The organism is Streptomyces sp. NBC_01214 (assembly GCF_026340975.1).
Taxonomy (GTDB): Bacteria; Actinomycetota; Actinomycetes; order Streptomycetales; family Streptomycetaceae; genus Streptomyces.
In genome coordinates this window covers 170864-228534 of sequence record NZ_JAPEOS010000003.1, presented here as the reverse complement: position 1 = coordinate 228534, position 57671 = coordinate 170864, and the positions used below count along the sequence as shown (strand labels likewise).

The 57671-nt window shown below is 74.2% G+C and carries 40 protein-coding genes and 1 tRNA gene (2 of these 41 running past the window's edge); 22 read left to right on the top strand and 19 right to left on the bottom strand.

Features of this window, described 5'->3' with window-relative positions; all coding sequences use genetic code 11:
• The 3 genes from OG594_RS37400 to OG594_RS37390 form a co-directional block, all read right to left on the bottom strand.
• Positions 1 to 173: the 5' end (the start) of an MFS transporter gene (locus OG594_RS37400; protein WP_266608765.1), read on the bottom strand. The gene continues 1120 nt to the left of window position 1, outside the view; 173 of the gene's 1293 nt are visible here — the first part of the coding sequence; its start codon is at positions 171 to 173; its stop codon lies off the left edge, out of view.
• Positions 174 to 316: 143 nt separating this feature from the next.
• Positions 317 to 730: a PaaI family thioesterase gene (locus OG594_RS37395; RefSeq protein ID WP_266606846.1), complete on the bottom strand. Its 414-nt coding sequence runs from the start codon at positions 728 to 730 to the stop codon at positions 317 to 319.
• A 53-nt stretch (positions 731 to 783) separates the two neighbouring features.
• On the bottom strand, positions 784 to 2808 hold the full coding sequence (locus OG594_RS37390) for an NADPH-dependent 2,4-dienoyl-CoA reductase (protein WP_266606845.1): 2025 nt from the start codon (positions 2806 to 2808) through the stop codon (positions 784 to 786).
• A gap of 208 nt (positions 2809 to 3016) precedes the next feature.
• On the opposite strand from OG594_RS37390, the gene OG594_RS37385 reads away from it, so the two are divergent.
• The gene (locus OG594_RS37385; protein ID WP_266606844.1) at positions 3017 to 4369 is read left to right on the top strand and encodes a hypothetical protein; all 1353 of its coding nucleotides are present in this window, start codon (positions 3017 to 3019) and stop codon (positions 4367 to 4369) included.
• Positions 4370 to 4399: 30 nt separating this feature from the next.
• On the opposite strand, the gene OG594_RS37380 is transcribed toward OG594_RS37385, so the two are convergent.
• The 4 genes from OG594_RS37380 to OG594_RS37365 form a co-directional block, all read right to left on the bottom strand.
• Complete coding sequence (locus OG594_RS37380; RefSeq protein ID WP_266606843.1) at positions 4400 to 7423, bottom strand: glycoside hydrolase family 38 C-terminal domain-containing protein; 3024 nt, start codon at positions 7421 to 7423, stop codon at positions 4400 to 4402.
• Positions 7424 to 7568: 145 nt separating this feature from the next.
• A complete protein-coding gene (locus tag OG594_RS37375) occupies positions 7569 to 8447 on the bottom strand; it encodes a carbohydrate ABC transporter permease (protein ID WP_266606842.1) in 879 nt (292 codons plus the stop codon).
• A complete protein-coding gene (locus tag OG594_RS37370; RefSeq protein WP_266606841.1) occupies positions 8444 to 9337 on the bottom strand; it encodes a carbohydrate ABC transporter permease in 894 nt (297 codons plus the stop codon). Before OG594_RS37370 ends, OG594_RS37375 begins: the two co-directional genes overlap by 4 nt.
• Before the next feature lie 140 nt (positions 9338 to 9477).
• Positions 9478 to 10812: a sugar ABC transporter substrate-binding protein gene (locus OG594_RS37365; protein ID WP_266606840.1), complete on the bottom strand. Its 1335-nt coding sequence runs from the start codon at positions 10810 to 10812 to the stop codon at positions 9478 to 9480.
• 373 nt (positions 10813 to 11185) lie between these two features.
• On the opposite strand from OG594_RS37365, the gene OG594_RS37360 reads away from it, so the two are divergent.
• Together OG594_RS37360 and OG594_RS37355 are read left to right on the top strand one after the other, a co-directional pair.
• A tRNA-Cys gene (locus OG594_RS37360) sits at positions 11186 to 11261 on the top strand.
• On the top strand, positions 11261 to 13051 hold the full coding sequence (locus tag OG594_RS37355; RefSeq protein WP_266606839.1) for a hypothetical protein: 1791 nt from the start codon (positions 11261 to 11263) through the stop codon (positions 13049 to 13051). Before OG594_RS37360 ends, OG594_RS37355 begins: the two co-directional genes overlap by 1 nt.
• A 93-nt stretch (positions 13052 to 13144) precedes the next feature.
• Here the strand turns inward: OG594_RS37355 and OG594_RS47205 are convergent, their stop codons facing one another.
• Positions 13145 to 13933, bottom strand: a complete 789-nt coding sequence (locus OG594_RS47205; protein WP_323185417.1) for a hypothetical protein — start codon at positions 13931 to 13933, stop codon at positions 13145 to 13147.
• A gap of 218 nt (positions 13934 to 14151) precedes the next feature.
• Here OG594_RS47205 and OG594_RS37345 point away from each other — a divergent pair, with 218 nt between their 5' ends.
• Positions 14152 to 14442, top strand: a complete 291-nt coding sequence (locus OG594_RS37345) for a hypothetical protein (RefSeq protein WP_266606838.1) — start codon at positions 14152 to 14154, stop codon at positions 14440 to 14442.
• A gap of 188 nt (positions 14443 to 14630) precedes the next feature.
• Here the strand turns inward: OG594_RS37345 and OG594_RS37340 are convergent, their stop codons facing one another.
• A complete protein-coding gene (locus OG594_RS37340; RefSeq protein ID WP_266606837.1) occupies positions 14631 to 16016 on the bottom strand; it encodes a serine hydrolase in 1386 nt (461 codons plus the stop codon).
• A 254-nt stretch (positions 16017 to 16270) separates the two neighbouring features.
• Between OG594_RS37340 and OG594_RS37335 the strand changes: the two genes are divergently transcribed.
• Positions 16271 to 17335 (top strand): AraC family transcriptional regulator, encoded by a 1065-nt coding sequence (locus OG594_RS37335; protein ID WP_266606836.1) that lies wholly within the window; start codon positions 16271 to 16273, stop codon positions 17333 to 17335.
• A gap of 54 nt (positions 17336 to 17389) precedes the next feature.
• On the opposite strand, the gene OG594_RS37330 is transcribed toward OG594_RS37335, so the two are convergent.
• Positions 17390 to 17755: a hypothetical protein gene (locus OG594_RS37330; protein ID WP_266606835.1), complete on the bottom strand. Its 366-nt coding sequence runs from the start codon at positions 17753 to 17755 to the stop codon at positions 17390 to 17392.
• Positions 17756 to 17945: 190 nt separating this feature from the next.
• Here OG594_RS37330 and OG594_RS37325 point away from each other — a divergent pair, with 190 nt between their 5' ends.
• Entirely contained in the window at positions 17946 to 18416 is a 471-nt protein-coding gene (locus OG594_RS37325; protein WP_266606834.1) for a universal stress protein, read from the top strand.
• Between the two features lie 53 nt (positions 18417 to 18469).
• Positions 18470 to 18658: a hypothetical protein gene (locus tag OG594_RS37320; protein ID WP_266606833.1), complete on the top strand. Its 189-nt coding sequence runs from the start codon at positions 18470 to 18472 to the stop codon at positions 18656 to 18658.
• Here OG594_RS37320 and OG594_RS37315 read toward each other — a convergent pair.
• The 3 genes from OG594_RS37315 to OG594_RS37305 all read right to left on the bottom strand — a co-directional run bounded on the left by OG594_RS37315 (position 18637) and on the right by OG594_RS37305 (position 21140).
• On the bottom strand, positions 18637 to 19404 hold the full coding sequence (locus OG594_RS37315; protein WP_266608764.1) for an alpha/beta fold hydrolase: 768 nt from the start codon (positions 19402 to 19404) through the stop codon (positions 18637 to 18639). The two genes, OG594_RS37320 and OG594_RS37315, sit on opposite strands and share 22 nt — an antisense overlap.
• A 93-nt stretch (positions 19405 to 19497) precedes the next feature.
• Positions 19498 to 20469: a serine/threonine dehydratase gene (locus OG594_RS37310; protein ID WP_266606832.1), complete on the bottom strand. Its 972-nt coding sequence runs from the start codon at positions 20467 to 20469 to the stop codon at positions 19498 to 19500.
• A 14-nt stretch (positions 20470 to 20483) separates the two neighbouring features.
• Positions 20484 to 21140: a TetR/AcrR family transcriptional regulator gene (locus OG594_RS37305; RefSeq protein WP_266606831.1), complete on the bottom strand. Its 657-nt coding sequence runs from the start codon at positions 21138 to 21140 to the stop codon at positions 20484 to 20486.
• A 168-nt stretch (positions 21141 to 21308) separates the two neighbouring features.
• On the opposite strand from OG594_RS37305, the gene OG594_RS37300 reads away from it, so the two are divergent.
• Together OG594_RS37300 and OG594_RS37295 are read left to right on the top strand one after the other, a co-directional pair.
• On the top strand, positions 21309 to 22991 hold the full coding sequence (locus OG594_RS37300) for a ricin-type beta-trefoil lectin domain protein (protein WP_266606830.1): 1683 nt from the start codon (positions 21309 to 21311) through the stop codon (positions 22989 to 22991).
• Between the two features lie 15 nt (positions 22992 to 23006).
• Entirely contained in the window at positions 23007 to 25316 is a 2310-nt protein-coding gene (locus OG594_RS37295) for an alpha-N-acetylglucosaminidase (RefSeq protein WP_266606829.1), read from the top strand.
• A gap of 66 nt (positions 25317 to 25382) precedes the next feature.
• On the opposite strand, the gene OG594_RS37290 is transcribed toward OG594_RS37295, so the two are convergent.
• Positions 25383 to 26630, bottom strand: a complete 1248-nt coding sequence (locus tag OG594_RS37290) for an MFS transporter (protein ID WP_266606828.1) — start codon at positions 26628 to 26630, stop codon at positions 25383 to 25385.
• Positions 26631 to 26826: 196 nt separating this feature from the next.
• On the opposite strand from OG594_RS37290, the gene OG594_RS37285 reads away from it, so the two are divergent.
• Positions 26827 to 28452 carry a molybdopterin-dependent oxidoreductase gene (locus tag OG594_RS37285; RefSeq protein WP_266606827.1) on the top strand — a complete coding sequence of 542 codons (1626 nt, stop codon included), beginning with the start codon at positions 26827 to 26829 and terminating at the stop codon, positions 28450 to 28452.
• On the opposite strand, the gene OG594_RS37280 is transcribed toward OG594_RS37285, so the two are convergent.
• From OG594_RS37280 to OG594_RS37270, 3 genes are all read right to left on the bottom strand, one after another.
• Positions 28408 to 29691: a cytochrome P450 gene (locus OG594_RS37280; protein ID WP_266606826.1), complete on the bottom strand. Its 1284-nt coding sequence runs from the start codon at positions 29689 to 29691 to the stop codon at positions 28408 to 28410. The genes OG594_RS37285 and OG594_RS37280 overlap by 45 nt on opposite strands.
• 84 nt (positions 29692 to 29775) lie before the next feature.
• The gene (locus tag OG594_RS37275; protein ID WP_266606825.1) at positions 29776 to 31053 is read right to left on the bottom strand and encodes a putative Ig domain-containing protein; all 1278 of its coding nucleotides are present in this window, start codon (positions 31051 to 31053) and stop codon (positions 29776 to 29778) included.
• Between the two features lie 88 nt (positions 31054 to 31141).
• On the bottom strand, positions 31142 to 32035 hold the full coding sequence (locus OG594_RS37270; protein ID WP_266606824.1) for a LysR family transcriptional regulator: 894 nt from the start codon (positions 32033 to 32035) through the stop codon (positions 31142 to 31144).
• Positions 32036 to 32563: 528 nt separating this feature from the next.
• On the opposite strand from OG594_RS37270, the gene OG594_RS37265 reads away from it, so the two are divergent.
• From OG594_RS37265 to OG594_RS37220, 10 genes are all read left to right on the top strand, one after another.
• Positions 32564 to 39400 carry a type I polyketide synthase gene (locus OG594_RS37265; RefSeq protein ID WP_266606823.1) on the top strand — a complete coding sequence of 2279 codons (6837 nt, stop codon included), beginning with the start codon at positions 32564 to 32566 and terminating at the stop codon, positions 39398 to 39400.
• Positions 39393 to 44087, top strand: coding sequence for a type I polyketide synthase (locus OG594_RS37260; RefSeq protein ID WP_266606822.1), 4695 nt, complete (start codon positions 39393 to 39395; stop codon positions 44085 to 44087). Before OG594_RS37265 ends, OG594_RS37260 begins: the two co-directional genes overlap by 8 nt.
• On the top strand, positions 44077 to 44397 hold the full coding sequence (locus OG594_RS37255; protein ID WP_266606821.1) for an acyl carrier protein: 321 nt from the start codon (positions 44077 to 44079) through the stop codon (positions 44395 to 44397). Before OG594_RS37260 ends, OG594_RS37255 begins: the two co-directional genes overlap by 11 nt.
• 7 nt (positions 44398 to 44404) lie before the next feature.
• Positions 44405 to 45232: an alpha/beta fold hydrolase gene (locus OG594_RS37250; protein ID WP_266606820.1), complete on the top strand. Its 828-nt coding sequence runs from the start codon at positions 44405 to 44407 to the stop codon at positions 45230 to 45232.
• 2 nt (positions 45233 to 45234) lie between these two features.
• The gene (locus OG594_RS37245) at positions 45235 to 46410 is read left to right on the top strand and encodes a glycosyltransferase (protein WP_266608763.1); all 1176 of its coding nucleotides are present in this window, start codon (positions 45235 to 45237) and stop codon (positions 46408 to 46410) included.
• The gene (locus OG594_RS37240; protein ID WP_266606819.1) at positions 46407 to 48272 is read left to right on the top strand and encodes a class I SAM-dependent methyltransferase; all 1866 of its coding nucleotides are present in this window, start codon (positions 46407 to 46409) and stop codon (positions 48270 to 48272) included. Before OG594_RS37245 ends, OG594_RS37240 begins: the two co-directional genes overlap by 4 nt.
• Positions 48269 to 49315, top strand: a complete 1047-nt coding sequence (locus OG594_RS37235; RefSeq protein WP_266606818.1) for a galactokinase — start codon at positions 48269 to 48271, stop codon at positions 49313 to 49315. Before OG594_RS37240 ends, OG594_RS37235 begins: the two co-directional genes overlap by 4 nt.
• A gap of 68 nt (positions 49316 to 49383) precedes the next feature.
• Complete coding sequence (locus OG594_RS37230; RefSeq protein ID WP_266606817.1) at positions 49384 to 50682, top strand: alkaline phosphatase family protein; 1299 nt, start codon at positions 49384 to 49386, stop codon at positions 50680 to 50682.
• A 63-nt stretch (positions 50683 to 50745) separates the two neighbouring features.
• Complete coding sequence (locus OG594_RS37225; protein ID WP_323185484.1) at positions 50746 to 51978, top strand: MFS transporter; 1233 nt, start codon at positions 50746 to 50748, stop codon at positions 51976 to 51978.
• Positions 51979 to 51987: 9 nt separating this feature from the next.
• Positions 51988 to 52911 carry an SDR family oxidoreductase gene (locus OG594_RS37220; RefSeq protein WP_266606816.1) on the top strand — a complete coding sequence of 308 codons (924 nt, stop codon included), beginning with the start codon at positions 51988 to 51990 and terminating at the stop codon, positions 52909 to 52911.
• A 61-nt stretch (positions 52912 to 52972) separates the two neighbouring features.
• Here the strand turns inward: OG594_RS37220 and OG594_RS37215 are convergent, their stop codons facing one another.
• Positions 52973 to 53737, bottom strand: coding sequence for a TetR/AcrR family transcriptional regulator (locus OG594_RS37215; protein WP_266606815.1), 765 nt, complete (start codon positions 53735 to 53737; stop codon positions 52973 to 52975).
• A 96-nt stretch (positions 53738 to 53833) separates the two neighbouring features.
• Here OG594_RS37215 and OG594_RS37210 point away from each other — a divergent pair, with 96 nt between their 5' ends.
• Positions 53834 to 56095, top strand: a complete 2262-nt coding sequence (locus OG594_RS37210; RefSeq protein ID WP_266606814.1) for an excinuclease ABC subunit UvrA — start codon at positions 53834 to 53836, stop codon at positions 56093 to 56095.
• A gap of 61 nt (positions 56096 to 56156) precedes the next feature.
• Positions 56157 to 56834: a TetR/AcrR family transcriptional regulator gene (locus OG594_RS37205; protein ID WP_266606813.1), complete on the top strand. Its 678-nt coding sequence runs from the start codon at positions 56157 to 56159 to the stop codon at positions 56832 to 56834.
• Here the strand turns inward: OG594_RS37205 and OG594_RS37200 are convergent.
• A protein-coding gene (locus OG594_RS37200; RefSeq protein WP_266606812.1) for an enoyl-CoA hydratase/isomerase family protein crosses the window boundary here: on the bottom strand, positions 56821 to 57671 show its 3' portion. It continues 253 nt past the right edge of the window; the window shows 851 of its 1104 coding nt (coding positions 254-1104); its start codon lies off the right edge, out of view; it ends in the stop codon at positions 56821 to 56823. The two genes, OG594_RS37205 and OG594_RS37200, sit on opposite strands and share 14 nt — an antisense overlap.

The following is a 57671-nucleotide window of genomic DNA, read 5'->3' as shown; positions in this document are numbered from 1 at the left end:
ATCCCCGTGCCGATGGCGGTGGTGGCGGAGACGACCGTGACCAGGCCCATCTGAACGATGGATCCGGTGGCGTCGAGGACGAGCAGCGGAAGCGCGAGCATCGAGACGGACCCGCCGAGCACGGACAGCGCCTGGCCGAGCCAGAAGACGGTGAAGTCCTTGTTCCGCCGCAGCGGCGGCAGCGCATCGTAGGTTTTGGATTCCGCTGCGATGGTCCCGCTCCCCCGTGCCCGTCGGCCGCCTTCATGGTCGGCCGATGGGGCGAGCGTAGGCGGGCCGGTCCGCCGCCCGCCAACGCGTTTTCGCCCCGACTCCCCTATCCGAGCAGGGCGTACACCGTGGAGGCCGTGGCCGCCGGGTCCTCGGCGCCCTCCGGGGTCAAGGTGATGTCGGCGAAGGCCATCCGCTTGCCGAGCTTGGTCACCCGTACGTGGATCAGCACGTCGGCCCCGACCACCGGCCGCTGGAAGCTGGTGGACTGCTGGACGGTGGTCATCGGCCCGTAGGTGCCGCGGGCGGCGGAGATCGCGATGACGGTGGCCGTGTCGGCGGCCGCCATCATGGCCTGGCCCGAGAGGCCGCCGCCGTCCCGGGCCAGCTCGTCCGACCAGGGCAGGCGCAGCACGGCGTGCCGCTCGCCGGTCTCCTGGACGGTCAGTCCGAGGGCGAGCACCCAGGGGGCGAAGTGGTCGGAAAGGATCTTGTCTGCGTCTGCCGGTGAGATCGTCACCGGGAGATTGTGGCGGCCCGGCCGGACCGCCACAATCCCCTGTCGGATTCGGGTCAGAGGCCGGCGGCCAGTTCCGTGCCCTGTCGGATGGCCCGCTTGGCGTCGAGCTCGGCCGCCACGTCGGCGCCGCCGATCAGGTGGGCCTCGACACCTGCCGCGCGCAGGGCCTCGTACAGGTCGCGGCGCGGCTCCTGGCCCGTGCACAGGACCACCGTGTCGGCGGGCACGAGGTGCTGTTCGCCGCCGACGGTGATGTGCAGGCCCTGGTCGTCGATGCGGTCGTACGTGGCCCCCGCGACCGAGACGACGCCCCGGTGCTTGAGCTCCGCGCGGTGGATCCACCCGGTGGTGGTGCCCAGCCCCGCACCGACCTTGGTGGCCTTGCGCTGGAGGAGGTGGACCTGACGCGGCGTCGCGGGGCGCTCGGGGGCGGTGAGCCCGCCGGGGCCGGCGTACGTGGTGTCCACGCCCCAGTGGCGGAAGTAGACGTCGGGGTCCTGGGCGGCGCCCTCGCCGCTGTCGGTGAGGAACTCGGCGACGTCGAAGCCGATGCCGCCGGCGCCGACGACGGCGACGCGCTCGCCGACGGGTGCTCCGTCCCGCAGCACGTCGAGGTAGCTGACGACGCTGGCGTGGTCGACGCCCTCGATGTCGGGGGTGCGCGGGGTGACGCCGGTGGCGACGACGACCTCGTCGTAGCCCTGGAGGGTCTCCACGTCGGCGCGGGTGTTCAGGCGGACCTCGACGCCGGACTCCACGAGCTGGGTGCCGAAGTAGCGGATGGTCTCCTCGAACTCCTCCTTGCCCGGGATGCGGCGGGCGACGTCAAGCTGGCCGCCGATGTGGCCGGAGGCCTCGAAGAGGGTGACGGCGTGGCCGCGGCCGGCGGCGGAGACCGAGCAGGCGAGGCCGGCGGGACCGGCGCCGACGACGGCGACGCGCTTCTTGGTCCGCGTCGGGGACAGCACGAGCTCGGTCTCGTGGCAGGCGCGCGGGTTGACCAGGCAGCTGGTGATCTTGCCGCTGAAGGTGTGGTCGAGGCACGCCTGGTTGCAGCCGATGCAGGTGTTGATGGTCTCGGAGCGGCCGGCCGCGGCCTTGGCGACGAAGTCGGCGTCGGCCAGGAAGGGGCGGGCCAGGGAGACCAGGTCGGCGCGGCCGTCGGCGAGCAGCTCCTCGGCGATCTCCGGGGTGTTGATGCGGTTGCTCGTGACGAGGGGGACGCTCACCGCGCCCATCAGCCGCTTGGTGACCCAGGTGTAGGCGCCGCGCGGGACGGAGGTGGCGATGGTGGGGATGCGGGCCTCGTGCCAGCCGATGCCCGTGTTGATGATGGTGGCGCCGGCCGCCTCGATCTCCTTGGCGAGGTGGACGACCTCGTCGAGGGTGGAGCCGCCGGGGATCAGGTCGAGCATGGAGAGGCGGTAGATGAGGATGAAGTCCTCGCCGACGGCCGCGCGGGTGCGCCGGACGATCTCCAGCGGGAAGCGGACGCGGTTCTCGTACGCGCCGCCCCAGCGGTCGGTGCGCTTGTTGGTGGCGGCGGCGATGAACTCGTTGACCAGGTAGCCCTCGGAGCCCATGATCTCGACGCCGTCGTAACCCGCGAGCTTGGCGAGGCGGGCGGCGCGGACGAAGTCCTCGACGGTGCGCTCGACCTCGACGTCGGTGAGCTCGTTCGGGACGAAGGGGCTGATGGGGGCCTGGATGGCGCTGGGGGCGACCAGGTCCTTGTGGTAGGCGTAGCGGCCGAAGTGGAGGATCTGCATCGCGATCTTCCCGCCCTCGGCGTGCACGGCCTCGGTGATCACCCGGTGCTCGGCGGCCTCGTCCTCGGTGGTGAGGCGCGAGCCCCCCTCGAAGGGGCGGCCGGCGTCGTTCGGCGAGATGCCGCCGGTGACGATCAGGCCGGCGCCGCCGCGGGCGCGCTCGGCGTAGAAGGCGGCGAGCCGCTCGAAGCCGCCCTCGTGCTCTTCGAGGCCGGTGTGCATCGACCCCATGATCACGCGGTTCGGCAGGGTGGTGAAACCGAGGTCCAGGGGGCTCAGCAGGTGCGGGTACCGGCTCTGGGAACTCATGAGGGGCGCCTCCTCGCGCGGGGGTGATGAACCTGTTCTAGCGAGGGGAGGCAGGTTTTGCAACTAAGTGCATAACCAGGTGCCCGGGTCGCGCCCCACCACCCCGGGGCCCACTGGGCCGACCCTCCCCCACCTGTGGCGGAGCTCACGCCGCCGGCGCGAACCGGGCCGCGCCCGGCGGGCGGCCGGGGCCGGTAGCGTCGGCCGGATGATCGAACACCGCTCCTTGATCGTGAACGGCCTCGCCCTGGAGTACGAGGTGTCGGGCCCCGAGGACGGCGACCCCGTGGTGCTGCTGCCCGCGCAGGGCGACTGGGCCCCGCTGCGCGACGCGCTCGCGCGCAAGCGTCGCGTGTACGTCCCGGACATGAGCAGCCGCGGCGGGGAGAAGACGGCGTACCCGTCCTCGGAGCGGACGTGCGAGAAGCTGCTCGCCTTCCTGGACGCCCTCGGCCTCGAGCGGGTGGACCTTGCCGGCCGCGCGACGGGCGGGGAGGCGGCCTACTTCGTCGCACAGGCCCAGCCCTGGCGGGTGGCCCGGCTGGTCCTGGAGGAGGTCGCGGTCATCCCCCGCCGCAGCCGGCAGATGCGGCCCGAAACCGTGGACACGGACTGCTTCCTGGCCCCGGAGGAGCGGCTCCGGCCCACGCCCGACGAGTGGGACGCGTTCCGCCGGATCACCGCACCGACCCTGGTACTGGCCGGCGGCCCCACGAGCCACGTCCTGCAGGAACGCCTCGCGGCACTGGCCGGCCGGATACCCGACGCGCGGCTGACCACGATCCCCGTGGGGCACCTCGTCCACGCGGCCGCGCCGCAGGAGTTCGTCCGGGCGGTCGTGGAGTTCCTCGACTGTCCGCCCGACGGCGAATCGGCCGAACTCTGGCTGGCCGAACGCGGCGTGGTCCGGACCGGCGAGGACTCCTGGACGGACGGGGAGTCCGAAGGGGGCCGGCTCACCTCGAGCGGGGTCGCCCACCAGTGGGCCGCGGCGGCCGTCGGGGACGACTCCCTCGGCACGGAGCGCCGGCTGCGGCTCGGCTTCGGCCTCGTGGACCTCCTCGACGAGTACTGGGTGACCGTCGAGATCGGCTTCGCCGTCCAGGGCGCCTCGGATCCGGACACGGCCTGCGCGCTCTGGAACGGCTACCGCACCCGGCTGGCTGCCCCGGCTGACTGCGAAGCGATCGTCTACTCCCTCTGGGTCGACTGGTTCGAGGACCGCGACACCGCGGAGACGGCCTTCACCGAGGTCCTCGGCAGGGACATCACGCAGCTGTGGCCGGACGCCCCGGAGCCCCTGCTGCGCCGCGGCCGGCGCGTGCTGGAAGCCTCCGGGCCGGTGCCCTGGCAGGTCAAGGCGCCGGTCTACCGGGCGGCGACCCGGGTGCCGGCCCTGCACGAGGCAGTCTTCCGGGGCATCCTGCACAGCCACCACGACGTGTACGGCGACCTCGATCCCGTCCGGGCACTCGCCGTCCTCGATCTACTGGACCTCCCGGAGGACACCGAGCACCTGGCCGAGCTGCGGAGCGCACTGGAGAGCGGACCCCGACCCTGACGGCCGGGCCGGGGACCACGGCCGCGACGGTCAGGCGCGGTGCAGGCGGACCGTGACGATCTGGAACGGGCGCAGGGTGAGCGGGATGCGGCCCTCCGGGGTGGGGACGCCCACCGCCGACCCCGCGAGCGGACGTTCGAGCAGGTCGCTCTCCACCGCGTCCGTGATCGGGAAGCCCGCCGTGAGGGTGGCCCGGGCGCGACCGCCACGGGACTCGTAGAGGCGGACGACCACATCACCGCTGCGGTCCTCGGCCAGCTTGACCGCCTCGACCACCACCGCGTCCTCGTCGACGGCGACCAGCGGGGCGACCGGTCCCGCGCCGCAGACCACCCGCTCGGGCAGGTTCAGCGCGTGGCCCTCGCGGACCGCGTCCCCGATCCCGGCGCCGGGCGCGAGCGAGAAGCCCAGGGTGTGGGAGCCCTGGTCGGTCTCCGGGTCGGGGTAGCGCGGGGCGCGCAGCAGGGAGAGCCGGACCGTGGTGGTCTGGCCGCCGTCGGCCCGTACGTCCCGGGTCACGTCGTGCCCGTACGTGGAATCGTTGAGCAGCGCCACTCCCCAGCCGGGCTCCTCCGCGTGGATCCAACGGTGGGCGCAGATCTCGAACTTGGCCGCCTCCCAAGAAGTGTTGGTGTGGGTGGCCCGGTACACGTGCCCGAACTGGGTCTCGGATGCGGTCCGTTCGGCCTTCACGTCCAGCGGGAAGGCGGCCTTGAGGAACTTCTCCGTCTCGTGCCAGTCCACCTCCGTCACGAGGTCGACCGTCTTGGCCCCGGCCCGCAGGGTGATCTGCTGGACCGCCCCCGACCGGCCGAAGGAGCGGGTCACGCGTACGGTCGCCGACCGCGGGCCGCTCCCGGTGACCTCCAGCCGGTCCAGCTCCACGAGGTCGGTGACCCGGTTGCGGTAGAACGCGTCGATGTCCCAGGCGTCCCACATGTTCGGGAAGTCGGGGTGGATCTGGAGCAGGTTCGCCGCCGTGCCCGGGGCGACCGTCTCCCGGCGCGCCTCGAGGTCGTAGACGGAGACGATCAGGCCACGGCCGTCGATCTCCACCAGCAGCCGGCCGTTGGCCAGGATGTGCCCGCCGCCGTGCCGTTCCTCCACCGTGACCGGCTCCCCCGCCTCGGTCGGGCGGCCGGCCCCACCGGCCGGAACCCCACGGCGGGTGTGCGGGGCGCAGTTGAAGACGAGCTGCTCGGCGCCCTGACCGGCCAACGCCTGTTGGGCGGCGAGGGTGATCCCCTGGAGCTCCTCGCGCACCGCCGCGTACGTCTCGCGCGCCTCGCGGTGCACCCAGGCGATGGACGAGCCCGGCAGGATGTCGTGGAACTGGTGGAGCAGCACCGTCTTCCAGATCCGCTCCAGGTCCTCGTACGGGTACGCGTACCCCGCGACCCGCACCGCGGCCGTCGCCGTCCACAGCTCGGCCTCGCGCAGCAGGGACTCGCTGCGCCGGTTGCCCTGCTTGGTCTTGGCCTGGGAGGTGTAGGTGCCTCGGTGCAGCTCCAGATAGAGCTCACCGGCCCAGACGGGCGCGTCCTCGTACTCGGCGCGGGCCCGCTCGAAGAAAGCGTCCGGGCGCTCGATCCGGACCCTCGGGGAGCCTTCGAGGTCCCGTTGGCGGCGGGCACGGGCGAGGTGTTCGCGGGTGGGGCCGCCACCGCCGTCGCCCCAACCGAAGGGGACGAGCGAGCGCGAACCGTGGCCCTTCTCCCGGTAGTTGCGAGCGGCGTGGGCCAGTTGGGCGCCGCCGAGGTCGCTGTTGTAGGTGTCGACGGGCGGGAAGTGGGTGAAGACGCGGGTGCCGTCGATGCCCTCCCACCAGAAGGTGTGGTGCGGGAACCGGTTGACCTGGGACCAAGAGATCTTCTGGGTCAGGAACCACTGGGAGCCGGAGAGCCTCACGATCTGCGGCATCGCGGCGGTGTAGCCGAAGGAGTCGGGGAGCCAGACGTTCTGCGTCTCGATGCCGAACTCGTCGAGGAAGAACTTCTTGCCGTAGAGGAACTGGCGGGCCATGGCCTCGCCGCCGACCATGTTGGTGTCGGACTCCACCCACATGCCGCCGACCGGTACGAACTGCCCGTCCGCGATCTTCTTCTTGACCCGCTCGAAGAGCTCGGGCCGGTACGTCTTGATCCAGTCGAGCTGCTGCGCCTGCGACATCGCGAAGACGAACTCGGGGTGCTGGTCCATCAGGTTGACCATGTTGGAGGCCGTGCGCGCGACCTTGCGGACGGTCTCGCGCAGCGGCCACAGCCACGCGGAGTCGATGTGGGCGTGACCGACCGCGCTGATCCGGTGCGCGGAGGCGTTGGCCGGGGCGGCGAGCACCCGGGCCAGGCATCCGCGGGCGGCGGCGGCCGTGCCGGGCACGTCGCCGAGGTCGAGGGCGTCCAGCGCCGCGCCGAGGGCCCGCAGGACCTCGTGCCGGCGGGCGTCCGCGGTGTCGAGCTGCGTCATCAGGTCGTAGAGCACCTCCAGGTCCTGGACCAGTTCCCAGACCTCCGTCTCGAAGACGGTGAGCTCCATCCGGGCGAGCCGGTACAGGGGCTGGTCGCCGCTGGTCGGCAGGTCCCCCTCGTATGTGGCCGCGTGGTCGACCAGGACCGGGTTGGAGGCGGCCTCGACGTACCACTCGACGTGCTCGCCGCCCTCGGCCCGGTCGGCCACGCGCACCCAGTCGTTGTACGGGTTGAGGGCCTTGACCTCGCCGCCGTCGGCCCGGTGGACCAGGCCCTCGCACTGGAACCCGGGCATCATCCGGTCGAAGCCGAGGTCGAGGACGGCTTCCACGGTGCGGCCGGCCCAGTCCGCGGGGACCGTACCGGTGACCTTGAACCAGGTGGTGCCCCAGGCCGGACCCCACGGGTCGCCGATCGCGCAGGGCTCGTAGTGCGCCGCGAGTCCTTCGGCGACGGGGACGGGCTCGCCGGGGGCCTCCCAGCGCTCGACGGTCAGCGGGACCGCGCGGGAGCGGACGGCGGGCTTGACGCGCTCCTTGAGGACCCGGCGGAGGCGGTGTTCGGTGATGCTGCGGTCGTCATGCATGACTGCTGCTCCAGGGAGGGTTGGGTCGGTACGGACGTGTCGGTACGGACGGCGAGCGGGCCGGCTCGGGGCGGGGCGGGCGTGGCGGGCGGGCGGGGCAGGACGTGGCGTGGCGGGCGGGGCGTGGCGGGCGGGGCGTAGCGGCTCAGGTCTTGACGGCTCCCTCGCCCACGCCCTTGAAGAAGAAACGCTGGAGGGCGAAGAAGAGCAGCATCATCGGGACGAGCGCGGCCATCGCGCCCGCGGCGACGAGCCGCTGGTCGTTGACGGTGGTGGCGCCGGCCAGGGACTTCAGGCCGAGCTGGAGGGTGTAGTGGTCGCTGTTCGTGAGGACCAGCAGGGGCCACAGGAAGTCGTCCCAGGCGCCCATGAAGCTGGTGATGCAGACGACGGCGAGGGCGCCCTTGGCGGCGGGGAGGAAGACCCGGGTGAAGCGGGTCCATTCGCCCGCCCCGTCCAGGACCGCGGCTTCCTCGACCTCGCGGGGCACGGCGAGGAAGGCCGCCCGCATGATCATGACGTTGAGCACGGAGACCGCGCCGGGCAGCCAGACGCCTATGAGGGTGTCGACCAGGCCCATCTCGCGGACGGTGAGGAACATCGAGATCATCACGGACTCGAAGGGGAACATCAGGGTCGCCACCAGTACGGTGAAGACGACCTGCCGGCCCTTCCAGCCGGCCCGGGAGAGGGCGTAGCCGCCCATCGCCGCGAAGAGCATGTTCGAGGTGATCGCGAGGGCGGCGACGGTGAGGGTGTTGCCGACGTACTGGAGCAGCGGGAAGGATTCGGCGACCCGGACGTAGTTGTCGAGGGTGGGTTGCGCCGGCAGTACGCCGTCGTACACGTTCTCGGTGCGGCCGCGTATCGAGGTCAGGAACTGCCAGGCGATCGGGCCCAGCATGATCACGAGCATCAGCACCAGCGTGGCGTACCGCCCGGCCAGGCCGATCCGGTGGCGCCTGCGGGCGGCGGCGGTGCGCCGGGGCCGCTGCCCGCTCCCGGAGGAGGGCGGTGCGTTCATCTCTCGTCCCCCTTCGACAGGCGGCGGCCCAGCAGGCTGAAGACCAGGGTCAGGAGGAACAGCAGGATGGAGATGGCGCAGGCGTAGCCGGTCTCGCCGGAGAAGCCGAGGCCGACCTGCCGGATCAGGAAGGGCAGGGTGCGGGCGCCGCCTCCGGGGCCGCCGCTCTCGCCGCCGAGGATGTAGATCTCGGTGAACACGCGCAGTGCCGAAATGGCGGAGAGGGTGCCGACCAGCAGCATCATCGGCTTCACCTGGGGAACGGTGATGCTGAAGAAGCGGCGGACGGGGCCGGCGCCGTCGATCGCTGCCGCCTCGTGGAGGGTGGCGGAGACGTTCCCGAGGGCCGCGAGGTAGAAGACCATGTAGTAGCCGAGGCCCTTCCACACCGTCACGATCATCGCGGAGACCAGCAGCATCGCGGAGTCGGTCAGGAACGGGATCGGCTCGGAGACGAGGTGCAGCCGCTGGAAGACGGTGTTGACGAGACCGTCGCTGCGCAGCACCCACTGCCAGATCAGGCCGACGACCACGGCGGAGGCGATCACCGGGGTGTAGAAGGCGGAGCGGAAGAAGCCGATGCCGGGGACCTTCGCTTGTACGAGGACCGCGAGGGCCAGCGGCAGGAGGACCAGGCAGGGGACGACGACCACGAGGTACAGCACGCTGTTGCCGGTCGCGACCCAGAAGTCGGGGTCGGCGAAGGCGCGCCGGTAGTTGTCGAGGCCGACGAAGTTGCCGCCGCGCAGGATCTGGGCGTCGGTGAGGGAGAGGACGACGGTGTTGACGAACGGCCAGAGGCTGAACAGCGCCACCATCGCGAGGCCGGGTGCGAGGAACAGGTAGGGGGTCCACCAGCTGCGGTGGGGCAGTCCGGTCTCGGTCTCCATGGCCCGCAGGGCGCGCCGCCGTTCGCGCGTCGTAGCGCGACGCCGTTCGTGTGTACCGCGACGCCTTTCGTGCGTACCGCGACGTCGTTCGTCCACCGTACCGACGCCCCGCGGCCCGCCGGCAGCGGCGCCGCCGCCGGTCACTTCGTGGCCGCGGCGGCGAGGAGCTTGTTCGCCGCCTCCTGCGCCTTCCGCACGGCGGTCCGGGGGTCCTGTTCGCCCTTGATGGCCTTCTGCACCTCGCGCACGACGGCGTCACCGACCTGGTTGGTCCACTGGACGGGGGTGTTGGCGTCGAGCGCGGCGGTCCTCAGCTGGTCGGCGCCGACCGCGCGGGCGAGGGTCTCCGCGTCCTTGCCGTCGCCCTGGTCGGAGAAGAACGGGTCGGCGAGGCCGCGGGCGTTGGACGGGTAGATGGTGGCCTTCCTGGAGAACTCCACCTGGTTGGGGCCGTTGGTGACCCACTTGGCGAACTCGGCCGCCGCGTCCACGTGCCGGGTGTCCTTCCTGATGCCGAGCGACTGGGCGTAGATGCCGATGTGGCCGAGCGTGCCGGTGACGGCCCCGGCGACCTGGGTCTTGGCGTAGATCTGCGGGGCGTTCTGCTTGATGTCCTTGACGAAGCCCGGGGATCCCGGCCCGAAGACGAGCTTGCCCCCGCCGTAGAGCTGGTTGATGTCGTCCGACTTGAGGAGGGACTCCTTGGGCATGGCGCCCTTGGCGTAGAGGTCCTTCATCCGCTCCACCCACCGGACGGCCTGGTCGGTGTCGAAGGCGAAGCGGTCCTGCTCCGCACTGAGGATCGGGACGCCCATCTTCTGCCAGTCGCCGGGCAGTCGGCCCTTGGGGTCGGCCATGAAGGCCGCGTACTGGCCGCCCGAGGAGGCGGCGATCCGCTCGGCGTAGTCGAAGAACTGCTCCACACTGGTCGGCGGCGCGGCCGGATCCAGACCGGCCTTCTCGAAGAGCTCTCTGTTGTAGGTGAGGATCTCCGGGGTCACGTACCAGGGGTAGGCGTACACGCTGTCGCCCTTGCCGGGCAGCTTGAACTGCTCCCAGGCTCCCGGCACGTACTCCTTGGCCGACGCACCGTCGAGGGCGGCGACGTCCGCGAGCATGCCCCGGTCGCCGAGGAGCTGGAAGGAGTCGGTGGAGAGGTTGACCACGTCGGGGAGGGCTCCGGCCTGGGCGTCCGCGACGAGCTTCTCGTTGTAGCCGTCGCCGGGGACGTCCTCCCAGGTGACCTTGACGTCGGGGTACTGCTTTTCGAAGGCGTCGATGACCCCCTGGACGTAGGCCGTGAAGGTGGGCTTCAGCTGGAGGGTCCGGAAGGTGATCTCACCGGCCACCTTGCCCGTCCGCCGTGCCTCCTTCGCGTCGGCGGCGCCGCCGCTCAGGCCGCACGCGGCGGTCGTCAGGAGGGCTCCCGTGGCCAGCAGGGCTAAAGCGATACGGGTCGGGTTCGAACGGGTCATCGTCGCCGCCTTTTCAGAAGTCCGGCCTCATCGCCGGAGGCGGTGCCCACGGTCGTCCGAAAGCAAGACCTCGTCAATGAGGCAGGAGGACGGCTGGCCGGTGACGCATTGGTGCCGAATGGCACGACCGCGGCGGACACCTCTCGGAGGCCTCGATCGGCACCGCCCCTAGCTGGACTAATGCGCTTTAGTTCAAAGACGGTTGGAGATGGTATCGATTCGATAACGAAGCCGCTTGTGCGTCACAGCTTGACCTCTTATCGATGGTTCATGTCGGGTCTCCACTAATGCGCTTTACCCGTAGGTCGCGAAACCGCTATAGCCGGCCCCGGGTTGTGCGGGCGTCGGGCGTACGTCTAGATTTCGCCTCGAACGGCGTGTAGCTCAGGAGCCAGAGCACCGACCTGCACAGTCGGAGGGCGCAGGGGCAGGACCTGCCACGCCGGCCATGGACAAGAACACCGGAAAACAGCTCCCGGCCCCAGGACTCCCCGCTCCGGGGCTCTCCACCGCCGGCCTCTTCGACCACTACCTCACCGACGAGGGCCTCGCCCGGCTGTGGTCGATGCTCGACAGCGGGCGCTACGAGGTGCACGCGCCGGAGGAGGCCGCGCTGCTCTTTGTCGCGTGGCTGGTGCGTGCCGGGGAGACCGGCGCGGCGGCCGCCCTCGTCGAAGAGTTGCGCCCCTTCGCCGGCGAGGTGCGGTTCGCACCGCACCCCGCGGAGCGGCCCGTACCGGACGCGGACGCCGTGCACGTGCGTACCGTCGGCGAGGTCGCCGGGGCGCTCGCGCGCCGCGCGCCGCGTCCCGGCATCGAGGCGCAGCACGAAGCGCTGACCGTCTGGCGGCCGTTCGAGGACGAGCTGCTCGACCACTGGCTGCGCGCCGGCGCGGACGCCGCGAACGGCGCCGGGCAGAGCAGCGGGCAGTGCAGCGGGCAGGACGCCGGGGACGACGCCGGCGAGGGCGCCGCCCTGCTGGCGCGGTACCGGCGGCTGGCGGCCACGCACACCCGGTGCACCAAGCACCTCGACCCCAAGTCCAATCCGGCCGTCCTGCGCCGCGCCTTGGAGGAGCGGGTCGCCGGGCGCGAGCTGTCGCCCCGCCTCGCCGGACTGCTGCGCCATGCCGTCGCCTCAATGGTCGCCAAACGCGGACGGCCCGGTTCCGCCGAACACGCCCGGCTGCGCCGGGCCCAGGCCCGGCAGGCGGACCGGCCCGCGCACCACGCCCTGGCCGCCCTCGTCCTGCGCCGCCTCGCCCCGCTCGACGTGAGCCGGGGGCTGGAGGACGTCGGACCGCTGATCGGCCCGGTGACCGCCGAGGAGGCCGAGGAGTGCGGGCTGCCCGCCGGGACGGTCGTCCCGGCGTCGGTGCGCACTGCCGTCACCGCGGCCCGCAGCGCACCCCTGGACACGCTGCTGGAACACGGACTGATCCCCTCCGCGGAGGTGCTGGGCGAGGTGGCGGAACAGCTGATCGCCACGCACACCGCCCGGGGATACGCCGACGCGTCGCTGCGCACGCTGATCGCGGCGACCTACCGGGCCCGGCGCGGTCGCCGGTACCCACTGTGGTGGTCCCCGGAACACCATGCCCGGATCACTGGGCTGCCCTGGGTCCGCGCGGTCGCCCCCTGGGCCGCCGACCCGGTGGAGCAGGCCCGTTCGACCCTGCGGATGCTCGGCGAGGCCTGCGTGCGGGCCTTCCCGGGCACCGAACTGCCCCATCTGCACGTACGGGTGCTGTCCCAGCTCGCGCAACTCGCCGAGCTGCCCGTGCCGTTCGCCGCGGAGCCGCTGGCCGACGCGTACAGCGGGATGGCCACCCCCGCCGTCCTCACGGCCGCGCGGACCGCCGCCGGGCTGCTGCGCGGCACGGTGTACGAGCGCTACCACGGCATCGACTACGCGGCGGTGCAGGAGCTGGCGGACGCCCGGGACCGGTACGGCTTCGCCCGGTTGTGCGCCGAGCGGGCCGGGCGCCCGGAGCAGCCGTTGGTGCGCGACCCGGCGGTCATCGAGCAGGCCCGGATCCTCACCACCACCAACCTCGCCACCCTGGTCGTGCACGCGGGCGTCGTCCCGCGGGGCGGCTGGGAGGGCGCGGCCCGGGGCGCGTTCACCGCCGCGACCGGCCCGGCGGCCACCGCGAAGAGCACCGCGTGCGCCTGGCGACAGCTGCTGTTCCACCTCGCGCTGTGCGACGCGGACGAGCAGGCCCGCGCACTCGCCTGAATCGACGCGCGGGCCGCCCGGCTGCCGGCCGGCGCCGCCGCACGGATCGCCCTGCCGCTGGCCGACCTCCGCCTCGCCACCGCCGTCCCGTAGTCACTTGGGTTTGTTGCGGTAGATGCGGCGGCCGGCCAGGTGCGTGGCGACGGTCTCGCCCCGCCACAGCTTCCGGTCGCCGTCCATCTCGTCCGGAGCGGGCCACCGGCCGCGGCTGATGTCCGACCGGATGCTGTCGGGCTGCAGGCCGGACGCCTCGGCGATCTCGACGACGGTGTAGTGGCGGGACGGTTCGAGCTCGGTGGCCTCCCGGGTGTGGTGCTCGCCGAAGAACCGGGCGATGGCTTCCGGGTCGAACTCGATGGTCCTGCCGCGCTTGCCGATGGCGGGCGGCCACCCGGGGTGCCGTCCCCACCGGGGATTCTCCGACAGGTAGCGGGCGCTCATGCCGTAGTGCTCGGCTATCTCGGTGTACGTGACGCCCGTACGGCCCTCGGGAGGTACGGGGCTGCCGTTCGACGCACGGGAGGGGGCGCCGGCCGGACGGGGCCGCTCGCCGGTGCGCGCAGCCGGCGGGACCCGGCCCGAGCCGACCTCCCCGACGGTGAGGACGACCGTACGGCCGTCAGGGTCGGTCAGCATGTGCCGGCCCGGCGGCAGGAACCCGGCACCCTTCGGTGGGGCGGTGAGGCCGAGGCGCAGGTACCCGGTCTCCGGGCGGACCGTGGCCGGGTAGAGCTCCAGGACGCCGCCGTCGGCGAGCGTCGCCGCGTAGTGTTCCGGCCCGCCGCCGTGCCGCTCGCGCACGAGGTCGAGCCCGATGCCCCGGTAGAAGTCGCGGCAGGCGTCGAGCCGGGTCGTGTAGATCACGGCGAGTTCGAGGATCATGCTGGCGCTCCTGGTGTGTGATGACTGCGGGCGGACGATCGCCCCTCGACCCACTCCTCGCAACGGAAGCCCCGCCCGGGGTACTTGACCGCCACGCCGGTATGCGGCGCCCCGAACCACCGGCACAGGGCGCCCACTTGACACATCTCCGCCCGGCGCGACACGCGCTGACAGGAAGGTCATCTTAAATTCCTACCACGTCTGCGTACGCTGTCCCCATGACCGACACCACCGCTTCCGACCAGCACGTGCCGGATGACCTGCGCATCTTGACCGTCGAGTACCTGAGCGCGATCCGGGCGCGCCTTGCCGACATCGAGGCCCCCGTCGCGCGGGAACAGGCCGCGCGGCTCTTCACCGATCAGCTGTTGCCCGCCGTGGCGAAGACGGTCAAGGACATACGCACCGCCGCCGTGGGCGAGCTGCGTCAGGGGCGCACCCTCAGGGAAGTGTCCCAACTGATCGGGCTGTCCGTGCCCCGCGTCGACCAACTGCTCAAGGGGAAGTGAGGAGTTGCGGTGGCCCTTCGGAGGGGGCTCACCGCGATCACCCTCGACTGCGCCGATCCCCGGACGGTGACAGGTGGCGGGGCGGGTGGCGGGTCCTCACCGACCGGGCCGGGCACCCGTTCTGCCTGACCCCGGCCTGACGTCAGGCGGCCTTGGGGGGCGGCGCGCCCGGCCGGGGGTCCGCACCCTCAGCCGGCCGCCACCTTGGGTGCGCAGCGCATGCCGATGTAGCAGCAGGGGGTGCCGTCCACGAGGGTGGCGAAGACGACGGGCATCCAGTCCCCGCTGACGGAGGGTCCGGCGCCGGATGCGGCGAAGACCGTGGCGCTGAGCGGCGTGAGGTCCAGCTCCAGCGGCGGTGAGAAGTCCCGCATTCCGTCGACGAACTCGTACAGCAGGTGGGCGGCCCCGTCGGGCCGCACGCTGACGGTGATGACCACCCCTTCCCGGCGGTAGGTGCCGACCAGCGGGACCATGTCGACGACCGGGGGCCGCGCGGGCGGGGCGAAGGCGGGCGGCATGTGGACCCCGGCAAGCTCGCGGAGCAGTTCGCGCATCAGGTCGGCGTAGAGGTGGCGGGAGGCGCCCCCGTTGGTGAGCAGGACGGCAATGAGATCGGCGCCGGGAACCACGCGCACATAGCCGTACTGGCCGATCGAGGCGCCGTCGTGGCCGTATCCCGGGACCCCGTTCCAGTCGTAGAGCGACCAGCCCAGCCCCCAGCCGTCCGCGCTCACCGTCCACTTGTCCGGTACGTCGACCGCCCAGCGCTGCATCTCCGCGACGGCCCGGGCGCCGAGGATCTGCGTGCCGTCCGGGGCGGAGCCGCCGTCGAGGTGCAGTTTGGCCAGCCGGAGCACGTCCGCGGCGGTGGCCAGGACGCGTCCGTACGGCCCCGCCGAACGGGGCATCATGTCCCAGGCCGGCGCGGGCTCCGGGTCCGGCCCCTCGCCCGGAAGGTGCCCCATCGCGGTGCGGAAGGCCAGTGCCTCCTCGGGCAGGGTCATGGTGTGGGTCAGGCTCAGGGGGGCGAGGAGCCGCTCCTTGAGGGCCTGGTCCCAGGTGCGTCCGGTGAGGACCTCGACGATGCGGCCGAGGACGTTGTAGCCGACGCTGCTGTAGGAGACCGCGGTGCCGGGCGGGCAGTCCAGCGCCACGTTCCGGGCGGCCGCCACGTACTTGGCCACGCAGTCGTCCCCGCGGCCGCTGTCGTAGGTGAAGTCACAGGTCAGACCGCTGGTATGGCTGAGGAGTTGACGGGTGGTGATCGTCTTGGTGGCCTCGGGGTCGGCCACGCAGAACTCCGGTAGCACCTCGATCACGGGCGCGTCGAGGTCCAGTTCGCCCGCGGCGGCGAGCTGCATGACCAGGGTCGCCGTGTAGAGCTTCGCTATCGATCCGAGCTGGAACACCGAGTCGGTGGTCGCCTCCACCCCGGTGCCACGGTGCAGGACGCCGCTCGCCAGCTCGTGGAGCTTCCCCTCGGCGAACACCGCGAGGGTGGCGCCGGGCACGTGATGGGCGGCGCGCAGTGCGTCGAGGCGGCTCTGCCAGTGGGCCGGGGAGAACGTCACATCGGTTCCTTCGACTCGGTGGTCCCGTACGGATCGCCGCACGCTTCTTGATCCACATGCCGGGATCCACGCCACCGTAGGTCGTCCCCGAGGCGTTGATAAGGACCCGCCGGCGCCAACCAGGGGACCGCCGGCGCCACCGGGGAACACCGCGCGCCGGAAGCGAAACGTTCGCGCCACCAGGGGATCCTGTGCGCCAAAGAGGGCGCGCGGCACGCCAGTTCGAGCGATCCGCTGGTAGCGTCGTCCGTCCTATGCGCTCTCCTGGCACCGACGGCACCGTCTCCGTCCACCTCGCGCGGTTCGTCGTCGACGCCTTGCACCGCTCGGGTGTGCGCCCGGGCAGGGTGGCCCGGTTGCCCGACCTCGGACCCGTGGTGCTGGACAACGATCTGGCCCGGGTCTCGACCGCGTCGGCGCTGGCCGTGTGGGAACAGCTGACGCTCGCGGAGCCGGGTACGGCCATCGGTGCGCTGATCACCGCCGAGGCCCCGATCGGTACGTTCGGCCTGTGGGACTACCTGGTGACCACCGGTCCCGACCTTCGGCACACCCTGAAGCAGGCGGTGGAGTACAACGCCGTCATCGGTGACGCGGCCCAGGAGAAGCTTCTCGTGGAGGAGGACGGACGGTCCTTCACCATCCGTCACGCGACCGGCAGTTGGGGTCCCGACGTGGTGGAGGCGATCGACTTCTTCGCCCTGGGCATGTTCCTGACCCGGGCCCGGGCCGCCACCGGCCGGCCCGTCGTCCCGCTGCGCGTCTCCGTGACGCACGGCGCGTCCGGCCGCTTCCGACAGCTGACGGAGTTCTTCGGGACCACCCGCATCGACTTCGGCGCCGCGTACAACTCGATCACCTTCCACGACAACGACGTGCGCGCACCGTTGCCCAAGGCGCAGCCGGGGCTGGACCGCATCCTGGCCCAGCAGGCCGCACTGACGATCGCGTCCGCTCAGCCGGCCCTGCTCTGGATGGACCGCTTCCGGATGGTCCTCGACTCCGCCTTCCGGGAGGACGCGGTGAGCCTGGAGCATGTGGCGCAGCGACTGGCGATGAGCCCGCGCACCCTCCAGCGGCGCCTGGGCGAGCACGGCACGACCTGGCGCGAGGAGGTCGAGGCCGTGCGCCAGGAGCACACCATGGAACTGCTGCGCGCCACCGACCTACCGCTCCGCTCGGTCGCGGCCCGGGTCGGCTACAGCGACATGCGCGCGCTGCGCCGGGCGGTGCGCCGCTGGGAGGGGCGGGCTCCTCGCGACATCCGCAACGAAGCGGGCGTCGCGGCGACGCCGATGGGCGCCGACGCGGTCAACTGACCCGCGCCCGGCGCCCTACGTCCGCGTCGGCCTCCGCGTCGGCGGCCGATCCGGTCACTTCATGGCGTACTGGGTCTTCTCCGCGAGCTTGCCGTCCTTGAAGCAGAAGCGGAGCACGGTCTCTTGGCCGTGCTTGGTCTCGCCGCTGGATATGTACCAGGAGCAGGTGCTGCCCTCGGGCTCGACCGGTCCGCCCTCCTTGAGGGCGCTCTTGACGAAGCTCTCGCCGGACGGGAGCTTGCCGCGGACCTCGCTCTCCGCGTCCCCGGTCTTCACGGCTTCGTAGACCGCGGGGTCGACCAGGGTCTTGTCGGCCATGTCGAGGACCTTCCCCATGCCGAAGACCACGGCCACGAGGAGGCCCACGCCGAGGACCAGCGCCACCGCGCACCCGATCAGACAACCCTTGCGCTGAGCCACGCCCGTTCCTCCATGTCGTTCGTGTCCGGCGGCGGTCGCCTGGACACTCACACCCTCGCAAGGGACGGGGGTCGCGGGCTGTCCTCGAAAGTCGTCGACCGTCGCAACGATCGTCGTTCGAGGTCAGAGCCGTCGACCCGTGTATACAGGGAGGAGATCGACCCTCCGGACAAAGCGAGAGGAACCCACCGTGAGCGAGCACACCATCGAGCCGCTGATCGTCGTCGGCGTGGACGGGTCGGACCATTCCAAGGAGGCGCTGTCATGGGCGGTCGCGCAGGCCGCGGCGACGGGCGCCCGCGTGCACGCCGTCATGGCCTGGGAGTGGAACCGCAATCCGTTCGCCATCGGCCCGATGGCCGCCGAGACCGCCGACGCCGAGGCGGTGACGGCCGAGGAGGCCGCCCGCCGGAAGCTGGCGGACACGGTCGCCGCGGCCGTCGGCACCTCGCCCGGCGTACCGGTGTTCCGGCGCGTCGAGCAGGGCTCCCCGGCGCAGGTCCTGGTCGACGCCTCGAAGGAGGCGGACCTCACGGTGGTCGGCACGCGCGGGTACGGGGGCTTCAAGGGCGCACTGCTGGGGTCGGTGAGCCAGCAGGTCGTACAGTACGCCGCCAGCACGGTCGTGATCGTCCGCGAGGGCGCGGACGAGAACGACTGACGGCCCGCCGGCGATGTACCGTGCCGGAGGTCATCGCGGCAGGGGGGAGCAGCGTGAGCAGGAGGCGATACGTCGCCAGGGGCGTGCCCGGGGGTTACCGCATCTGGGACAACAAGGGGCGGCGATGGTGGGGCGACCACTACGAGCTCTGCCCCGATGATCTCCTGGTCGAGCTGAACGGCGCTGCCGACCACGTGAAGATCACCGCTCTTCTCAAGCGCTACAGGGCGCAGAAGCGCTGAGTCGTCGTGGCCCGTGCACGCCCGTCGCGCCGGTCGACGGACGAGTCGTCGGGGCGCCCGAGGAGGAGTTCGAGAAGTCGGCCTGGAGCCCGGAGCGGCAGGTAGTGGTCGCTGTCGGCGACCACCTCCAGCCGTGCGTCGGGGATGCCGTCGGCGAGCCGCCGGGCGATGACGCCGATCTCCGGGTGGTCGTGATCGCCGACGACGATCGTCGTCGGCGCCCCGATCCGGTCCAGCCGGCCGACCGCGTCCTCGTCGGGGTCGAGCGCGTGTCCCTTCTCGGCGGCAGCTCTGGCTCCGGCGTTCTGCCGCACCATGGGTTCGATGAGGTCGAACCCCGGGGCCCGGTCGCCCAGGCTCGCCCAGACCGTGAGCTCCAGATCGGCGATGCGGCGTGCGTCCGATCCGCGAAGCGCCGCGGCGTACGCGTCCGTCTCAGGGCCACGGGGCCACTCGTGTCCGCTGGCGGACGCCGCGATCAGCGTCAACGAGCGGACCCGTTCAGGGTGTTCCAGGGTGAAGTCGAGCGCGACTTCTCCTCCCATGCTGAGGCCGACGAGTTCCGCGGACCGGAAGCCGAACCGGTCCAGGACCGCCAGCAGGTCGTCCTCGTAGCGGAACGGCGCGGTCGGAAACGTCGAGCGTCCATGCCCCCTGGCGTCGTAGCGGACCACCGTGTGGTGCCGTGCCAGCGCGGCGAAGACGCGGTCCCACAGGCGGCCGTCGTGGACCGATCCGTGGAGCAGGACGAGCGGGGGCCGTCCCCGGTCCGCTCGGCCCAGATGTGGCTTCCGCCGGAGACGGGGATGAGCTCGGTGGTCGTCATGCCCGTGATTCGATCAGACCGCCGCCGTCCGCGGCCGTTCAGCCCCTTCGACCAGGTCCCGGGGGTCCGTGTTGGCGCCGCAGAGGATGACGGCGACCCGGTCGCCCAGCGGCCGGGGCGCAGCGCGCAGCGCCGCCAAGGCGGTGGCCGCGCCCGCCTCGACCACGATCCGGTGCTCCTCCCAGAGCGCGCGCCGGGCGGCCGTGATCTCCGTGTCGGACACGAGGACCGACGTCACGTTCTCCTGCTGCGCGGCGGCCAGCGCGTCCGCCGAGACCCGGGTGGCCCCCAGGGAATCGGCGGCGACGGATTCCACGGCCACGTCCACGACCCGGCCCGCCGCCAGGGCCGCATTCAGCGCCCGGCAGTTCTCCGGCTCGACCGCGACCACCCGTACGCCGTGTTCGCGCGCGGCCGTGGCGACCCCGGCGAACAGTCCGCCGCCACCGACCGCGACGACCACCGTGTCCAGCCCGGGCAGGGCGGCCCGGATCTCCTCCAGCAGGGTGCCGGCGCCCGCCGCGATCAGCGGGTGGTCGTAGGCGTGGCTGCTCAGCGCCCCGCTCTCGGCGGCGAACTCCTCGCAGGCAGCCAGGGCGTCGGCGTACCGGTCGCCGACGAGCCGCACGTCGGCCCCGTACCCGCGCAGTCGTTCCACCTTCACGCGCGGGGCACGGGCGGGCAGGAACACGGTCGCGGGCACGGCCAGCGCGCGGGACGCCCAGGCGCAGGCGAGCCCGGCGTTTCCGCCGGAGGCGATGGTGACGCCGGCGGCCGGGAGGGCCCCGGCCTCGTGGTGGGCGGCGAGGAAGTTGCGCGCGCCGCGCGCCTTGAAGGAGCCCGTGTGCTGGAGGTACTCCAGCGCGTACCAGACCCCCGCTTCGGCCGCGGGCGCCACCGTGACGGGGCGTACGCCGCCCGCGATGCGTTCGGCGGCGGCGCGGACGGCGGCGTGGTCGAGCTGCTGGGCCGTTGCTGCGTGCATGGACTGTCTCCCCATCAGGTGCGGGTGGTGGGCCTGGCGGGCCGGGCGGCTTCGATCAGCTGGCGCAGGGCCCCGTAGTAGACCTCGTGGTCCGTCAGGGCGGGCAGTACGTCGGGCAGTCCGCCGCAGAGCACGGGGAACTCCTCGGGATCGAGTGCGGCCAGGGCCGCCCGCGAGGCTGCGGTGGCCGCGGCCGGATCCCGGTGGTCGACGAAGGCCGCGCTGCCCAGGGTGAGCAGGTACATGCGGCGGTAGGCGGTCATCGCCTCGGCGGCGGTCATCCCGGCGGCCACGCTGTCGGCGAGGGCGGGCTCGACGAGCCGGGCCAGCAGCTGGCGCCCGAGCCAGGGCCGGCTGCCGCGCAGCGCCAGCAGTCCGGGGTGGGCGACGAGCAGCAGGTACAGGGCGCGGAACCGCTGCTCGGCGGCCCGCGCCCAGTCGGTGCCGGCGGGGATCTCGGGGAGCTGCCCGGCGAGGTGCTCGGTGCAGAGGTCGAGCAGGCCGGCGAGGTCGGTGCAGCGGCGCTGCACGGTGGCGTGGGAGACCTCCAGCCGGTCGGCGAGGGTGCGGAAGCTCAGGTGGCCGGGCCCTTGCTCGTCGAGGATCCGCAGGGCGGCAACGGCGATGGCCTCCGGGGTCGCACGGTCCAGGGCGGCTGATCTTCGCGGCATGAGATACACCGTAACATACGACGTCACATACGTCGTGACCGCACGTTCGTGTGACATCGATTGCAGCCATATTGCTGGTCATCGGCCGACAATCAGCGACTTGTGTTGACAGTGGGTAATCGCCTCGCTGCACTGGGCGCACGACTGCCCCCACGTCAAGGAGACTCCGTGCCGCCTCGCCTGCGTGCAACGCTCCCCTGCCTGACCGCGGCCGCCCTGTTCGCCCTCGCGCTCTCCCCCGCCCCGGTGGCGGCCGAGCCCCGGGCGACCTCGGACACCCCGCTCGCGCTCACCCCTCCCATGGGCTGGAACAACTGGGCGCACTACATGTGCGACATCGACGAGGCCAAGGTGGTGGCCAACGCCGACGCACTCGTGTCCACCGGGCTCGCCGCCAAGGGCTACGACACGGTGACCGTCGACGACTGCTGGATGACCAAGAGCCGCGACGCGCAGGGCAGTCTGGTCGTCGACACGAAGAAGTTCCCGCACGGCATGGCCTGGCTCGGCGAACACCTGCACGCCAAGGGCCTGAAGTTCGGTATCTACCAGGACGCGGGCTCCCTCACCTGCGAGAAGTACCCGGGCAGCGGCGCCCCCCAGGGCGGCGGCGCGGACCACTACGCGCAGGACGCCCGCCAGTTCGCCTCCTGGAAGGTGGACTACGTCAAGATGGACGGCTGCAACCTCTGGGTCCCGGAGGGCGTGACCAAGGAGGAGGCCTACCGCGACGCCTACAACGCCGTCGCGAAGGCCCTGCGCGAGAGCGGCCGGGACATGGTCCTGTCGGCCTCGGCGCCCGCCTACTTCCAGCAGGGCGAGTGGGGCGGCTCCGACTGGCACAAGGTCCTCGGCTGGGTCGGCGAGACCGGCCAGCTGTGGCGCGAGGGCAAGGACATCAAGGTCTACAACCCGGCCGCACCCGCCACCTCGCGGTGGAGCGCGGTGCTGGGCAACTACGGCTACAACCGCTGGCTCGGCCGGTACGCGGGCCCCGGCAACTGGAACGACCCCGACTTCCTGATCGCGGGCGCCCCCGGACTCACGGCCGCCGAGAGCCGCAGCCAGGTCGCCCTGTGGGCCATGATGGCCGCCCCCTTCATCCTCTCGTCCGACGTCTCGAAGCTGACCCCGGCGGGCCTCACGGCCCTCGGCAACACCCGGATGATCCAGCTGGACCAGGACCCGATGGGCCGTCAGGGCTCGGTGGTCTCCTCCAACGCCACCTTCGAGATCCTCGTGCGGCCGCTCGCGAACGGCGACCGCGCGGTGGCCGTGCTCAACCGCTCCGCCGCCACCCGTGACATCAACGTGCCGCTCGCCGAGATCGGCCTGGCCGACTGCACCGTCGGCGCCGACGCCCAGGACCTGTGGACCGGTACGCGCCGCGCGGTCTCCGCGGCACTGACCGGGAAGGTCGCCGGACACGACACCGGCGTCTGGCGGCTCACCCCGCGCGGCTGCGCCGAGGCCGTACCGACCGGGCAGGTCGTCGGTGACGGCGCCCGCTGTGCCGACGGCGCCAACACCACCGGCGTCGGCGCCGTGGTGATGGCCGCCTGCACCGGAGCCCCCGACCAGCGCTGGACCGTGGGCAAGGACGCGACCCTGCGGCTGGCCGGCGAATGCCTGTCGGCGGGTGAGGACCGGATCGTGGAACTGGCCGATTGTTCGAACCGTCCGCAGGAGCAGCCCGGCCAGAGCTGGTCGCAGCGTCGTGACGGAGCCCTCGTGGAGGAGGTCAGCGGGATGTGCCTGACGGCTCCCGCGGCTGCCGCCCCGGCCGAGCGGCTGCGGCTGACGGACTGCGGCGACCACCGGGTCGACCAGGCCTGGGCCCTGCCGGTCTGACGGCCGGGCGAACGAATGAGGAACCCGACGCATCACCGCGGGCGCGGGCCGAGGACCCGGCGCCCGCTCGCCCTCGCCGCGCTTCCCGCGGCGCTGTTGGCACTGATCTGCGCGGGCCCCGCGCCCGGGGCCACCGCCCCGGGCGCGGGGTCGCCCGCACGGGCCGACGTGAGGACGGACGCGCAGCCGGGTGCCGCCCGGATTCCGGGCCGGGCCCGCACCTTCGACGTCGCGCCCGCGCGGGCCGCCCTCCAACGGCTGCTCCCGCGCCACTGGGGGCAGTTCACCCTGGTGCCCGACACGAGCGCCACCTCCGACGCCTTCACCGTGTCCGGCACCGCCGGCGCGATCACCGTGCGCGGCAGCACCGGGGCCACCCTGCTCACCGGCGTCGGCTGGTACCTCCAGCACGTCGCCGGGGTCGACATCGGCTGGCCCGGCGACAGCATCGGCATGCTGCCCGGCCGGCTGCCGGCGGTCCCCGCGCCGGTCACCCGCAGCGCACAGGTCCCGCACCGGTACGCGCTGAACGACACCGACGACGGGTACTCCGGCCCGTACCGCTCCTTCGAGGAGCACCAGCGGCAGATCGACCTGCTCGCCCTGCACGGCATCAACGAGGTGTTCGTGCAGGTCGGCGCCGAGTACCCGTACTACCGGGCGCTCCAGGGGTTCGGCTACTCCGCCGAGGAACTGCGGCAGTGGATCCCCGGCCCAGGCCACCAGAGCTGGTGGCTGCTGCAGAACCTGAGCGGGTTCGGCGGCCCCGTCACCGAGCGGCTGATGCGCGAGCGCGCCGAGCTGGGCGGGCGGATCGCCGAGCAGTTGCGCGGGCTCGGCATGACCCCGGTCCTGCCCGGGTACTTCGGCACCGTGCCGCCCGGCTTCGCCGCCCGCAACCCGGGGGCGGCGACGGTGGCGCAGGGCGACTGGGCGGGGTTCGACCGCCCGGACTGGCTCGACCCCGCCTCGCCCGTGTTCGGGAGGCTGGCCGCCGCGTACTACGCCGAGCAGCGCCAGGTGTTCGGGGACAGCACGATGTACCGGATGAGCCCGCTGCACGAGGGCGGGCAGAGCGGCTCCGTCGACGTCGGCGCCGCCGCCGGCGCCATCCAGCGCGCACTGCACGCCGCCCACCCGGGGGCGCTGTGGGCAGTGCTGGGCTGGCAGGACGACCCCACCGCGGAGCTGCTGGCCGGGGTGGACACCTCGAAGCTGCTGATCCTGGACGGGTTGTCCGACCGGTACAACCGGCTCGACCGCGAAGCGCGTTGGGGCGGGGCCCCGTACGCGATGGGCACCATCTACAACTTCGGCGGGCACACCACGGTCGGAGCGAACAGCTCCGTGTGGATCGAGCGGTTCGGCCCCTGGCGGGACAAGGCGAACAGCGCGCTCGCCGGGACCGCCTATCTGCCGGAGGCCACCGGGACCAATCCGGCCGCCTTCGACCTGTTCACCGATCTGGCCTGGGAGCGCGGGCCGATCGACCAGCGCCGGTGGTTCGCCGACTTCGCGGCCCGCCGCTACGGCCGCCCGGACGCCGAGGCCGCCGCCGCCTGGGAGGAGCTCCGCAAGGGGCCGTACAGCACCTCCTCGGGTCTGTGGTCGGAGTCGCAGGACAGCCTCTTCACCGCCCGGCCGAGCTTGACCGCAACCGGGGCGGCGTACTGGAGCCCGAAGTCCATGCGCTATCCGGCCGGTTCGGTGCGCAAGGCCCTCGACCACCTGTTGAAGGTGGATCCGGCGCTGCGCGGCTCCAGCGCCTACCGCTTCGACCTGGTGGACACCGCCCGGCAGGCCCTCGCCAACCACTCGCGGGTGCTGCTGCCGAAGATCAAGGCGGCCTACGAGGCCGAGGACCTGACCCGCTTCCGGTCCCTGACGGCCGAATGGCAGGACGGCGAGCGCATGTTGGAGGCGGTCACCGGATCCGATCCGGCCTTCCTCCTCGGCACCTGGCTCTCCGCAGCACGTTCCTGGGGCGCTGACCAGGCGGAACGGGACCGGTACGAGTACGACGCCCGCTCGCTGCTGAGCGTGTGGGGCCGCCACAGCACCAGCGAGGGCGGTTTCCTGCACGACTACGCGAACCGCGAATGGAACGGCCTGATCTCGGAGTTGTACGCACCCCGGTGGGCGCACTACTTCTCGTCGCTGGACGAGGCGCTGGTGAAGAAGGCCGCGCCGCGGGCGATCGACTGGCACGCCTTCGAGGCGGAGTGGGCGGGACACACCACGCGCCATCCGAACCGGCCGAACGGTGACCCGTACCGGCTGGCCGCACGGATCGCCGCGGCCCTGCCGGCGGCTGCCGCCCGCTGACCCGCGCGAGGGGCCCGTCCGGAGCCGGGGGCCCGTCCGGACACCGGCCGGGCCCCTGGCGCGGATTCATGGGTTCCGTTTCTGCCCCGCCCGTGCGGCCCCGGCGGCCGCCAGGCCGAGGACGGCGATCGAGGCGGCCGAGGCCAGCAGGGTCTCCCGGGCTCCGAGCCCGGCCACCAACGGGCCGCCCAGCACGGTACCGAGCGGCACCGCGAGCACCCGGACCGCAGAGCTCGCGGCCAGGGTCTGGGGGAGCAGTTCCGGCGGCGCCAGGCGCTGGAAGAGGGCAGTGGACAGCGAGGCGTACGGGGGCCAGAGCAGCCCGGCCACGGCGAACCCGGCGACGGCGAACGCCGTCGGCGCCCCCAGCCCCGTCGGCAGCAGGAACACCCCGAAGGCGGCGACGATGCCGGTCGTGACCGGCCACACCGGCAGGCGGTTCAGGTATCCGGTCAGGACGGAACCGAGGACGGCACCGACACCGAACGCGGTGTAGAAGGCGGCCAGCAGGCCCGCCGAAGCGCCCAGACCGTCCGACACGTACAGCGGCAGGGCGACGTACACCGGGCCGAAGAGGCAGAAGAAGGCGAAGCTCAGGGCGAGCAGGCCCAGCAGGGCCGGGGTGCGGCGGATGACGGCGAAGCCCGCGGTGCGCGAGGCGCCCTCCTCGGGTGCGGGCGCGTCGTCGTGCGGCACGCCGAAGAGGAAGGTGGCGGCCAGGACGAGGAAGGTCGCCGCGTCGACGGCGATCACCGTCGCAGCGCCGCCCCACAGGATCAGGGCGCCCGCGAGGGGCGGGCCGACGACGGTGGAGAGCGAGCCGATGCCGGACAGGACGGCGTTGCCGGCCAGGTGGTCGCGCTCCGGCAGCAGCCGCGCCAGCAAGGTGTAGACGCCGGCCTGGCCCCACGAGTGGAGGACGGAGGACAGGGCGAGCAGGGCGACGTACAGCTCGATGCTCAGCGTCCCGAGGGCGTGACACACGGGGATCGCACCCAGGGCGGCGGCGCGCAGCAGGGCGTCGCAGGCGACCAGTCGGGCCGGGGAGCGGCGGCGCAGGAACCGGCCGAGGAGGACGGCTCCCGCGGCGCCCGAAAGCGTGTAGGCCGCGGCGGCCAGGGCCACCCACATGCCGCGTTGCGCCGCCGGTGCGATCTCGATCGCCAGCCAGCTCACGGCGACCACCGCCATGCCGTCGCCGAGGGACGAGACGGTGAACCCCGGTAACAGGCGGCGCAGCGTCCCGTGGGTGAGTACGGGCCGGTAGGGCGAGCTATGGATGGTCCGGTCGGGTTTCAGGGGCACGGTGTCCACGCTTTCGGGATACGACGGGGGAGCATGTCGTCATCGTTTCCGCGCGCCCGGCCCTCGCAGCGGCCCGTTCGCTCCGGGCATGGTCCTTTCACCCTGGGCGCAAGCGGCCGGCGCTGCCCGGTACCGCAAGGTCGGACCCGGCGGCCCGGCGGCACGGCGGCGACGCGGAGCCGCCCGGGCGCGGGACACTGGCCGTGTGGAGTCAGACCCGAGCCGTTCCGCGCGGCCGCGGCGCACGACGGGCGCCGTCAGCGGGATCGTCGCGGCCGTGGCCGGACTGGCGTCCGCGCAGCTGGCCGCGGCAGCGGCCGGCCGGCCCGAGGCTTCGCCGGTCACGGCGGTCGGCGGGGCCGTGGTGGACCTGACGCCGGTGGCCGTCCGGGAATGGGCCATCCGGCTGTTCGGCACCTCCGACAAGCTGGTGCTGGGCCTCGGCATCCTCGTGGTCCTGGCCGCGGTCGCCGTCGGCACCGGGCTGCTCGCCGTGCGCCACCTCCCGGCCGCGATCGCCGTCACGGGCGGATTCGGGCTGGTGGGGGCACTGGCCGCGCTCAGCAGGCCGGAGGCCTCCTGGCAGGACGCGTTGCCCTCGCTGGTGGGCGCACTGGTCTCGGCCGGGGTGCTGTACCTGCTGGTCACGGCCGGGAGGCCGCGGCCGGCCGGAGTTCCGCCGGGCGGGGCCGGATCGATGGACCGGCGCGGCTTCGGCCGACTGGTGGTCGCCGTCCTGGCGGCGTCGGCCGGGGTCGGACTCGGGGCACGACGGCTGGGCGCGCACGGCAGCGCCGACGCCACCGCCTCCCGGGCCCGCTTCGTCCTCCCCCGGCCCACCGTGCCCGCACCGCCGGTGCCCGCCGGTGCGGACCTACGGGTGCCCGGGCTCGGCCCCTTCCTCACCCCGGACCAGGACTTCTACCGGGTGGACACCGCGCTGGTCGTCCCGCGCGTGGACGCGGACACCTGGCGGCTGCGCATCCACGGGGAGGGGGTGGCCCGGCCCCTGACCCTGGATCTGCGCCAGCTCCTCGCCCGGCCGGTGGTCGAGCACGACATCACCCTCACCTGTGTGTCCAACGAGGTCGGCGGCCCGTACGCGGGCAACGCCCGCTGGCTCGGCGTACGCCTCGGGGACGTGCTGCGCGAAGCGGGGGTGCGGCCGCCGTCCGAGGGCGGGCCCGCCGACCAGCTGGTGGCGCGTTCGGTGGACGGCATGACCATCGGCACACCGGTCGAGACCGTGATGGACGGCCGGGCGGCGCTGCTGGCCGTCGGCATGAACGGCCGACCGCTGCCCTTCGCCCACGGGTTCCCGGTCCGGATGGTCGTACCGGGCCTGTACGGGTACGTCTCCGCCTGCAAATGGCTCACCGAGCTGCGGCTGACCACCTTCGCCGCCTACGACGCCTACTGGGTGCGCAGGTCCTGGGCCCAGCAGGCCACGGTCAAGACGCAGTCGCGGATCGACACCCCGCGCCCGTACGCCGACCTGGCGCCGGGCCGGGTGCCCGTCGCCGGGGTGGCGTGGGCACAGCACCGCGGGATCGAGCGGGTCCAGGTACGGGTGGACGGCGGCCCCTGGCAGGAGGCGCGGCTCGGGGCGGCGGACGGCGTCGACACCTGGCGCCAGTGGGTGTGGCCGTGGGAGGCGACCCCCGGGCCGCACACCCTGGAGGTCCGGGCCACGGACGGCACGGGCGCGGTGCAGACGGGGGTCCGCACCGGGACCGTGCCGGACGGGGCGACGGGGTGGCACGCGGTGGACGTACGCGTCCGGGCGCTAGGGGGTGGCGGTGGCCTGCCGGCCGGGGCGGACCGGCAGTGAGCGGACGTTGTTGCTGATGAAGCTGTTCTGGTACGGGAGTTCGCCGTCCGGGACCGCGAGGTCGAGGTCGGGGAAGCGGGTGAAGAGCCGCTCTAGGGCGATCGTGGCCTCGAGCCGGGCGAGCGGGGCCCCGGTGCAGTAGTGGGCGCCGTGGCCGAAGGCGAGGCTGCGGGCGGCGGTGGGGCGGGTGATGTCGAAGCGGTCGGCGTCCGGCCCGTGGAAGGACTCGTCGCGGCCCGCGGCGCTGTACCCGGCGAGCACCGGGGTGCCCTGCGGGATCACGGTCCCGTCGACGGTCAGGTCGCGGGTGGGGTAGCGGAACGGGAACCAGCTGACCGGGGTGTCCCAGCGCAGGGTCTCGTCCACCACGTCCGACCAGGTCGCCTTGGCGTCCAGGACCAGCGCGAGCTGGTCGCGGTGGGCGCACAGGGCGCGGACCGCGTTGACGATGAGGTTGAGGGTGGTCTCGTGGCCGGCGACGAGCATCAGCCGCATGGTGCCGATGAGTTCGACCTCGGTGAGCCGGTCCCCGTCGTCCTCGCGGGCGGCGATCAGCGCACTGGTGAGGTCCTCGCCGGGGTTCGCGGCGCGGGCGGCCGCGATCGTGCCGGTCAGGGCCATGAGTTCCTGGAGGGCGGCCATCTTCTCGGCCGGGGTGAGGTCGGTGGCGATGATCACCTTGTTGGTCAGTTCGTGCAGCCGCCCCCGGTGCTCGGGGTCCACGCCGAGCAGTTCGCAGATGACGTTCATCGGGAGCGGGAGGGCGAAGTGCTCGTACAGGTCGGCGGTCCCGTCGGGGGATCCGGCCGCGGCCCGCTCGAGGTCGTCGAGGAGTCCGGCGGTCAGCTCTTCGACGCGCGGTCGCAGCCGTTCCACCTGGCGGATGGTGAAGGCCTTGCCGACCAGAGCGCGCAGGCGGCGGTGGTCGGCGTCGTCCGCGGTGTGCATGCCCTGGGCGTTGGCGAAGACCCGCAGCGGCCAGTCGGCGGGGATGGTGCCGTCGTGCAGGGCGGGGAAGTGCCGGGCGTTCTTGGCCACGTCGGGGTGGGCGAGGAACTCCTTCAGCGCGTCGTGCCCCAGGACGACCGCTCCGGGGAACCCACCGGGGAGCACGACCTCCGCCACCGCGCCGTGCTCGGCGCGCAGCCGGGCGTTGAGGGCGTGCGGGCAGCCGCCGGCGGGGTCGATCACGTGCGGGGTGCTCCGGCCCTGCGGGACGGGTGAGATGTGGGACGACAAGCCGGTTCTCCTGACCTGATGGACGAAACTCGGTCAACAGTGCGGCCTCGGGGGCGGGTTGGACAAGTCCGTTCCCGTCCCGTCTCAGAACCAACTGAGGGTCAGGGTGAAGGTGGTGCCCGCGGTGGCTCCTGTGGCATCGCTCGCGGTGGCGGTGACCTGGAAGGCGCCGCTGCCCCAGGGTTTGCCGGTGATCCGCCCGGAGGCGCTGTCGAGGGTGAGGCCCCAGGGCAGGCCGGTGGCGGCGTACCGGACGGGGGGCTTCGCCCCGGTGGTGGTGAGCTGGACGGTGCAGGGCCGGTTGAACGTGCACGCCTGCGGGCCGGGGTCGGTGAACTTCAGCCCGCCGGGGGTCGGCGCGGGCGTGGGGGTCGGTGTCGGCGTGGGGGTCGGTGTCGGTGTGGGGGTGGGGGTCGGTGTGGGGGTGGCGCCGCAGCCCGGGGTGGCCTCCGGTGGCAGCGGGACCCGCCAGATCTGCGGGTCGTTCTCCGAGCCGACGAGCAGGTTCGCGCAGTCGGCGTACGTCACCGCCTCCCCCTGCGACTGGGCCGGGAGGGCGACGTCCGCGAGCTTGACCCCGGCCGTGTCGTACACGGAGGCCGTGTGGGCGCCCAGCGGGCCGCCACTGCGCAGGGTGTACGAGGTGCCCGTCGGCGAGAAGGCGCCGTCGGTGGCGAACACGGGACCCGGTCGGACCGCGGTGAGGATGTTGACCTGCCCGGTCACCGGCGGCAACGGGGCCTGGTACAGCCGGCCGGCGGCTCCGACGAGCTTGCTGGCGACGTAGAGCCGGCCGGTCACGGGGTCGGCGAGCAGGGACTCGGCGTCGTGCCTGCCGTCGGCGTAGGCGAAGCGGTACGTCACGGGCGTGACCGTGGCGCTCGTGAGCTGATCGGGCTCGGCGAACCGGTGCACCGTGACCTCCGCGCGCCCGCTGAGGTTGTCCCCGATGTCGCCGACCAGGATCGCCGGGCCGCCGCCCGCGTCCGTACCGAGCGCCAGGCCCTCCCAGTCGGTGTTCCCGACGCCCGAGACGGTGAAGGTGGCCAGCAGCCGGCCGGTGGCGCTGTTGCAGTCGACGGCGAAGACCTGGTTGGTGTTCCCGCTGTCGTTGACGGCGTAGAAGACCCCGGGATGTTTGCGGCTCATGGCGAGGCCGCTGAGCTCGGCGAAGCCGCCGGGGAGGGTGCACTTCTTCTCCGGCGCCGGGGCCACGGCGGCGGCCGACGGGACGGTGGAGCCGCTGGAGGCCGTGGAGGCGGTAGCCGTGGCCGTGGCCGTCCAAGCGAGTGCGGGCAGGATCGTGGCGAGGGCCGCGGTCGCGACGGCGGCCGCCCATGGGGGTGTCAGGAGTCGGGCCATGCGCACAATGTGAGGCCACATCAGCGGGCGTGCCAGACCCGGTCCCCTCCCGTTCGAGCATCGTTCAATGCCGTCGGGGCATGTCCGGTCAGCGCACCGGCTCCCGGACGGGTGCCTTGTGCCCGGCCTGCGCGATGAACGCGCGGGCCGCCCGGCTGAGCGGCCGGCGGGCGTGGGCGATGCCCACCGGGCGCAGCAGCGGCGGCGTGAAGGAGCGGATCTCGGCCCGGCTCCCGAAGGCCCGCAGCACCACGTCCCGGTACCAGATGAGGGAGCCCCGGCCATCCGTCACGCCCGTCACCCAGGCGAGGCGCTCGTCGACCTCCAGGGTCGGGACGGGCCGCACTCCGAGGCAGCTGAACATGGCCTCCATCTCGGTGCGCCGGCCGGTCCCCGGCGTGGGCAGCACCATCGGCAGCCCGTCGAGCATCCGCAGGGGCATCGGGTGGGGCAGCCGGGAGCCCGGCGGCGAGATCAGCACCACCTCCCGCTCCTGGATGAAGTGGGTGGAGAGCTCCTTGTCGACGGGCAGGTCGACCAGGGCCAGCTCCGAGCGCCCCTGGTTCACCTCCTCGACCAGGGCCTCCCTGCTGCCGTGCTGTTGGAGCCGGACGTCGACGGTGGGGTGCCGTCCCGTGAAGGCCGCGATCAGGTCGGTGGCCAGGTCGAGGGCGAGGGTGGGGGTGGTGACCAGGGTCAGGACCGCCCGGGCGCCCCCGTCGTGCGGGGTCCCGATGTCGTCGATGGCCTCCACCGCGTTGAGCACGGTCCGGGCCAGCCGGACGACCCGGGCCCCCTCCGGCGTGAGGTCCACCCCCCTTCCCCGCCGTGCCAGGAGCTCGACGCCGAGGTCGCGCTCCATGGCCTGCACGGCCCGGGACAGCGCGGACTGGGCGACGAAGACCGAGGCGGCGGCTCCGGTGATGGAGCGGCAGTCGGCGACGGCGACGAGGTAGCGGAGCTGCGCGAGGGTGGGGGTCATGACCGGACGGTAACCGCGTGGGGCCGCACCTGTAAGGGATCGTCGGATGAACAACTGGCCGAGTCACGGGCGCCGGGCATGCCCGGTCGGCGCGTGCGCATGCCGGTGCGGCATGACCACGAGGGTGCGGTACGCCGGCCCGCGCGGCGGGGTCGGCCCGACCCGGCGGGAAACGCCGCAGGCCACCGGCTCGGCCGGGGGGTGTCGTGGGCCCGCTCGGGCGGGATCGCGGGTGGCACGTGTATGCCGCCGGAACGAAGCGCCTTATTCCGCGCGGCTGTTGACAGTGCACGGCGACCACCGCACGATGCAACGCGGCGTTGCGGGTGTTTGACCACGGTTCAAGCCCGCCGTACCCGCGGTGGGTGCCCGGGCCGGTGCGCGCGACCACCGCACTCCCCCGTCTTCCGGCCCGCCCCGCACCGCCGTTGCACGGCTCGTCGGCCAGTCGGTTCGCCCGCTCGCCTGCTCGTCCGTTCTTGCGTCCCGCACTCCGCCATGTCACCCAGCATTGGAAGAGGAGCGCCCGTGACCCCCCACCCGCAGCCCGCCCTCACCCGTGACCTCGTCGTCGCGGTCAGCCCCTTCGAGGAGCCACAACCGGCCATTGTGACCGCCGCCGAGCGCGCCGGGGCCCTCGGCCTGCTCGACCTCGGCCGGGACGCCGACGCCGCGCGGCGCGGTTTCGCAGAGCTGGGCCGCCGGCTCGGCGGCGCCCGGTACGGGGTGCGGGTACCGGCCGGCTGCCCGCTCGGCCCCGGGGAGCTGCCCGCCGCGGTGGACACCGTGCTGCTCGCCGCCCCCTCCTCGCACACCCCCGAGCGGGTGGCCGCATGGGCCGCGGCGGCCGGGCGGCCCCGGGTGTGGGCCGAGGTCACCGGCGCGGCCGAGGCCGGGGCGGCCGTGGCCGCCGGGGCGGACGCGCTGGTGGCCAAGGGCCACGAGGGGGGCGGCCGGGTGGGCCCGGCCACCACCTTCGTCCTGCTCCAGCAGCTCCTCGGCGACCCCGCGGTCCCGGTGCCCGTACGGGCCTGTGGCGGGATCGGCCCGCACACGGCGGCCGCGGCCGTCGCGGGCGGGGCCGCCGGGGTACTGCTCGACGTACAACTGGCCCTGACCACGGAGGGCGAGGCCGGGCTCCCGGAGGAAGTCCTCGCCGCACTGCGGGCGATGGACGGCTCCGAGACCCGCACGGCGGACGGGCACCGGGTGTTCGCACGGCCCGACCTGACCCCGCCCGAGGGGCCCGTACCCACCCTGCTCGGCGCCCGCGACCTGCGGACCCAGCTACTGCCCGTCGGTCAGGACGGGTCCTCGGCGGCCCGGCTGGCCGCGCGCCACCGGACCACGGGCGGCGTCGTGCAGGCCGTACGGGCGGCCGTCGCCGGGCACCTGGACGCTGCGGTACGGGCCCGGCCCCTCGGGCGGCCGCACCCCGTCGCGCAGGGCCCGATGACACGGGTGAGCGACCAGGCGGCCTTCGCCGCGGCGGTGGCCGCCGCGGGCGGGGTCCCCTACCTCGCGCTCGCGGTCATGGAGGGCCCCGCCGTACGCCGGCTGCTGACGGAGACGGCCGAGCGGCTCGGGGACCTCCCCTGGGGCGTGGGGCTGCTCGGCTTCGCCCCGCCCGGGCTGCGCCGGGAGCAACTGGCGGCCGTGACCGAGGCCCGGCCGCCGTACGCGATCATCGCCGGTGGCACCCCGGCGCAGGCGGCCCCGCTGGAGGCCGTGGGGATCCGGACCCATCTGCACGTGCCTTCGCCCGGTCTGCTGGAACGGTACCTCGCCGAGGGCGCCCGGCGGTTCGTCTTCGAGGGCTCGGAGTGCGGTGGACACGTCGGGCCGCGCGCCTCCTTCCCGCTGTGGGAGGAGCAGATCGAGCGGCTGCTCACCTGCCCCGAACCGGAGTCCCTGGACGTGTTGTTCGCGGGCGGGATCCACGACGAGCGGTCCGCCGCGATGGCGGTGGCGGCGGCGGCCCCGCTGGCCGCCCGGGGCGCACGGGTCGGGGTGCTGATGGGCACCGCCTACCTGTTCACCGAGGAGGCCGTGGCGGCGGGCGCGGTCCTGCCGGGCTTCCAACGGGCGGCGGTGGAGTGCGCGGACACCGTGCTGCTGCACACCGCGCCGGGACACGCCACCCGGTGCGCGGCCACCCCGTACGCCGAAACCTTCGAGGCGACCCGGCAGCGGCTCGCGCAGAGCGGCATCGAGCCGCGCACGATGTGGGAGGAGCTGGAGCGGCTGAACCTGGGGCGGCTGCGGATCGCCAGCAAGGGCCTGCGCAGGAGCCCCGACGGGAGCGGGCTGGAGCCCGTCGCCGAGGAACAGCAGCGGGCCGACGGGCTGTTCATGCTGGGCCAGGCCGCCACCCTGCGCACGGGCACCACCACGATCGCGGCGCTGCACGCGCAGGTCACCGAGGGGGCCACCGCCCTGCTGGAGCGGCGGGCCCGGGAACTCGCCGGCACCGGGCCGTCGGCCGAGCGGGCGCCCCGGGCTGCCGACCCGCTCGACATCGCCATCGTCGGGATGGCCTGCGCCTATCCGGGCGCCCCCGACCTCGCCGCCTACTGGGCCATGGTCCTCGCCGGGACGGACGCCGTCACCGAGGTGCCGGCCGAGCGCTGGGACCCTGCGCTCTACTACGACGCCGACCCGGCCCGGGCCGGTGAGCGCACCCCTTCCCGCTGGGGCGGCTTCCTCGGCCCGGTGCCCTTCGACGCCCTCGCGCACGGCATCCCGCCCGCCTCGCTCGCCGGGATCGAGCCGGTGCAGCTGCTGGCCCTGGAGATCTCGGCACGGGCCCTCGGGGACGCGGGCTACGGCAAGGAGCGCGCCTTCGACCGGTCCCGGACCTCGGTGGTCTTCGGCGCGGAAGCCGGTACGGAACTCGCCGGGGCCTACGGGCTGCGCGCCCTGCACCCCGCCTACCTGGGGGAGCTCCCGGCCGAGCTGGACGAGCAACTGCCGCGCCTCACCGAGGACTCCTTCCCCGGGATCCTCGCCAACGTCATCGCCGGGCGGGTCGCCAACCGACTCGACCTGGGCGGCGCGAACTGCACGGTCGACGCCGCCTGCGCCTCCTCGCTCGCCGCACTGGACCTCGCCTGCCGCCAACTGCGCGATCACGACAGCGACATGGTGCTGTGCGGAGGCGCCGATGTGCACAACGGCATCAACGACTACCTGATGTTCGCGTCCGTCCGCGCCCTGTCGCCCGGGGGCCGCTGCCGGCCCTTCGACGCGGCCGCCGACGGGATCGCGCTCGGCGAGGGCGTGGGCGCGCTCGTCCTGAAGCGGCTCGCGGACGCGGAACGCGACGGCGACCGCGTGTACGCCGTGATCAAGGCGGTGGGCGCCGCCAGCGACGGCCGCTCCCTGGGCCTGACCGCGCCCCGGCCGGAAGGACAGCGGCGGGCCCTGGAGCGGGCGTACGCGCGGGCCGGCATCACGCCCGGCGAGGTGGGCCTGATCGAGGCGCACGGCACCGGAACCGTCGTCGGGGACAGCACCGAACTCGCCGTGCTGAGCGAGCTGTTCACCGCGTCCGGGGCCGAGCCGGGAGCCTGCGCGCTGGGCTCCGTGAAATCGCAGCTCGGGCACACCAAGTGTGCGGCCGGGCTGGCCGGGCTGATCAAGGCGGCCCGCGCGGTCCACACGGGCGTCCGGCCCCCGACCCTGCACATCGACACGCCCAACCCGGCCTGGCGGGCGCAGACCAGCCCGTTCTCCTTCGACAGCGAGGCCCGTCCCTGGCCGGTGCCCGCGGAGCAGCGGATCGCCGGGGTCAGCGCCTTCGGTTTCGGCGGCACCAACTACCACGCCGTGCTCGCCGGTCACGGCGGCTCGGCAGAGCCCCGGCACGGACTGGAGGAGTGGCCGGCGGAGCTGTTCTGCTTCCGCGGCGAGGACCGGCGGGCTGCGGGCCGCGCGATGGCCCGGCTCGCGGCGCGGCTGGAGGAGAACGACGCGGCCGGGCGGCCCTGGGCCCTGCGGGACCTCGCGGCGGAGACCGCCGCGGCCCCCGGCCGGATCGAGGTGGCCGTGGTGGCGGCCGACCTGGACGAACTGGCGGCCCGCCTGGAACGGGCCCGCGCCTTCACCCCGGGCGCGGGGGTCCACGTACGGGGGGAGGCGGCGGAGCCGGGCGGGGTGGCGTTCCTCTTCCCCGGCCAGGGCAGTCAACGCCCCCGCATGTTGGGCGCGTTGTTCACCGCGTTCCCCGCCCTGCGCGGCCTGTTGGACTCCGCCCCGCCCCCGGTGGTGTCGACGGTGTTCCCACCGGCGGCGTTCACCGTCGAGGCGCGGGCGGCGCAGCGGGCGGCCGTCACCGACACCCGCGTGGCACAGCCGGCCCTCGGCCTCGCGGGGGCGGCGGCGCACCTCCTGCTCGGCGAGCTCGGCGTACGGCCGGACTGCGTCGCCGGGCACTCGTACGGGGAGCTCACCGCGCTGTGGGCGGCCGGGGCCTACGACACGCAGAGCCTGCTGCGGCTCAGCGCGCGCCGGGCCGAGGCGATCGTGGCGGCCGCCGGCGCGGATCCGGGAGCGATGGCGGCGGTGTCGGCCGCGCCGCAGGAGGTACGGGAGATCGCGGCCCGCGCCGGGTGCGTGGTGGCGAACCACAACGCGCCCCGGCAGTGCGTGATCTCGGGCCCGACGGCGGCCGTGTCCACGGCGGTGACGGCCCTGCGCGAGGCGGGCCTCGCGGTGGACCCCCTCCCCGTCGCCTGCGCCTTCCACAGCGAGGTGGTGGCAGGAGCAGTGGCATCCCTGACCGCCGAACTGGCGACGACCCGGGTGTCGACCCCCCACACCCCGGTCTGGTCGAACACCACGGCGGACCGGTATCCGGCGACGGCACAAGAGGTACGGAGCCTTGCCGCGCGCCAGGTCGCGGAGCCGGTCCGGTTCGTCGAGCAGGTGGAGGCCATGTACGCGGCCGGTGTCCGGACCTTCGTGGAAGCGGGGCCCGGCCGGGTCCTCTCCGGTCTGGTGGGCCGGATCCTGCACGGGCGACCGCACACGGTGGTCCCGCTGGACGTACCGGGCGAGCACGGTCTGGTCCGGCTGGTCACCGCGCTCGCCGAGCTGGTGGCGGCGGGCGTGCCGGTGGCGCCGCAGGCCCTGTTCCGCGGCCGCACCTCCCGCCTCCCGGAGCACGCCCCGCGGCGACCGGGCTGGCTGGTGGACGGCCACCTGGTCCGCACCGCGGACGGCGCCCCGGTCCCGGGCGGCCTCCGCCCGGCCCGCCGGGTGATGCCCTCCGTAGCCGAATCGGCTCCGAAGGCCGACCGCCGGGAGGAGGCGGTACTGGAATACCTCCGGAGCACCCGCGAACTGGTCGAGGCCCAACGGGACGTCCTCCTCGGCTTCCTGGGCGCCGCGCCCACGGATCCCCGGGTCGGGGCCAGCGGGGCCGGCAGCGTGTCGGGGCGATCCCCGCAGGGCGGCGAACGCAACTCCTCCGCGCCCTTTGCCCCCGCGCCCCGCTCGGCGCCCGAGGAGACGCCCCGGCGCACGCCCGACCCCGCCGGCCCCGCCGCCCCCGCCCCCGCGCCGCCGGGTCCGCGCACCGCCGAAGAGGTCATGGACCTCGTCCTGGAGATCGTCCACACCCGCACCGGATACCCCCGCGACATGCTCGACCCCGAACTGGACCTGGAGGCGGACCTCTCCATCGACTCCATCAAGCGGGTGGAGGTCATCGGCGCCCTCGCCGACCGGATCGGCCTCCCCCAGGACCCGGGCGGCAGCGGCTCCGCCGAGTCCGCGGTCGAGGAACTGTCCCGGATCAAGACCCTGCGCGGCATCGTCGGTTGGATCACCGCCCGCGCACCCGCCGCGCCCACCGCACCCGCCGCGCCCACCGACCCCGCCGCGCCCGACGGCGCCCCCGTGGCACGCCCCCTCGGTCGGCTCCGGGTGGACCTGGTGCCCGTACCGGCGGCCGACGGCGACCCCGAGACCCTGCGCGGCCTGCGGATCGGCCTCGTCGGGGACGGCCAGGGCATCGCCCCCGCCCTCGCGGCGGCCCTGGAGGACCTCGGCGCCGAGCCGACGCGACTGCGCGCGGCCGGGCCCGGCTTCGACGGCCTCGTCGACCTCTCCGCGCTGCGGACCACCGCCGGGCCGGTGTTGCCCGATGCCTTCCCGGGGCTGCGGGAGGCCCTGACGACCGGAACCCCACGGCTGCTGCTCGTCACCGGGCCCGGCACCCCCGGCGCCGGTCTGCACGGCTTCGCCCGCAGCGCGGCCCTCGAATTCCCCGGCACGCTGGTCCGGGCCGTGGACGTCCACCCCAAGGAGGACCCGGAACGCATCGCGGCGCAGCTCGTCGCGGAACTGAGCAGCGGCGCAAGCGCCCCCGACGCCCACGTCACCTCCCACGCCCCCCACGCCCCCGACGCCCCCGCCTCCGTCGGGTACACCGCGGAGGGGACCCGCGTCGCCCGCCGCCCCGTACCGGCACCCCTGCCCGCTCCCCCCGCCCCCGACGGCACCGTGCCCCTGGACCGCGACTCCGTGGTCCTGCTGACGGGCGGGGCCCGAGGGATCACCGCCCGCACCGCGCTCGCGCTGGCCCGCGCCACCGGATGCCACGTGGAACTGGTCGGGCGCACCCCCGAACCCGCCGCCGGAGCCGACGGGTTCGGGCCGGCACAGGACCGGGTCGCGCTGCGCGCGGCCCTGATCGCCGCGGGGCTGCGTACGCCCGCGGAGATCGAGGCGGCCGCGTCGCGGATCCTCGCCGAGCGCGAGGTGCGGGCCACCCTGGCCGCCCTCGGCGCCGCGGCGGCGTCCGTCCACTACCACTGCGCGGACGTCACCGACGAGCGGGCCGTCCGGGCGGTCGTAGCCGACGTACGGGAGCGCCACGGCCGCCTCGACGGCATCGTGCACGGCGCCGGCGTGCTGCGGGACGGGCTGCTGCGCGACAAGCGGCCGGACGATTTCGCCGCGGTCTTCGCCACGAAGGTGACCGGGGCCCGCAACGTGGCCGCCGCGGCGGCCGAGCACGGGGATCGTCCCGCGCCCCGGTTCCTCGCCCTGTTCGGCAGCGTCGCCGGGGTGTACGGCAACCGCGGCCAGTGCGACTACGCCGCGGCCAACGACGCCCTCGACGGCCTCGCGCACGTCTGGGCCGAGTCCTTCCCGGGTCGGGTGCTGGCCGTCGACTGGGGCCCCTGGGCGGCGGAGGCGGGCGGGATGGTCACCCCCGAGCTGGAGCGTGCGTACGTCCGGCGCGGCATCCCGCTCATCGCGCCGGACGCGGGGACCGCCGCGTTCCTCGACGAACTGGCGTACGGGAGCGACGTGCAGGTGGTCCTGATGGCGGAGGAGGGCCGGGGCGATGCATGACGGAGAGCGGTGCGGCCCCCGCCCGACGGACGCCGCGATCGTGGGGATGGGCGCGGTCTTCCCGGGGGCCGCCGACCTGGCCGCGTACCGGCGCAACCTGCTCGCCGGTACGGACTGCATCGGCGAGGTCCCGCCGGAGCGCTGGGACCCCGAGGTGTACTACGACCCGCGGAGCGCCACCGGACCGGCGGCGGGCGACCGGTTCTACTGCCGGCGCGGCGGCTTCGTCGACGGTCTCGCCGCCTTCGACCCGACCCGCTTCGGGATCATGCCGGCTGCCGTGGACGGGGCCGAACCGGACCAGATGCTGGCCCTGCACGCGACGGCCGAAGCGATCGCCGACGCGGGCGGCGAGGCCCGGCTGCCCGCCGACCGATCACGGATCGGGGTGGTGCTGGGGCGCGGCGGGTTCATGGGCGTGGCCACCGCGCGGCTCGACCAACGCGTGCGCACCGCACACCAGTTGGCGCAGACCCTGCGGGATCTGGCGCCGGAGTTGGGTGAGCGGCGGATCGCAGCGGTGCGCTCCGCCTTCCAGGACGCGCTGGGGCCGGAGCAGCCGGACGCGTCGATCGGGCTGGTGCCGAGCTTCACCGCCGCCCGGACCGCGAACCGGCTGGACTTCCGCGGGCCCGCCTACACCCTGGACGCGGCCTGCGCCTCCTCCCTGCTGGCGGTGGACCAGGCGGTGGGGCTGCTGGCCGCCGGGCGCTGCGACGCGGTGGTCGCCGGGGCGGTCCACCACTGTCACATCGCCACGCTGTGGAGCGTGTTCACGCAGCTGCGGGCGCTCAGCCCGAGCGAGCGGATCCGGCCCTTCGACCGCCGGGCCGACGGAACCCTGCTGTCCGAGGGCACCGGGGTGGTGCTGCTGAAGCGGCTGGCGGACGCGGAGCGCGACGGCGACCGCGTGTACGCGGTGATCCGCGGCACGGGCGTGGCCGGGGACGGCCGTGCGGCGAGCCTGATGAGCCCGCTGGTCGCCGGCCAGGTGCAGGCCCTGGAACGGGCCTGGCGGGAGGCCGGACTGGATCCGCGGGCGCCGGGCGCGCTGGGCCTGCTGGAGGCGCACGGCACGGGCACCCCGGTCGGGGACGCGGCCGAACTGGAAACCCTGGCGCAGGTGTTCGGCCCGCCCGAGCCCGGGAGCGGACCCGGGATCGGGCGCGGGAGCGGACCCGGGATCGGCTTCGGGTCGGTGAAGTCGATGCTCGGCCACACCATGCAGGCCTCGGGCATGGCCGGACTGATCAAGGCCGCGCTCGCCGTGTACGAGGGGGTGCTGCCGCCGACGCTCCACCTCGAGGAGCCGCACCCGGACCTGGCCCGGACGCGGATGCGGCCGGTGCGCACGGCCGAGCCGTGGGAGCGCGGGCCGCGGCCGCGCCGGGCCGGGGTCAACGCGTTCGGCTTCGGCGGGATCAATGCCCATGTGGTGCTGGAGGAGGCTCCGACGGCCTCGCGCCCGACCCCTACGGCAGCCCCCGCCCCGGCCCTAGGTCCCGCCCGAAGCCCGGCCCGGGTGGCGCCGGTGCGCCGGTTCCTGCCGCTGGGAGCCCCGGCCGCGCCGGTGGGGCCGGCCGCGGGGGACGACGTACTCCTCATCGGTGCGGACGCTCCGGCGCAGCTGGCGGCCCGGCTGGCGGCCGCCGTCCCGGTGTCCGGCGGCGACGGGCCCTGCCGGGTCGCGGTGGTCGGGCCCACGCCCCAGCGGCTCGCACTGGCCGCCAAGGCGGTGGCGCGCGGCCGGCCGTGGCGGGGGCGCGGGGACGTGTGGTTCGCCCCGGAGCCGCTGGGCGGCCGGGTGGCGTTCCTGTTCCCCGGCCTGGAGCCGGAGTTCGCCCCCGTGGTGGACGACGTGGCGGAGCGGTTCGCGCTGGCGGCGCCCGGGCTGACCCGCGGCGCGTCCCTCGTGGAGCGGGCCCTCGACGCGATCGCGACGGGCCGCTTCTTCGCCCGCGTCCTGCCCGAACTGGGCGTCGAGGCCGATGTACTGGCGGGTCACAGCCTGGGCGAGTGGGCGGCGATGGTGGCCGCCGGCATGTACCCGCAGGAGGCGGCGGACGCCTTCCTCGGCTCGCTGCGACCGGGGGACGTCCGGGTCCCGGACCTCGTGTACGCGGCGCTGGGCTGCGGCGCGGAGCGGGCCCGGGCCGCCCTGCACGACCTGGACCGGGTGGTGGTCAGCCACGACAACTGCCCCCACCAGTCCGTGATCTGCGGGGATCCGGAACAAGTGGTCGCGGCCGTGGCGCGGTTGCGCGGTGACGGGGTGCTCGGTCAGGAACTGCCGTTCCGTTCGGGTTTCCACACCCCTATGTGGGAGCCGTACCTCGGGCAGGTCCGCGCCGCCTTCGACCGGCTGCCGCTGCGGCCCGGAGGGCTCCCGGTATGGTCGGCCACCACGTGCGCGCCGTTCCCGTCGGCCCCGCGGGACGTCCGCGACCTGGTCGTACGGCACCTGCTGGAGCCGGTCCGCTTCCGCGAGCTGACCCTGCGGCTGTACGAGGACGAGGGCGTGCGCGGCTTCGTCACGCTGGGCCCGGGCAGCCTGCCTGGCTTCGTCGAGGACACCCTGCGCGAGCGCCCGCACCTCTCGGTCTCCACCTCCGCCCCGCGCCTGTCGGGCCTGGCGGCGCTCCGCCGCACCTGCGCGGCGCTCTGGGCGGAGGGGTACGCGCCGCGGTGGGGGCTCCTGGCCGGGGCGGCTCCGGCGGCCGGTTCGACGCCGCGCCCCGGCCCTGCCGCTCGGCAGCCGGCACCGGCCGGACCGGGGCTCGGCGTGCCCCTGCACCTGGGGTCCCCCCTGGTCCACCTGAGCGAGACGGCCCGCACCTCCCTGCGCGGCCTTCTCGCCCCCGGCCCGACCCCGGGCGCGGCCCCGGCCCCGACCCCGGACCGGCCGACGGGACCTCCAGCGCCCGTGCCCGCGGCGGCCGGAGCGGCCCGCCCGGTGCTGCTCTGCGCCCTGGACGCGGTACTGGCCGAGGCGGGCTCGGCCGCCCGGGCCGTCACCGACGCCTGGTCGACCGTAGGACCGTCGAAGGCACCGGCGCCGCCGCCCGCCGAGGACACCAACGGTTCGGGAAGGGCCACGGGGAAGCAGCTGCTGCGGCTGTCCCTGGCCGCGCTCCCCTACGTAGGGGACCACTGCGTGTACCTCCAGCCCGACGGCTGGCCGGAGGACTCCGACCGGTTCCCCGTCGTGCCCATGACCACCATGCTGGAGCTGGCGGCCGACGCCGCCCGGCGGCACGCCCCGCCCGGCCTCGCCGTCATCGGGTACGAGGAGGTACGCGCCCTGCGGTGGCTGGCGGTCGAGCCGGCCGTCGACGTCGAGGTCACCGTCCGCGGTGACGGGCCGGGCCGGATGCGGGTCGACCTCGGGGAGTACGCCTCGGTGGTCGTGCTGCTCGGCGAGCGGTACGGGGAGCCGCCCGCGCCCGACGGCACGCCCCTGCGCGACCCCGGACCCGCCCCGGTCAGCGCCGAGGCCCTGTACCGGGACCGGTGGATGTTCCACGGCCCGCGCTTCGCCGGGGTGCACGAGGTCCGGTCCGTCGGCCGGGACGGCATCCGGGGGGTCCTGCGGGCACTGCCCGACCCGGGCGCGCTGCTCGACGCGGCCGGGCAGCTCTTCGGGCACTGGATGCAACTGCGCCTGCCGGTGGACCGGCTGGTGTTCCCGGCCGCCGTGGACCGCATCCGGTTCTACGGGCCCCCGCCCGCCCCACGGGAGCTGGTGACCGCCACGGCCCGGATCCGCGCGGTGCAGGACGTCACCGTGCGCGGTGACGTCGAGCTGCGCCGGGCGGGCGGCGGGGTGTGGGCCCGGATCGAGGGGTGGACGTACCGCCGGTTCGCCGCCGACGAGCGGGTTTGGCCGATGAAGTTCACCCCGGAGGTGTGCGGGATCGGCGAAGCCCGGCCCGAGGGCTGGTGCCTGGCCCGGCGCCGCTGGAGCGATCCCGCCTCGCAGGAACTGGTGATGCGCCGCTACCTCGGTGCCGCCGAGCGGGCGGCCTACGAGCGGCTGTCGCCGCGCGCCCGGGGGCCCTGGCTGCTGGGCCGGATCGCGGCCAAGGACGCGCTGCGCCAGCTGTTGTGGGACGGCGGGGCCGGGCCGGTGTTCCCCGCGGAGGTGCCGATCGGCAACGACCCGGCGGGCCGGCCGGTGACCGGGTCATCGCTGACCGGCGGCTTCCGGCTGTCGATCGCGCACAAGGACCGGCTCGCGGTCGCGCTGGCCCATCCGGCCCGGCCGGTCGGCATCGATGTGGAGCAGGTGACCGCGGACCCGGACGCGCTGATCCGGATCGCCCTCGGGCCGGGCGAACTCCGCCTCGCCGAAGCGCTGGCCGCCCGCGGGGGCACCGACCTGCCCGCCGCGCTCACGGCCCTGTGGTGCGCCAAGGAGGCCGCGGCCAAGGCGGCCGGGGGCGGGCTGGGCGGCCGGCCGCGGGACTGGCGGGTGTCCGGGGACCCGGATTCCGGCGCACTGCTCGTGACCTCCCCCGAGGGGGACCCGTACCCGATCCGCACCACACCGCTCAGCAGCCCGCTCAGCACCCCGCTCACCGACACCGCGCCCGACCACGTCGTCGCCTGGACCGTCCACCTCGCGACGCCCTCCCCCGTCCCCGTACCCGTCCCCCTTCCCCTCACGGAGGCCCGTCATGGCACCTGACATCCTCGCCGAGATCACCGGCATGCTCGTGGAGATCGTCGGCGACGAGTACCTGCTCGCGGAGGAGGTCACGATGACGACGACGTTCAACGAGGACCTCGCCCTGGAGAGCATCGAGTTCGTCGCCCTCGCCGAGCTGCTCCACCACCGCTACGGCGCCGACGTGGACCTGATGGGCTTCCTGGCCGAGAAGGACATGGACGCCATCTTGGCCATGTCCGTCGGCGAGCTCGTCGCCCACATCGGCCGGATCACCCACACCTCCCTGGCCCGGGCCGCGGCGGGGCCCTCCCCCGCGTCGGCCGGCTGAGCCGGCCATGGCCTTCGTCCGCGCGGGCTCCCTGCGCTTCCACGTCCAGCAGCTCCCGGCCACCGCCCCCGACCGGCCCGTCGTGGTGTTCCTGCACGGGCTGGTCGTCGACAACCTGTCCTCCTTCTACTGCCCCCTGGCCCTGCCCGTGGCCCGGGCCGGCCACGAGGTCGTCCTCTACGACCTGCGCGGCCACGGCCGCACCGAGCGTCCGGGCTCCGGCTACGACAGCCGCACCGCCGTACGGGACCTCTTCGCCCTGCTCGGCGCGCTGGACCTCGGACGGCGCCCGGTCCACCTGGTCGGCAACAGCTACGGCGGGACCCTCGCCCTGCACGCCGCCCTGGCCCGGCCGGACCTGGTCACCGGGCTCACCCTCCTCGAACCGCCGCTCGGCGGCGCCTGGGTGGAGAACATGGTGGACACCCTGTCGGCCGCCGCGCTGAGCCTGGAGGACAGCACGGTCCCCACCGAGCTGCTCGCCCTGCGCCTGCGCAAGGCCGCCAACCTGACCGCCATCGCCGACGCCCTCCTCAACCGCACCACGCTCATCGACGACATCGCCGCGAGCCGCGTCTTCACCCCGGCCGACCACGCCCGGCTGCGCTGTCCGGTCCTGGTCGTCTGCGGCGAGCACTCCGAACTGCTCGCGGGCGGGCGGGAACTGGCGCACCACGCCCCGCGGGGTGCGCTGCGGATCCTGCCGGGCCTGGGGCACGACGTCCTGAAGGAGAGCAGCGGGGTCCTGAAGGAGACCGTGCTCGCCCATCTCGACGCGACGGCCGGCGCGGCCACGACGGCGGCGGGGCCGCGGGTGGGAGCGCTGGTCCCGTGAGGGTGTTGTTCACCGTGCCGCCGCTGGCGGGGCACGTCAATCCGACCGTGGCCGTCGGGGCCGAACTGGCCGCCCGGGGGCACGAGATCGCCTGGACGGGACCGGGCCCGGCGCTGGCCCGGCTGCTGCCGGCACAGGCCCGGATCCTGCCCGCCGGGGAGGAGCTGGGCGCCGGCGGGTACGCGGCGCTGCACGAGAGCTGGCGCGATCTGCGCGGGGTCGGTGCGCTGCGGTTCCTGTGGGAGGAGGCGCTGGTGCCGCTGGCCCGGGCGATGGTGCCGGGGGTGGCCCGGGCCGTGCGCGCCTTCGGACCGGACCTGCTGGTCGCCGACCAGCAGGCCCTGGCCGGGCCGCTGGTGGCCCGGCGGCTCGGGGTCCCGTGGGTGACGTCGGCCAGTACCTCGGCCGAGCTGACCCGGCCCTTCGCGGACTTCCCGAAGGTCGGGGAGTGGGTGGCCGGGCAGATCTCGGGCCTGCTCGCGGAGTTCGGTGCGGCGCGGGATCCGGGGAGGGGCGCGGGCTGGGACCCGCGGTTCTCCGAGCGGCTGGTGCTGGTCTTCTCCACTCCCGAACTCGTGGGCGCGGAAGGGGACTTCCCGCCCCACTACGCCTTCGTGGGGCCGGCCTTCGGGGCCCGGCCGCCGGCGCCCGCCTTCCCCTGGCAGCGGCTGGACCCGGCGCGGCGGCGGGTGCTGGTGTCCCTGGGCACCCTCAACCAGGCGGCCGGGGCCCGCTTCTACGGCGCGGTGCTGGGCGCCGCCGAACGGCTCGCCGGGGAGGTCCAGTTCGTCCTCGCGGCGCCCGCCGACCTGATCGGGGACGTACCGGACCACCTCCTGCTCCAGGAGAGCGTCCCGCAGTTGGAGCTGCTGCCGCACCTGGACGCGGTGGTCTGCCACGCCGGCCACAACACCGTCTGCGAGGCCCTCGCGCACGGGCTGCCGCTGGTCGTCGCCCCGATCCGGGACGACCAGCCGATCGTGGCCCGGCAGGTGGCCCTGGCCGGGGCCGGCGTCCGGGTGCGGTTCGGCCGGACCCGGGCCGAGGAACTGCGCGACGCGCTCACGGCCGTGCTGGACGACCCCGGCCCCCGCCGGGCCGCCCGGCGGATCCAGGCCTCATTCGCCGCGGCGGGCGGAGCCGCCGCCGCGGCCGACCGGTTGGAGAAGCTGCTATGACGCCACCCCCGCTCTCCCGGGTCCCGTGGACCTCCGTCCTGTTACTGGCCGCCCTCGGCGCGGGCACCGTACGCGCCCGGCGCCGGCTGCGGGCGATCCCGGTGCTGCCGGTCACCCCGCCGGCGGCGGCCGGAGTGCCGCGCGCCGCCGGATGGCGGCTGCTCACCGCCCGGGGGGTCGAGCCGGACGCGGCCACCTTCCTCGCCGCCTGCGCGTTCGCCGAAGGGGAGGGGCTGCGGGTACTGGACCTGCTGCCCGCGGACCTGGCTGCCGAACGGGCCCTGGGGCTGCTGCGCCTGGTCGACCCGGCCCGGTACCGACAGGACCGGCTCGCGACGGGCCGCGGGGCCGGGTTCGCCGTGCTCGTCACCGAGGAGGTGCTGGCCCGGGCCGGGGTGGATCCGGGCGGGCCGCGCCGGGATCCCGCGGAACTCCTCGCGCTGACGCGCCGGTTGAAGGAGTACGCGGCCGATGCCACCGGGCTGGCCATCGCCCCCGGCCTGCGCTGTGGTGGGGTCGGCGAGCCCGGGGGGCCGGCGCGGGCCGCCGAGTTGCGGGCCCAGGGGCTGCCGGCGGGGGCGCTGGCCGGCGCGCAGCTCGGCGGGTTGGCGCTGCTCGCGGGCGTCGCCGTACGCCAGGGCCGGTGGGGCGCGGCCGCGGCCGGACTGTACTGGCTCCAGCCGTACCTGGTCCTCGGCGGTCCGGGCTCCCCGCTGCGCCCCGCCGGTCTGGGCCGGGCCACGGCGGCCCGGCCGGTGCGCTCCCTCGGCTCGGGGCTGCGTACGGCCGCGGCAGCCCGCCGGGACACCCCGCCGGACGGCGCGGTGGAGGCGGCGCGGGCCGCCGCCTACCGGGAGGACCTGGCGGCGGGGACCCGGCGGTTCCTCGAACCGCGCCGCACGGAATGCCCGTGGTGCGGATCGGGCCGGCTCACCGTCCGGGTCCGGGTGTCCGACCTGCTCCAGGGCAAGCCGGGCCGTTTCACGCTGGAGCGGTGCGGGGACTGCCGGCACGTCTTCCAGAACCCCCGGCTGACCTCGCAGGGGCTGGAGTTCTACTACCGGGACTTCTACGACGGGCGCGGCGGCGAGGGCGCGGGCACGGTCTTCGGCAGGCTGGGCGACGCCTACCGGGGGCGCGCCGAGATGCTCGTCCCGCACGCCGACCCGGTGTCCTGGCTGGACGTCGGCACCGGGCACGGCCACTTCTGCAACGCGGCGCGGGAGGTCTGGCCGCAGACCCGCTTCGACGGGCTCGACATGGGCGAAGGGGTGCGGGAGGCCGAGCGCCGCGGCTGGGTGGAGACCGGATACCTGGGCCAGTTCCCGGAGTTCGCGTCGAAGCTGGCGGGCCAGTACGAGGTGGTCAGCATGTACCACTACTTGGAGCACACCCGGGAGCCGCTCGCCGAGCTGGACGCGGCGGTCACGGTGCTCGCCCCCGGCGGGTTCCTGGCCATCGAGCTGCCCGATCCGCAATCACGGATGGCCCGGCTCCTCGGCCCGTTCTGGCTGCCCTGGTTCCAGCCGCAGCACCAGCACCTGATGCCCGCCGCCAATCTGCGCGAGGCGCTGGCCGACCGGGGGTTCACCGTCGTCGCCGAGGAGCACGGACCGGCCCACCAGGGCAACGACTTCTTCGGCGCGGTGGCCCTCGCGGCGACGCGGTTGGCCCCGGACCCGGACCGGCCGTGGGGTCCCGGACCCACGCCGCGCGCCCGGCTCCTCGCCCACGCCGTACGGGTGGCGGCACTGCCGTGCTTCGCCGCGGCGGCGGTGCTCGACACGCTGCGCACGGCGGTGGCCCGGCGCACGGACGGCGGGAACGCCTACCGGATGCTGGCCCGCAAGGACGCGCCGTGACGGGCGCGGTCGGCCGCGTCGGACCGCCCACGGGGAAGCGGCCCCCTTCCGCGGCAGCCCGCCGGGACCCGGCGGGAGCCTCCGCCGCCGTACCGCCCGTGCGGCCCACCGCCTCGGCCGGCGCCGCCGCCACCGCTGACCGCGCCGGAGGCGACCTGGCCCGGCGGGCGACGGCCGATCCCCTGTTTCGGCTCGTGGCCTACGCCCTGGAGGCCGCGCACGGGCGGCCCCCGGCCGCCGTGTGGAGCGCCCCGTACGCCTTCCACTTGGGCTCCCCCGGCCTGGTCGCGGCGGCCGGCTGGCCCACGGCCGCCGCCGCGGCCCCGCGCACCGACGGCCTGGTGCGGCTCAGTTCCCTCGGTCATCCCGCGGACGGCTGCGATCTGCCGCTGACCCTGTCCGGGCCGCCGCCCGCCGCCCCCGCCTGGGCGGCCCGGCCGTACGCCGTGCTGCGGGCGCTGGCCCGGGCCGGGTTCGGCGCCGGCGGGACCGACCTGCACGTCCAGGGCTCGCTCACGGGCGCCGCCGGGCTGGCCACGGCGGAGCCCGCCGAGTGCGCGGTGGCGCTGGCGGTGGCCGACGTACACGCGGGGGCGGGTCAGCGGCCGGACCGCGAACGGCTGGCCCGGCTACTGGCCGGAGCGCTCCCGGACGGGGACGACGGACTGCGCCGGGCGGTGCTCTTCGCCCGGTCCGGCAGGGCGCTGCTGCTGAGCGCGGAGCCCCGGCGCCGCCAGCGGTACGTCGCGTTCGACCCGGCGGCGTCGGGAGCGCGGCTGGTGCTGGTCGCCGTCCGCGGGGAGGCCGCGGACCGGCCGAGGGAGCTGGCGCGGGCCGTGGCCTGTGCCCGCCGGGCCGGGGCGCTGAGCGCCTGGCCGCCCGGGCAGGGGCGGGAGCCGGGGCGGAGCGTGCTGGTGCTGCTGCCCGAGGCGCGTCTGGCGGCGGTGCGGGCCGCGGTGGCGGAGGACTTCCGCGACCGGGGGCGGCCCGTACCGCGGTTCCTGAACATCGCCGTGGCCGGTGCGGCCCGGCGCGAGGAGTGACCGGAACGACCACGCCGACGACCACGACCCGGGGCCGGACCCGGGCGACACCGAGGAGGAGACCACCCATGCCCACCCTTCGACCCTCACCGACGGCGCGCCCCAGACGCGGGGCCCGCTGGCCGGCGCTCGTGGCCGGGCTCGGCGCGCTCGGCCTGTTGGGCGCCTTCACCGTGGCCAACTCCGTGGCGGCCGAGCCCGGTTCCGCCGCCGCCCCGGCCGCCCCAGCCACACCGGCCGCGGCGGCCGCGTTGCCGACGTACGACCACGTGGTGGTCGTCGTGTACGAGAACAAGCAGTACGGGGAGATCATCGGCAGCGCGAACGCCCCGTACATCAACCAGCTGGCGAACGGCGGCGCGAGCCTGACCGGGATGAAGGCGCTGACCCACCCCAGCCAGCCCAACTACTTCAACCTCTTCTCCGGCTCCACGCAGGGCATCACGGGCGACGGCTGCTACGCCCCGCAGTCGATGACGGCGGCCAACCTCGGCCAGGAGCTGATCGCGGCCGGCAAGACCTTCGCGACGTACAACGAGGACCTGCCGGCCGAGGGGTCCACGGCCTGCACGAACGGCCAGTACGCGCAGAAGCACAACCCGTGGTTCGCCTTCAAGAACGTGCCGCTGAACACGGGCAAGACCTGGGCGCAGTTCCCCCGGAACGACTTCGCGGCGCTGCCGAGCCTGTCCTTCGTGGTCCCCAACCAGTGCAACGACATGCACTCGTGTTCGGTGGCCACGGGTGACACCTGGACCAGGAACAACCTCGACGCCTACGCGCAGTGGGCGAAGGCCAACAACAGCCTCCTGGTGCTGACCTGGGACGAGGACAACTACCTGGGCTCGAACCAGATCGCCACCGTCTTCCACGGCGCGAAGGTCAAGACGGGCAAGTACGCCACGGCCTTCAACCACCACCACTTGCTGCGGACCTTCGAGGACCTGTTCGGCACGGCGACGCACGCGGGCAACGCGGCCAACGTCCAGCCGATCACCGAGGTGTTCGACACCTCCACGGTCCCGACGCCCACCCCGACTCAGACTCCGACTCCGACTCCCACACCGACCCCGACGCCCACGCCCACGCCCACCCCGACCGCGGGCGGTCTGCAACTGACCGACCCCGGCCCCCAGACCTGCAAGTTCAACCAGTCCTGCACCATCCGACTCAGCGCCACCGGCGGCAGACCTCCGGTGCGGTACGCGGCCACCGGCCTGCCCTGGGGCCTGACCGTCGACGCCGGCACCGGCCGGATCAGCGGCAAACCGTGGGGCAGCGGCACGGTCCAGGTCACCGCGACCGCCACCGACTCCGCGGGCACCACCGTCACCGTCGCGTTCCCACTCACCGTCAACTGGTTCTAGGACACGGCCTAGCGGCCGACCCCGGAGGCATCCGTGTACCTGTCGACCAGCCGGGCCTCGGACATCGCCGGGGGCACCCCGGCCCCGAAGGGCCCCCTGCGGGCCGTCCCCGGCACGGTGTTCGCGCTCGGGCTGGTCAGCCTGGTCACGGACGTCTCCGCGGAAATGGTCACCGCCGTCCTGCCGTTGTACCTGATGGCCGGACTCGGCATGTCCCCGCTCGCGTTCGGCGCCCTGGACGGTCTGCACCAGGGCGCCACCGCGGTGCTCCGCCTCGTGGGCGGGCGGATCGCCGACCGCACCCGGCGCCACAAGCTCGTCGCGGGCACCGGCTACGCGCTCTCCGCCGCCTGCAAGGCGGCCCTGCTCGCCGTCGCCACCCCCTGGTCGGTGGCGGCGGTGCTCGCCGCCGACCGGACCGGCAAGGGCCTGCGCACCGCCCCGCGCGATGCGCTGATCTCGCTGTCCGTGCCGCCCGGGGAGCAGGGCCGCGCCTTCGGGGTGCACCGCGCACTGGACACGGCGGGTGCCCTGCTGGGGCCGCTGGCCGCGTTCGGGGTGCTGTGGGTGGCGGTGGACGGGTACGAGGCCGTGTTCACCGTGAGCGCTTGCTTCGCCGTCCTGGGCGTGGTGCTGCTCGCGCTCTTCGTCCGGGAGGCCCCGGCACCCGCCCCCACCCCCGCGCCGGCCCGGGCCCGTCCCGCGCTGCCGCCCGTACGCACCCTGCTGCGCCTGCCCGGCCTGCGGGGGCTCTGCCTGACCGCCGCCGTGCTCGGCCTGTTCACCGTCGGCGACGCCTTCCTCTACCTGCTGCTCCAGCGCCGGCTCGACCTGTCGGCCGGGTACTTCCCGCTGCTGCCCGTCGGCACGGCGGCCGTCTTCCTGCTGGCCGCCGTGCCCGTGGGCCGGCTCGCCGACCGGCTGGGCCGGCGCCGGGTCTTCCTCGGCGGGCACGTGCTGCTGCTCGGCGCCGTTCTGCTGCTCCTGGCCCCGGTACCGGCCGGGGCGCTGCTGGTCGTCGGTGTGCTCGCGCCGCTCGGCCTGTTCTACGCGGCCACCGACGGGGTGCTGATGGCCGCCGCCGGGCCGTTGCTCCCCGCCGAGCTGCGCACGACCGGACTGGCCGTGCTCCAGACGGCCCAGGCGCTGGCCCGGTTCGCGGGTTCCCTGCTGTTCGGGTCGGCGTGGACCCTGTGGGGGCCGGGCCCGGCGCTGGGTCTGGCGGCGGCCGGGCTGCTGCTGGCGCTGGCGGCGGTCTCCGTGTGTGACGGTGTCCGGACGTTGCGTTCGTCGTAGGGTCGGGGCATGCCGGAAACACAGCGGACTCTCGAAGGCAAGGTGGCCCTCGTGGCCGGGGCGACGCGCGGCGCGGGCCGGGGCATCGCGGTCCAGTTGGGTGCGCGGGGTGCGACCGTGTACGTGTCGGGGCGCAGCACCCGGGGCAGACGCTCGGAGTACGACCGGCCCGAGACGATCGAGGAGACGGCCGAGCTGGTCACCGCGGCGGGCGGCCGGGGCGTCCCGGTGGTCGCCGACCACCTGGTGCCGGCGGAGGTCGAGGCCCTGGTCGGGCGGATCGGCGCGGAACAGGGCCGTCTGGACGTCCTGGTCAATGACATCTGGGGCGGGGAGCTGCTCTTCGAGTGGGAGAGCACGGTCTGGGAGCACGACCTGGACAAGGGGTTGCGGCTGATGCGGCTGGCCGTGGAGACGCACGCCATCACGAGCCATTTCGCGGTGCCGTTGCTGCTGCGCGAGCCGGGCGGTCTGGTGGTGGAGATGACGGACGGAACCGCCGAGTACAACGCCAGCCGCTACCGGGTGTCCTTCTTCTACGACATCGCCAAGTCCTCGGTGCTGCGCATGGCGTTCGCGCTGGGGCACGAGCTGGGGCCGCGGGGGGCCACGGCGGTGGCGCTGACGCCGGGCTGGCTGCGCTCGGAGATGATGCTCGACACCTTCGGGGTGACGGAGGCGAACTGGCGGGACGCGTTGGCCAAGGTCCCGCACTTCGCCATCTCCGAGACCCCGTCGTACGTGGGCCGGGCGGTCGCGGCCCTCGCCGCGGACCCGGAGGTGGCCCGCTGGAACGGCCGGTCCCTCTCCAGCGGGCAGCTCGCCCGGGAGTACGGCTTCACGGACCTCGACGGCAGCCGCCCGGACGCCTGGCGCTACATGGTCGAGGTCCAGGACCCGGACCGCCCCGCGGACACCACGGGCTACCGCTGACCGGTCCGCCCCGCCCGTCCCGGCCCGGGGTGGGACGGGCGGGGCGGGGCAGGACGCCGGGTCAGTGCGCCGGACGGGAGTCGATCAGGCGGGTCAGACCGTCGAGGACGCACCGGAGACCGAAGGTCCAGAGCGTCTGCGGGTGGTATCCGGCGACCGCGGCGCCCACGCGGCCGGCGAGCGGGTAGCGCTCGGGGTCCAGCGCCCGGGCCAGCAGCGGTTCGCTGACGGCCCACCAGTCCTCTTGGCTCTGGCGGCTGTTGTGCGCCGCGTCGTCGGCGACCCCCAGGGCGTGCGCGTGGACGAAGCCGAGGAGGTGGGCCAGGCCCGCGTCCATCTCGACGTCGCTGAGGCCGATGCCCTCGAAGGCCGCCAGTTCGTACTCGTACTTCCCGATGACCCCGGGCCCCAGCGGCGGGCGGGTGACCGCCAGGTCCGCGATCCAGGGGTGGCGGGCGAGCAGGTCGCGGTTGTCCTCGGCCACGCGGGTGACCTTGGTCGGCCACGGGTCCCGCGCGCCGGGCGGCCGGCGCTCCATGCGCTCGTACGCCTCGTCCAGCATGAGGTCGAGGAGTTCGGCCTTGCCGGGGACGTACGTGTAGAGGGTCATGGGCGTCACGGCCAGCCGCTGGGCCAGTGCCCGCATGGTGAGCGCGGTCAGTCCGGCCTCGTCGGCGAGTTCGGTCGCGGCCCGGACCACGGCGCCGACGGTGAGGCCCTGCCGCGGCCCGCGGCGGCCCGGCCGGGCCGGCTGTCGCCCCCGTTCGCGCCACAGCAGCTCCAGCGTACGGACGGGGTCGCCCGCCCCACTGCGGTCCTTCGCCATGTGCGGTCCTCCAAGCGCCTGGCCAATAATTCAATGTACGCCGTATAGAGTACAGTGTAGAAAGTAAGCTCCAGACACCGCCACGCGAGGAGTTCCGTGCAGATCGCCGCCGACAGTCATCAGGTCATCCAGGTCCGCGGAGCGCGGGAGAACAGCCTGCGGGACATCTCCCTCGACATCCCCAAGCGCCGACTCACCGTCTTCACCGGTGTCTCCGGCTCCGGCAAGTCCTCCCTCGTCTTCGGCACCATCGCCGCCGAGTCGCAGCGGATGATCAACGAGACGTACACGGCCTTCATCCAGTCCTTCTTGCCGAGTCAGAGCCGGCCCGACGTGGACGGGCTGCACAATCTGAGCGCCGCCATCGTCGTCGACCAGGAGCGGATGGGCGCGAACTCCCGCTCCACGGTCGGTACCGCCACCGACGCCTCCACCATGTTGCGGATCGTCTTCTCCCGCCTCGGCGTCCCGCACATCGGCGCGTCCACCGCCTTCAGCTTCAACGCCCCGGACGGCATGTGCCCGCACTGCGAGGGCATCGGGCAGGTCTCCGACATCGACGTGGACCAGCTGGTGAACCGTGAACTCTCCCTCAACGAGGGCGCGATCACCGTCCCCGGGTTCGCCGTGGACACCTGGTACTGGCAGAACATGGTCAACTCCGGCTTCTACTCCGCCAATATCAAGCTCAAGGACTTCACGGAGCGGGAGTGGGCCGACCTCCTGCACACGGGCCCGGTGAAGGTGAAGTTCGGCTCCACCAACTACACCTACGAGGGTCTGATCACGAAGATCCAGCGGACGTACCTGTCCAAGGACCGCGAGGCGATGCAGGCTCACATCAGGGCCTTCGTCGACCGCGCCGTGGTCTTCACCGACTGCCCCGAGTGCGGCGGCACGCGCCTGTCCGCGGCGGCGCTCTCCTCGCGCATCGAGGGGGTGAACATCGCCGAGTGTTCGGCGATGCAGATCAGCGACCTGGCCTCGTTCGTCCGCCGGATCGACGACCCCGGGGTGGCCCCGCTGCTCGCGGGCCTACGGGGCCTGCTCGACTCCCTCGTGGAGATCGGCCTGGGATACCTCAGCCTGGACCGCCCGTCCGGCACCCTGTCCGGCGGCGAGGCCCAGCGGGTCAAGATGGTGCGGCACCTGGGATCCTCGCTCACGGACGTCACGTACATCTTCGACGAGCCGACGACCGGCTTGCACCCGCACGACATCCAGCGCATGAACGACCTCCTGCTGCGGCTGCGCGACAAGGGCAACACGGTGCTGGTGGTGGAGCACAAGCCCGAGGTCATCGCGATCGCCGACCACGTCGTCGACCTCGGCCCGGGCGCGGGCACGGCCGGCGGGCAGCTCTGCTACAGCGGGGACGTGGCCGGGCTGCGCGCCTCCGGCACCCTCACCGGGCGCCATCTCGGACATCGGGCGCGACTGCGGGAGTCGGTGCGCACCCCGCGCGGGCACCTGTCGATCAAGGACGCCGATCTGCACAACCTGAAGGACGTCAACGTCGAGGTGCCGCTGGGGGTGCTGACGGTGGTGACCGGGGTCGCCGGGTCCGGCAAGAGCTCGCTGATCCACGGGTACCTGGCCCGGCGGGACGGGGTGGTGGTGGCCGACCAGTCGCCGATCCGCGGCTCGCGCCGGTCCAATCCGGCCACCTACACGGGGCTGCTCGGGCCGGTCCGGACGGCCTTCGCCAAGGCCAACGGCGTCAAGGCGGCGCTGTTCAGCGCGAATTCGGAGGGCGCCTGCCCGAAGTGCAACGGCCTCGGGCTGGTCTACACGGACCTGGCGATGATGGCCGCGGTGGCCTCGGTCTGCGAGGAGTGCGAGGGCCGGCGGTTCACGCCCGAGGTGCTGACGTACCGGCTGCGCGGCAAGAACATCAGCGAGGTGCTGAACATGCCCGTCGCGGAGGCGCACGCGTTCTTCCCCACCGGGCAGGCGCGCGCGGTCCTCGGCCGGCTGGCCGACGTCGGACTCTCGTACCTGCGGCTCGGGCAGCCGCTCAACACCCTGTCGGGCGGCGAGCGACAGCGGCTCAAGCTCGCCATCAGCATGGCCGAGAAGTCCTCGACGTACATCTTGGACGAGCCGACGACCGGCCTGCACATGGCCGATGTGGACAAGCTGCTGGCCCTGCTGGACCGGCTGGTCGACGACGGGAACTCGGTGATCGTCATCGAGCACCACCAGGCGGTGATGGCGCACGCCGACTGGCTGATCGACATCGGCCCGGGCGGCGGCCACGCCGGCGGCGAGGTCGTCTTCGAGGGCACTCCGGCGGACCTGGTGGCCGGGGCGGACACCCTGACCGCCCGTCACCTGCGGGAGTACGTCGGCTCGTAGCCCTGCGCCGGACGCCGGACGCACGCTGCGTCCGGCGTCCGGCGCCGGTTAGGCTGGCCGCATGCCAGCAGACGAGCGGACGCGCCCGCGTCACAAGGAGCAGCAGCCCGCGCTCAGCCGGGCCCAGATCGTCGCGGCGGCGATCCGGCTGCTCGACGCCGAGGGCATCGAGGCGCTGAGCATGCGCAAGCTCGGCACCGGGATGGGCGCCGCCGCCACCTCCTTGTACCGGCACGTGACGGGCAAGGACGAGCTGATCGAGCTGGTCGTGGACGAGGTCTACGGCGAGCTGGAGGTGCCCGGCGCGGCGAGCGCGGCCGAATGGCGCGATGCCGTCTCCCGCAGCGGGCACGGCCTGCGCGCGATGGCCCTGCGCCACCCCTGGGTGGCCTCGGTGCTCGGCCAGGTGGGGCCGGCGCACCTCGGCCCGAACCTGGCGCGGGTGTCGGAGCGGATGCTGGCGCTCTTCAAGACGGCCGGCTTCCCGGCGGCCGAGGCGGCCCCGGCCATGAAGGCGGTCCTCTCCTACGTGGTCGGCGCCTCGGCCGGTGAGGCCGCCCACCTCTCGCTGCTCGCCCGCCGCGGGCGGAGCGGGCAGGAGGGGCCGAAGAGCCCGCGCCCGGCCGGGGAGCACGTGGCGAAGGGGGGCCGGGACCCGTGGCAGCTGCGCGAGGAGCACTTCGACTACGGACTCCAGCGGGTCCTGGACGGCCTGGAGGCGCGGCTCAGCCGCGGCTGAGGTCCTGGGGCGGCGGCAGGCGCAGTTCGCGGTCCTCCGCGAGCGGGGCGAAGAAGCGTTCCACGTCGGCGGCGGTCACCTCGGCCAGGGTCGCCGGGGACCAGCGGGGATCGCGGTCCTTGTCGATGACCTGCGCCCGGATGCCCTCGACCAGGTCGGGCGCGGTCAGTCCGTTGCAGGAGACCCGGAACTCCTGGGCGAGCACCCGCTCCAGCGGGCCGAGCTCCGCGGCCCGGCGCAGGGCGGCGAGGGTGACCTTGAGGGCGGTCGGCGACTTGGCCAGGATCGTCTCCGCGGCCTCCTTGGCGGCGGGCTCCCCCTGGCCGAGCAGCCGCTCCACGATCTCCTCGACGGTGGCGGCCGCGTAGCAGTGGTCGATCCAGCCGCGCCGGTCGGCGAGTTCACCGGGCCCGGGGGTGGCGGCGTAACGCGGGAGCACCTCGTGGGCCGGTGCCTCGGCGAGGGCGGCGGTCAGCTTCGGGAGCCGGTCGGCCGGTACGAAGTGGTCGGCGAGCCCGCACAGCAGCGCGTCGGCCGCGCCGACCGCCGTTCCGGTGAGGGCGAGGTGGGTACCGAGTTCGCCGGGCGCGCGGCCGAGCAGGTAGGTGCCGCCGACGTCGGGAACGAAGCCGATGCCGGTCTCGGGCATGGCGACGCGGGAGCGTTCGGTGACGATCCGGACCGAACCGTGGGCGGAGACCCCTACGCCGCCGCCCATGGTGATGCCGTCCATGAGGGCGACGTACGGCTTGGGGTAACGGGCGATGCGTGCGTTGAGCCGGTACTCGTCGCGCCAGAAGCCGGCGGAGGCGGTGTTCCCGGCCTTGGCGTCGTCGT

Coding starts and splice junctions, on each gene's coding strand:
- OG594_RS37230 (WP_266606817.1), top strand. CDS start 49,384: ATGCCCACCCTTCGACCCTCACCGACGGCGCGCCCCAGACGCGGGGCC.
- OG594_RS37355 (WP_266606839.1), top strand. CDS start 11,261: ATGGACAAGAACACCGGAAAACAGCTCCCGGCCCCAGGACTCCCCGCT.
- OG594_RS37240 (WP_266606819.1), top strand. CDS start 46,407: ATGACGCCACCCCCGCTCTCCCGGGTCCCGTGGACCTCCGTCCTGTTA.
- OG594_RS37385 (WP_266606844.1), top strand. CDS start 3,017: ATGATCGAACACCGCTCCTTGATCGTGAACGGCCTCGCCCTGGAGTAC.
- OG594_RS37365 (WP_266606840.1), bottom strand. CDS start 10,812: ATGACCCGTTCGAACCCGACCCGTATCGCTTTAGCCCTGCTGGCCACG.
- OG594_RS37270 (WP_266606824.1), bottom strand. CDS start 32,035: ATGACCCCCACCCTCGCGCAGCTCCGCTACCTCGTCGCCGTCGCCGAC.
- OG594_RS37220 (WP_266606816.1), top strand. CDS start 51,988: ATGCCGGAAACACAGCGGACTCTCGAAGGCAAGGTGGCCCTCGTGGCC.
- OG594_RS47205 (WP_323185417.1), bottom strand. CDS start 13,933: ATGATCCTCGAACTCGCCGTGATCTACACGACCCGGCTCGACGCCTGC.
- OG594_RS37375 (WP_266606842.1), bottom strand. CDS start 8,447: ATGAACGCACCGCCCTCCTCCGGGAGCGGGCAGCGGCCCCGGCGCACC.
- OG594_RS37305 (WP_266606831.1), bottom strand. CDS start 21,140: ATGCCGCGAAGATCAGCCGCCCTGGACCGTGCGACCCCGGAGGCCATC.
- OG594_RS37310 (WP_266606832.1), bottom strand. CDS start 20,469: ATGCACGCAGCAACGGCCCAGCAGCTCGACCACGCCGCCGTCCGCGCC.
- OG594_RS37205 (WP_266606813.1), top strand. CDS start 56,157: ATGCCAGCAGACGAGCGGACGCGCCCGCGTCACAAGGAGCAGCAGCCC.
- OG594_RS37390 (WP_266606845.1), bottom strand. CDS start 2,808: ATGAGTTCCCAGAGCCGGTACCCGCACCTGCTGAGCCCCCTGGACCTC.
- OG594_RS37250 (WP_266606820.1), top strand. CDS start 44,405: ATGGCCTTCGTCCGCGCGGGCTCCCTGCGCTTCCACGTCCAGCAGCTC.
- OG594_RS37345 (WP_266606838.1), top strand. CDS start 14,152: ATGACCGACACCACCGCTTCCGACCAGCACGTGCCGGATGACCTGCGC.
- OG594_RS37260 (WP_266606822.1), top strand. CDS start 39,393: ATGCATGACGGAGAGCGGTGCGGCCCCCGCCCGACGGACGCCGCGATC.
- OG594_RS37295 (WP_266606829.1), top strand. CDS start 23,007: ATGAGGAACCCGACGCATCACCGCGGGCGCGGGCCGAGGACCCGGCGC.
- OG594_RS37335 (WP_266606836.1), top strand. CDS start 16,271: ATGCGCTCTCCTGGCACCGACGGCACCGTCTCCGTCCACCTCGCGCGG.
- OG594_RS37370 (WP_266606841.1), bottom strand. CDS start 9,337: ATGGAGACCGAGACCGGACTGCCCCACCGCAGCTGGTGGACCCCCTAC.
- OG594_RS37215 (WP_266606815.1), bottom strand. CDS start 53,737: ATGGCGAAGGACCGCAGTGGGGCGGGCGACCCCGTCCGTACGCTGGAG.
- OG594_RS37255 (WP_266606821.1), top strand. CDS start 44,077: ATGGCACCTGACATCCTCGCCGAGATCACCGGCATGCTCGTGGAGATC.
- OG594_RS37275 (WP_266606825.1), bottom strand. CDS start 31,053: ATGGCCCGACTCCTGACACCCCCATGGGCGGCCGCCGTCGCGACCGCG.
- OG594_RS37380 (WP_266606843.1), bottom strand. CDS start 7,423: ATGCATGACGACCGCAGCATCACCGAACACCGCCTCCGCCGGGTCCTC.